This window comes from Nonomuraea sp. KM88 (assembly GCF_052245635.1).
Taxonomy (GTDB): Bacteria; Actinomycetota; Actinomycetes; order Streptosporangiales; family Streptosporangiaceae; genus Nonomuraea.
In genome coordinates this window covers 221973-279643 of record NZ_JBQQCC010000010.1, presented here as the reverse complement: position 1 = coordinate 279643, position 57671 = coordinate 221973, and the positions used below count along the sequence as shown (strand labels likewise).

The 57671-nt window shown below is 70.1% G+C and carries 52 protein-coding genes and 1 pseudogene (2 of these 53 cut by a window edge); 19 read left to right on the top strand and 34 right to left on the bottom strand.

Features of this window, described 5'->3' with window-relative positions; all coding sequences use genetic code 11:
- The 5 genes from alaS to ACTWPV_RS28570 all read right to left on the bottom strand — a co-directional run.
- On the bottom strand, positions 1-215 hold the beginning of the coding sequence (gene alaS, locus ACTWPV_RS28590; protein WP_347648906.1) for an alanine--tRNA ligase. 2461 nt of this gene lie to the left of the window's left edge; the window shows 215 of its 2676 coding nt (coding positions 1-215); it begins with the start codon at positions 213-215; the stop codon falls past the left edge of the window.
- Between the two features lie 30 nt (positions 216-245).
- Complete coding sequence (locus tag ACTWPV_RS28585) at positions 246-473, bottom strand: hypothetical protein (RefSeq protein ID WP_347648907.1); 228 nt, start codon at positions 471-473, stop codon at positions 246-248.
- A complete protein-coding gene (locus ACTWPV_RS28580; protein WP_443154157.1) occupies positions 470-883 on the bottom strand; it encodes a DUF948 domain-containing protein in 414 nt (137 codons plus the stop codon). Before ACTWPV_RS28580 ends, ACTWPV_RS28585 begins: the two co-directional genes overlap by 4 nt.
- Before the next feature lie 85 nt (positions 884-968).
- A complete protein-coding gene (locus tag ACTWPV_RS28575; RefSeq protein ID WP_443154156.1) occupies positions 969-1133 on the bottom strand; it encodes a hypothetical protein in 165 nt (54 codons plus the stop codon).
- A 22-nt stretch (positions 1134-1155) separates the two neighbouring features.
- Complete coding sequence (locus ACTWPV_RS28570) at positions 1156-2457, bottom strand: replication-associated recombination protein A (protein WP_347648909.1); 1302 nt, start codon at positions 2455-2457, stop codon at positions 1156-1158.
- 223 nt (positions 2458-2680) lie between these two features.
- Between ACTWPV_RS28570 and ACTWPV_RS28565 the strand changes: the two genes are divergently transcribed.
- Positions 2681-3574: a peptidylprolyl isomerase gene (locus tag ACTWPV_RS28565; protein ID WP_443154155.1), complete on the top strand. Its 894-nt coding sequence runs from the start codon at positions 2681-2683 to the stop codon at positions 3572-3574.
- Positions 3575-3637: 63 nt separating this feature from the next.
- On the opposite strand, the gene aspS is transcribed toward ACTWPV_RS28565, so the two are convergent.
- From aspS to ACTWPV_RS28550, 3 genes are all read right to left on the bottom strand, one after another.
- Complete coding sequence (gene aspS / locus ACTWPV_RS28560) at positions 3638-5383, bottom strand: aspartate--tRNA ligase (RefSeq protein ID WP_443154154.1); 1746 nt, start codon at positions 5381-5383, stop codon at positions 3638-3640.
- A gap of 207 nt (positions 5384-5590) precedes the next feature.
- On the bottom strand, positions 5591-6850 hold the full coding sequence (gene hisS, locus ACTWPV_RS28555) for a histidine--tRNA ligase (protein ID WP_443154153.1): 1260 nt from the start codon (positions 6848-6850) through the stop codon (positions 5591-5593).
- Entirely contained in the window at positions 6850-7530 is a 681-nt protein-coding gene (locus ACTWPV_RS28550; RefSeq protein ID WP_347621229.1) for an MBL fold metallo-hydrolase, read from the bottom strand. The genes hisS and ACTWPV_RS28550 overlap by 1 nt, the downstream gene beginning before the upstream one ends.
- A 138-nt stretch (positions 7531-7668) precedes the next feature.
- Here ACTWPV_RS28550 and ACTWPV_RS28545 point away from each other — a divergent pair, with 138 nt between their 5' ends.
- The 3 genes from ACTWPV_RS28545 (at position 7669) to ACTWPV_RS28535 (ending at position 10990) form a co-directional block, all read left to right on the top strand.
- Positions 7669-8538: a peptidylprolyl isomerase gene (locus ACTWPV_RS28545; RefSeq protein WP_347648914.1), complete on the top strand. Its 870-nt coding sequence runs from the start codon at positions 7669-7671 to the stop codon at positions 8536-8538.
- A gap of 62 nt (positions 8539-8600) precedes the next feature.
- On the top strand, positions 8601-9830 hold the full coding sequence (locus tag ACTWPV_RS28540) for a DUF349 domain-containing protein (protein ID WP_347648915.1): 1230 nt from the start codon (positions 8601-8603) through the stop codon (positions 9828-9830).
- 71 nt (positions 9831-9901) lie between these two features.
- The gene (locus ACTWPV_RS28535) at positions 9902-10990 is read left to right on the top strand and encodes a cupin domain-containing protein (protein WP_443154152.1); all 1089 of its coding nucleotides are present in this window, start codon (positions 9902-9904) and stop codon (positions 10988-10990) included.
- A 23-nt stretch (positions 10991-11013) separates the two neighbouring features.
- Here the strand turns inward: ACTWPV_RS28535 and ACTWPV_RS28530 are convergent, their stop codons facing one another.
- The 18 genes from ACTWPV_RS28530 to pgsA all read right to left on the bottom strand — a co-directional run bounded on the left by ACTWPV_RS28530 (position 11014) and on the right by pgsA (position 30417).
- Positions 11014-13206 carry a RelA/SpoT family protein gene (locus tag ACTWPV_RS28530; protein WP_347621225.1) on the bottom strand — a complete coding sequence of 731 codons (2193 nt, stop codon included), beginning with the start codon at positions 13204-13206 and terminating at the stop codon, positions 11014-11016.
- A 187-nt stretch (positions 13207-13393) separates the two neighbouring features.
- On the bottom strand, positions 13394-13912 hold the full coding sequence (locus ACTWPV_RS28525) for an adenine phosphoribosyltransferase (RefSeq protein WP_347648917.1): 519 nt from the start codon (positions 13910-13912) through the stop codon (positions 13394-13396).
- 282 nt (positions 13913-14194) lie between these two features.
- Positions 14195-15190, bottom strand: coding sequence for a protein translocase subunit SecF (secF, locus tag ACTWPV_RS28520; RefSeq protein ID WP_443154151.1), 996 nt, complete (start codon positions 15188-15190; stop codon positions 14195-14197).
- A 1-nt stretch (position 15191) separates the two neighbouring features.
- Complete coding sequence (secD, locus tag ACTWPV_RS28515) at positions 15192-17045, bottom strand: protein translocase subunit SecD (RefSeq protein WP_443154150.1); 1854 nt, start codon at positions 17043-17045, stop codon at positions 15192-15194.
- A gap of 43 nt (positions 17046-17088) precedes the next feature.
- Entirely contained in the window at positions 17089-17463 is a 375-nt protein-coding gene (yajC, locus tag ACTWPV_RS28510; protein ID WP_443154149.1) for a preprotein translocase subunit YajC, read from the bottom strand.
- A 211-nt stretch (positions 17464-17674) separates the two neighbouring features.
- A complete protein-coding gene (ruvB, locus tag ACTWPV_RS28505) occupies positions 17675-18748 on the bottom strand; it encodes a Holliday junction branch migration DNA helicase RuvB (protein WP_443154213.1) in 1074 nt (357 codons plus the stop codon).
- A gap of 114 nt (positions 18749-18862) precedes the next feature.
- Positions 18863-19483, bottom strand: coding sequence for a Holliday junction branch migration protein RuvA (ruvA, locus tag ACTWPV_RS28500; RefSeq protein WP_443154148.1), 621 nt, complete (start codon positions 19481-19483; stop codon positions 18863-18865).
- A gap of 306 nt (positions 19484-19789) precedes the next feature.
- Complete coding sequence (gene ruvC, locus ACTWPV_RS28495; protein WP_347648983.1) at positions 19790-20314, bottom strand: crossover junction endodeoxyribonuclease RuvC; 525 nt, start codon at positions 20312-20314, stop codon at positions 19790-19792.
- 85 nt (positions 20315-20399) lie between these two features.
- Positions 20400-21542, bottom strand: coding sequence for a GNAT family N-acetyltransferase (locus ACTWPV_RS28490; RefSeq protein ID WP_443154147.1), 1143 nt, complete (start codon positions 21540-21542; stop codon positions 20400-20402).
- Positions 21543-21843: 301 nt separating this feature from the next.
- On the bottom strand, positions 21844-22593 hold the full coding sequence (locus ACTWPV_RS28485; protein ID WP_132503667.1) for a YebC/PmpR family DNA-binding transcriptional regulator: 750 nt from the start codon (positions 22591-22593) through the stop codon (positions 21844-21846).
- A gap of 3 nt (positions 22594-22596) precedes the next feature.
- Positions 22597-23175 carry a pyridoxal 5'-phosphate synthase glutaminase subunit PdxT gene (gene pdxT / locus ACTWPV_RS28480; RefSeq protein WP_347648924.1) on the bottom strand — a complete coding sequence of 193 codons (579 nt, stop codon included), beginning with the start codon at positions 23173-23175 and terminating at the stop codon, positions 22597-22599.
- Between the two features lie 104 nt (positions 23176-23279).
- The gene (locus ACTWPV_RS28475) at positions 23280-24971 is read right to left on the bottom strand and encodes an alkaline phosphatase D family protein (RefSeq protein ID WP_443154146.1); all 1692 of its coding nucleotides are present in this window, start codon (positions 24969-24971) and stop codon (positions 23280-23282) included.
- Positions 24972-25113: 142 nt separating this feature from the next.
- Complete coding sequence (gene pdxS / locus ACTWPV_RS28470; protein ID WP_132336510.1) at positions 25114-26022, bottom strand: pyridoxal 5'-phosphate synthase lyase subunit PdxS; 909 nt, start codon at positions 26020-26022, stop codon at positions 25114-25116.
- Between the two features lie 121 nt (positions 26023-26143).
- Positions 26144-27160 (bottom strand): DUF3048 domain-containing protein, encoded by a 1017-nt coding sequence (locus ACTWPV_RS28465; protein ID WP_443154145.1) that lies wholly within the window; start codon positions 27158-27160, stop codon positions 26144-26146.
- 62 nt (positions 27161-27222) lie between these two features.
- Positions 27223-27765 carry a hypothetical protein gene (locus tag ACTWPV_RS28460; protein ID WP_347648927.1) on the bottom strand — a complete coding sequence of 181 codons (543 nt, stop codon included), beginning with the start codon at positions 27763-27765 and terminating at the stop codon, positions 27223-27225.
- Entirely contained in the window at positions 27762-28892 is a 1131-nt protein-coding gene (locus ACTWPV_RS28455) for a glycosyltransferase family 4 protein (protein ID WP_347648928.1), read from the bottom strand. Before ACTWPV_RS28455 ends, ACTWPV_RS28460 begins: the two co-directional genes overlap by 4 nt.
- On the bottom strand, positions 28889-29797 hold the full coding sequence (locus ACTWPV_RS28450) for a phosphatidylinositol mannoside acyltransferase (protein ID WP_443154144.1): 909 nt from the start codon (positions 29795-29797) through the stop codon (positions 28889-28891). Before ACTWPV_RS28450 ends, ACTWPV_RS28455 begins: the two co-directional genes overlap by 4 nt.
- Positions 29794-30417, bottom strand: a complete 624-nt coding sequence (pgsA, locus tag ACTWPV_RS28445) for a phosphatidylinositol phosphate synthase (protein ID WP_443154143.1) — start codon at positions 30415-30417, stop codon at positions 29794-29796. The genes ACTWPV_RS28450 and pgsA overlap by 4 nt, the downstream gene beginning before the upstream one ends.
- A gap of 144 nt (positions 30418-30561) precedes the next feature.
- Here pgsA and ACTWPV_RS28440 point away from each other — a divergent pair, with 144 nt between their 5' ends.
- The 3 genes from ACTWPV_RS28440 to ACTWPV_RS28430 all read left to right on the top strand — a co-directional run bounded on the left by ACTWPV_RS28440 (position 30562) and on the right by ACTWPV_RS28430 (position 36745).
- Positions 30562-32700, top strand: a complete 2139-nt coding sequence (locus ACTWPV_RS28440) for an elongation factor G-like protein EF-G2 (protein WP_443154142.1) — start codon at positions 30562-30564, stop codon at positions 32698-32700.
- A 133-nt stretch (positions 32701-32833) separates the two neighbouring features.
- Positions 32834-34384 (top strand): glycoside hydrolase family 10 protein, encoded by a 1551-nt coding sequence (locus tag ACTWPV_RS28435; protein ID WP_443154141.1) that lies wholly within the window; start codon positions 32834-32836, stop codon positions 34382-34384.
- A gap of 291 nt (positions 34385-34675) precedes the next feature.
- Positions 34676-36745 (top strand): hypothetical protein, encoded by a 2070-nt coding sequence (locus ACTWPV_RS28430; RefSeq protein ID WP_443154140.1) that lies wholly within the window; start codon positions 34676-34678, stop codon positions 36743-36745.
- A 19-nt stretch (positions 36746-36764) separates the two neighbouring features.
- Here the strand turns inward: ACTWPV_RS28430 and ACTWPV_RS28425 are convergent, their stop codons facing one another.
- Entirely contained in the window at positions 36765-37295 is a 531-nt protein-coding gene (locus ACTWPV_RS28425; protein WP_347648934.1) for an HIT family protein, read from the bottom strand.
- A 119-nt stretch (positions 37296-37414) separates the two neighbouring features.
- On the opposite strand from ACTWPV_RS28425, the gene ACTWPV_RS28420 reads away from it, so the two are divergent.
- A complete protein-coding gene (locus ACTWPV_RS28420) occupies positions 37415-38137 on the top strand; it encodes a PIG-L deacetylase family protein (RefSeq protein ID WP_347648935.1) in 723 nt (240 codons plus the stop codon).
- A gap of 288 nt (positions 38138-38425) precedes the next feature.
- Here ACTWPV_RS28420 and thrS read toward each other — a convergent pair whose 3' ends face one another.
- The 3 genes from thrS to ACTWPV_RS28405 all read right to left on the bottom strand — a co-directional run bounded on the left by thrS (position 38426) and on the right by ACTWPV_RS28405 (position 42074).
- Positions 38426-40390: a threonine--tRNA ligase gene (thrS, locus tag ACTWPV_RS28415; protein WP_443154139.1), complete on the bottom strand. Its 1965-nt coding sequence runs from the start codon at positions 40388-40390 to the stop codon at positions 38426-38428.
- Between the two features lie 139 nt (positions 40391-40529).
- Complete coding sequence (locus ACTWPV_RS28410) at positions 40530-41144, bottom strand: glycoside hydrolase family 25 protein (protein WP_347648937.1); 615 nt, start codon at positions 41142-41144, stop codon at positions 40530-40532.
- A 30-nt stretch (positions 41145-41174) separates the two neighbouring features.
- Positions 41175-42074 (bottom strand): TIGR03564 family F420-dependent LLM class oxidoreductase, encoded by a 900-nt coding sequence (locus ACTWPV_RS28405; protein ID WP_347648938.1) that lies wholly within the window; start codon positions 42072-42074, stop codon positions 41175-41177.
- A 97-nt stretch (positions 42075-42171) separates the two neighbouring features.
- On the opposite strand from ACTWPV_RS28405, the gene pgm reads away from it, so the two are divergent.
- The 9 genes and pseudogenes from pgm (at position 42172) to ACTWPV_RS28360 (ending at position 51341) form a co-directional block, all read left to right on the top strand.
- Entirely contained in the window at positions 42172-43800 is a 1629-nt protein-coding gene (pgm, locus tag ACTWPV_RS28400; RefSeq protein ID WP_443154138.1) for a phosphoglucomutase (alpha-D-glucose-1,6-bisphosphate-dependent), read from the top strand.
- Positions 43801-44352: 552 nt separating this feature from the next.
- Positions 44353-45471: a cytochrome P450 gene (locus ACTWPV_RS28395; protein WP_443154137.1), complete on the top strand. Its 1119-nt coding sequence runs from the start codon at positions 44353-44355 to the stop codon at positions 45469-45471.
- Between the two features lie 26 nt (positions 45472-45497).
- Positions 45498-45878, top strand: a complete 381-nt coding sequence (locus ACTWPV_RS28390) for a hypothetical protein (protein ID WP_347648941.1) — start codon at positions 45498-45500, stop codon at positions 45876-45878.
- Complete coding sequence (locus ACTWPV_RS28385; protein WP_443154136.1) at positions 45827-46870, top strand: MvdC/MvdD family ATP grasp protein; 1044 nt, start codon at positions 45827-45829, stop codon at positions 46868-46870. The genes ACTWPV_RS28390 and ACTWPV_RS28385 overlap by 52 nt, the downstream gene beginning before the upstream one ends.
- Positions 46871-46913: 43 nt before the next feature.
- Positions 46914-48209 carry a hypothetical protein gene (locus ACTWPV_RS28380; protein WP_443154135.1) on the top strand — a complete coding sequence of 432 codons (1296 nt, stop codon included), beginning with the start codon at positions 46914-46916 and terminating at the stop codon, positions 48207-48209.
- 12 nt (positions 48210-48221) lie between these two features.
- Positions 48222-48863: pseudogene (locus tag ACTWPV_RS28375) on the top strand (ATP-binding cassette domain-containing protein); the annotation flags it as partial.
- A gap of 51 nt (positions 48864-48914) precedes the next feature.
- Positions 48915-49313, top strand: coding sequence for a PPOX class F420-dependent oxidoreductase (locus tag ACTWPV_RS28370; RefSeq protein ID WP_443154134.1), 399 nt, complete (start codon positions 48915-48917; stop codon positions 49311-49313).
- A 195-nt stretch (positions 49314-49508) separates the two neighbouring features.
- A complete protein-coding gene (locus ACTWPV_RS28365; protein WP_443154133.1) occupies positions 49509-50687 on the top strand; it encodes a sensor histidine kinase in 1179 nt (392 codons plus the stop codon).
- A gap of 9 nt (positions 50688-50696) precedes the next feature.
- On the top strand, positions 50697-51341 hold the full coding sequence (locus ACTWPV_RS28360) for a response regulator transcription factor (protein ID WP_347648946.1): 645 nt from the start codon (positions 50697-50699) through the stop codon (positions 51339-51341).
- Positions 51342-51457: 116 nt separating this feature from the next.
- Here ACTWPV_RS28360 and ACTWPV_RS28355 read toward each other — a convergent pair whose 3' ends face one another.
- The 4 genes from ACTWPV_RS28355 to ACTWPV_RS28340 form a co-directional block, all read right to left on the bottom strand.
- A complete protein-coding gene (locus tag ACTWPV_RS28355; RefSeq protein ID WP_443154132.1) occupies positions 51458-52771 on the bottom strand; it encodes an MFS transporter in 1314 nt (437 codons plus the stop codon).
- 39 nt (positions 52772-52810) lie between these two features.
- On the bottom strand, positions 52811-53830 hold the full coding sequence (locus ACTWPV_RS28350; RefSeq protein ID WP_443154131.1) for an Ldh family oxidoreductase: 1020 nt from the start codon (positions 53828-53830) through the stop codon (positions 52811-52813).
- Positions 53831-53952: 122 nt separating this feature from the next.
- Positions 53953-54645, bottom strand: a complete 693-nt coding sequence (locus ACTWPV_RS28345; protein WP_443154130.1) for a DUF2786 domain-containing protein — start codon at positions 54643-54645, stop codon at positions 53953-53955.
- A 21-nt stretch (positions 54646-54666) separates the two neighbouring features.
- Positions 54667-55905, bottom strand: coding sequence for a hypothetical protein (locus ACTWPV_RS28340; protein WP_347648950.1), 1239 nt, complete (start codon positions 55903-55905; stop codon positions 54667-54669).
- Positions 55906-56327: 422 nt separating this feature from the next.
- On the opposite strand from ACTWPV_RS28340, the gene ACTWPV_RS28335 reads away from it, so the two are divergent.
- Entirely contained in the window at positions 56328-57506 is a 1179-nt protein-coding gene (locus ACTWPV_RS28335) for a cytochrome P450 (RefSeq protein WP_443154129.1), read from the top strand.
- Positions 57507-57524: 18 nt separating this feature from the next.
- Positions 57525-57671: the 5' portion of an HAD family hydrolase gene (locus ACTWPV_RS28330; RefSeq protein ID WP_443154128.1), read on the top strand. Its footprint extends 624 nt past the window's final position; the window shows 147 of its 771 coding nt (coding positions 1-147); it begins with the start codon at positions 57525-57527; the stop codon falls past the right edge of the window.

Genomic DNA, 57671 nt, shown 5'->3' with positions numbered 1-57671 from the left:
TCGATGTCGGGGGTGCGCACACACTTCTGCGCGGTGGCCAGCCGGGACGCCGGAGGCTTGCGCTGCCCCAGGAAGTACGGCTTGAACGGCACCATACCGGCAGGAACCAGGAGTAGCGTGGGGTCCTCAGCGATCAGGCTGGCCGAGGGCACTATCTTGTGCCCACGCTCCTCGAAGAAGCGCAGGAAGCGGCGGGCGATCTCTGCCGACTCCATGGTGGCCATCCTTTGCGTTGGTTGTGGAAATCACTTGTCTTCAGCGTCGTCGAGCCCGAAGCGCGCCCGCAACTCTGTTTCGCGGCCGGCCGCCTCGCCGAGCGCGTCGGAAGTAAAGTCTCTCACCTGCCGGAGCATGCCCGCCGCGCCGTCGGCGGTGCGGCGGGCGACGTGGTCGGGGTGGAGCGCCTGCAGCCTGCGCATCACCCAGAAGGCGAGGAACGCGCCGAGCGAGAGGTAGAACAGCCGCCTGATCATCTCGGCCGCCTCCGCACCGTATCCCGGACCGTCTCCCGCGACCCCTGCCTCGGCCTGGCCGGCGTGCGGGCCTCGATGGCGCGCCGCACGCCGTAGCCGAGCGACGAGACCTTGATCAGCGGCCCGGTGAAGATGGTCTGCGTCACCGCGCTGAGCTTGGCCGCGTGGCCGCTGACCTGCTTGACGTCTCTGGCGATGGCCTCGACGGCGACCAGCTGCCTGTTGGTCTCGTTGACCGTGACGCTCATGTCGTCGAGCAGCGGCGTCAGCCGGTTGTTGAGATCGGAGACCGCCTTGGTGGTCTCGGTGAGCAGCCTGGCGACCTTGACGAGCACCATGGCCAGCACGCAGACCAGGACTATCCAGCCCGTGGCCGCGATCAGCCCGGCGACCTCTCCAGCGGTAAGCATCCGCGCATCTCCCTCGTACGCTGGGCCGAAACGGCAAGACCCTATCGCGTTCGAGCGACCACATTAGTGGGGAAAGCGACCTTGATCAGGCCGCCACGTCGGCCCCCGGCACTTCCGTGACCGCCCGCGTGAGACCGCGTGCCCGCCACGATCCCGGCCCGATCCCGGGCAGGAGCCGCCGCTCCGGCGTCAGCGGGAACGCGCCGACGCGCTCGCGGCGTGTCCCGCCGTCACTGCTGTAACCGTACATCCGCCGGGCACGCTCGCGGACCTCAGGCGCCGCGCAGGAAGGCGCGGATCCTGGCCCAGCGCTCGGCCACGGGCCCCTCGGCGCCGTGCCTGGTCGGCTCGTAGTAGCGCTTGTCGCGCACCTGCTCGGGCGCGTAGTCCTGGCGCACCAGCCCGTGGTCGAAGTCGTGGGGGTATTTGTAGCCGTCGCCGTGGCCCAGCTTGGCGGCGCCGGCGTAGTGGGCGTCGCGCAGGTGGCCGGGCACCTGCCCGATCAGGCCCTTGCGCACGTCCCCGACGGCCGCCCCGATGGCCTTGACGACGGCGTTGGACTTGGGCGCCGTGGCGCAGTGGATGACGGCCTGGGCGAGGTTGATCTGCCCCTCGGGCAGCCCGATGAGCTGCACCGCCTGCGCGGCGGCCACGGCGGTCTGCAGGCAGGTGGGGTCTGCCATGCCGACGTCCTCGGAGGCGAAGATGACGATGCGCCGGGCGATGAACCGGGGGTCCTCGCCGGCCTCGATCATGCGGGCGAGGTAGTGGAGCGCCGCGTCGGCGTCGGAGCCGCGCATCGACTTGATGAAGGCGCTGATCACGTCGTAGTGCTGGTCGCCCTGCCGGTCGTAGCGCACGGCGGCCTTGTCGACGGCCTTCTCCACCACCTCGACGGTGATGTCGTCGCCCAGCAGCGCCGCCGCTTCCAGGTAGGTCAGCGACCGGCGCGCGTCGCCGCCCGCGAGGCGTACGAGATGCTCCAGGGCCTCCGGGGCCAGCGTCGCGCGCCCGCCCAGGCCGCGCGGGTCGGACACCGCCCGCTCCAGCACCACGCGGACGTCGTCGTCGGTCAGGGACTCCAGCGTGAGGAGCAGCGAGCGCGACAGCAGCGGCGAGATGACCGAGAAGAACGGGTTTTCCGTGGTTGCGCCGATGAACGTGACCCAGCGGTTCTCCACAGCGGGCAGAAGGGCATCCTGCTGGGCCTTGTTGAAGCGGTGCACCTCGTCGACGAACAGCACCGTCTGCCGGCCGGTCATGCCCAGCTCGCGCCGGGCGTTGTCGATGGCCGCCCGCACGTCCTTGACGCCCGCCGACACGGCGGAGATCTCGACGAAGCGGCGCTTGGTGACGTTGGAGACCACGTAGGCGAGGGTCGTCTTGCCGGTGCCCGGCGGCCCCCACAAGAACAGCGACATGGGCGCCTCGCTCTCGACCAGGCGCCGCAGGGGGGTGCCGGAGCCGAGCAGGTGCCGCTGGCCGATCACCTCGTCGAGGGTGCGCGGGCGCATGCGCACCGCGAGCGGCTGCGGCGTGGCCTCCTCGGCCGCCGAGTCGAACAGGCTGTCCACAACGCGAGGCTACAGGGTCCGCCGGGTCTCGAAGCCCGCGCGGCGACGGTCTGCGCCCTCTGCCGCGCGAGCCATGGGGAACGCGGGCGAGGCGGCGGCGGTGTGCAGCGATCACACCCGTAGCATCAGCGGCTTTCGCCACTTACGTCCGGCACATATCGGAGGCCGGTAGCATGCGCGGAGTTGTTTGGTCATGCGTGGGCAAAAGCGAGAGGACATAGCGGTGAGCGGCGACGACCGCCAGAACGAAGAAGACCGCCAGAGGAAGCTGGCGCGGGAGCACAAGGAACGGCAGGTCAAGCGCGCCGCCGACCAGACCTCCAAGGGGAGGCGGAACACCTTCCTCGGCGCCGGCGTGGCAGTGGTCGTGGTGGCGGGCGGGATCTTCGCCGCGACCACGATGGTCAACAAGGAGCCCGGCGAGGCCACGGCGCAGAGCACCCCCTCCGCCAGCGCGTCCATCACCCCGCCGGCGACGCCGAGCCCGACCAAGACAGGGCCGGTGACCTGCACGTACAAGCGGGACAAGTCGCTCCCGCACAAGTTCGTCGGGCTGCCGGGCAAGAAGCCCAACATGAAGCTGAAGAAGATGACGGTCGCCACCAACCGCGGCAGCTTCACCGTCGACCTCATGACCGACGCGGCGCCGTGCGCGGTCAACTCGATGCGCTTCCTCGCGAAGAAGAAGTTCTACGACGACATGAAGTGCCACCGGCTGGTCACACCCGACGTCGCCGGCGTGCACATGCTGCAGTGCGGCGACCCGCAGGCCAAGGCCGACGGCAAGAACCCGACCGACGGCCAGGGCACCGCGGGCTACGTCTACGGCGACGAGAACGCCGAGATCCCGCTGGGCAAGGGCGTGGTGTTCATGACCCAGCCCAGTGAGGCGGCCGGCCGCAACAACAGCCAGTTCGCCGTCTCGCTGTCGGACGAGAACCTTCAGGTCGGCGCGGGCTACTCGGTCATCGGCACGGTCGGCGAGGGCATGGACATGCTGCTCGGGCTGGCCACGAGCGGGCAGGACCTGCTCCTCAACAACGCCGACATCACCGGCGACGGCGGCACCACCGCACCCAAGAAGCCGGTGATCATCAAGGAGATCACCTTCTCCTGACCGCTCGTGAACGGGTGACGGCAGGCGCCGCACGGCGCCTGCCGTCACCCGTTCTCCGGCCTGTTACGGCTTGGGCGGCGCGTCGACGCCCGCCTCCTTGCGCTGGCCGGCCGTGATCGGCGTGGGCGCGCCCGTGAGCGGGTCGAAGCCGGAGGCCGTCTTCGGGAACGCGATCACGTCACGGATCGACTCGCCGCCGGACAGCAGCATGCAGATGCGGTCCCAGCCGTAGGCGATGCCGCCGTGCGGCGGCGGGCCGTACTTGAACGCCTCCAGCAGGAAGCCGAACTTGCTCTCCGCCTCCTCCTTGGAGATGCCGAGCACGTCGAACACGCGCTGCTGCATCTCGGCCCGGTGGATACGGATCGAGCCGCCGCCGATCTCCATGCCGTTGCAGACCATGTCGTACGCGTAGGCCAGTGCCTCACCCGGGTGGTCCTGGAAGTTGTCGGCCCACTCCGGCTTCGGCCCGGTGAACGGGTGGTGCACGGCCGTCCAGCCGCCCTCGCCGCCGGACTCATCGGACACAGGCTCGAACATGGGCGCGTCGACGACCCACAGGAAGGACCACTGCGACTCGTCGATGAGGTCGCAGCGGCGCCCGATCTCCAGCCGGGCCGCGCCCAGCAGGTCGCGCGCGGCGTTCCTGGCGCCCGCCGCGAAGAACACCGCATCGCCGGGCTTGGCCCCGACCTTGCCGGCCAGCCCGGAGATCTCCGCCTCCGACAGGTTCTTCGCGACGGGGCCGCCGAGCGTGCCGTCCTCCTGGACGAGCACGTAGGCCAGGCCCTTGGCGCCACGCGAGCGGGCCCACTCCTGCCAGCCGTCGAGCTCCTTACGGGTCTGCGAGGCGCCGCCGGGCATGACGACCGCGCCGACGTAGTCGGCCTGGAAGACGCGGAAGGAGGTGCCGGAGAAGTAGGCGGTCATCTCGACGAGTTCCTGGCCGAAGCGCAGGTCCGGCTTGTCGGAGCCGTAGCGGTCCATCGCCTCCGCGTACGTCATGCGCGGCAGCGGTGTCGGCAGTTCGTAGCCGGCGATCTCCTTCCAGAGCCGGCCGATCAGCGTCTCGCCGACCTGGATCACGTCCTCCTGGTCGACGAAGGACATCTCGACGTCGATCTGGGTGAACTCCGGCTGCCGGTCGGCCCGCAGGTCCTCGTCGCGGTAGCACTTCGCCAGCTGGTAGTAGCGCTCCAGCCCGGCCACCTGCAGCAGCTGCTTGAACAGCTGGGGCGACTGCGGCAGCGCGTACCAGTTGCCGGGCTGCAGGCGCACCGGGACCAGGAAGTCACGCGCGCCCTCAGGCGTGGAACGGGTCAGCGTCGGCGTCTCGACGTAGACGAATCCGAGCTCGTGCATCACCTCGTTGGCGAGGTAGGTGGCCTTGGACCGGGTGCGCATCGCCGTGGCGACCTGCTGGCGGCGGATGTCGAGATAGCGGTATTTGAGCCGCGCCTCCTCCGACACCCCCACGCTGCCCTCGATGGGGAACGGCAGCGGCGCCGAGTCGCTGAGCACCTCGACCCGGTCGGCCACCACCTCGATCGCGCCGGTCGGCAGGTCGGGGTTCTCGTTGCCTTCCGGGCGCACCCTGACCTGGCCGACGACCTGCACGCAGTATTCGGCGCGCAGGTCGTGGGCGTGGTCTTCCTCGCGGAAGACCACCTGCGCCGAGCCGGAGGCGTCACGCAGGTCGATGAAGACGACGCCGCCGTGGTCACGGCGGCGGGCCACCCATCCTGCGAGCGTCACCTGCTGCCCGGCGTGCTCCTCACGGAGCGACCCGGCGGTATGCGTGCGGATCACTGCACTTTCCCTTCGTACGGATAGGAGGGGTGAAGGGACGGCGGCGACCCGGCATGAACCGGCCGGAGGATCACCGCGCCTTCCCTTCACACGGATGGAAGAGGCGAACGGACGGAGGCGACCCGGCACGTGCCGGCCGGAGGATCACCGCGCCTTCCCTTCGCACGGGCAGGAGAGACGACGATGCGACGGCGACGACCCGGCCGGTCACTGCACCTTCCCCTTCAGAACGTCGACGACCTGGGCCAGCGGCACCTCGGTCTGCTCGGCGTCGGTCAGGTTCTTCACCTGCACGACCTCGGCCGCGAGGTCACGCTCGCCCAGGATCAGCGCGAACCCGGCACCCGAGCGGTCGGCACCCTTCATCGCGCCCTTGAGCCCCTTGCCGCCGAAGGCCATGTCGGCGCTGACGCCCGCCGCGCGCAGCTCGCTGACGATCAGGAACATCCGGCGGCGGGCCTCTTCGCCCAGCGGGACACCGTACACCTGGACGCGCGACTGCGCGTGGTCGTCCAGCAGCCCTTCGGCCTCCATGGCCAGGAAGGTGCGGTCGACCCCGAGCGCCCACCCGACGCCGGGCAGTGGCGGGCCGTCGAGCATCTCGCTCAGCCCGTCGTAACGCCCGCCGCCCCCGACGGCCGACTGGGAGCCGAGCCCGCCGTGGACGAACTCGAACGTGGTGCGCGTGTAGTAGTCGAGCCCCCGCACCAGCCGCGGGTCGTCGTCGAACGCGACCCCGGACGCGGCCAGCAGGGAACGGACCTCCTCGTGGTAGGCCTTGCAGGCCGCGCACAGGTGGTCGACCACCAGGGGCGCGCCGGTGAGCTGGGCCTGGACCTCGGGGCGCTTGTCGTCGAGCACCCGCAGCGGGTTGATCTCGATGCGGGCCCTGGTGTCGGCGTCGAGGTCGAGGCCGCGCAGGAACTCCTGCAGCGCCGCCCGGTAGGCGGGCCTGCAGGCCTTGTCGCCGAGCGAATTGAGCAGCAGCGTGACGTTCTTGAGGCCGAGCGAGGCGAACCCGCGGGCGCCGAGCAGGATGAGCTCGGCGTCGAGCGCCGGGTCCTCCGACCCGAGGGCCTCGGCGCCCACCTGCCAGAAGTGGCGGTAGCGGCCCTTCTGGGCGCGCTCGTAGCGGAACTGGCTGCCGGAATACCACACCTTCACGGGGAGCTGGCCGGTGTGCAGGTTGTGCTGCAGCACCGCGCGCACGACGGAGGCCGTGCCCTCGGGGCGCAGCGTCAGGGAACGGCCCGCCTTGTCGGGGAAGGTGTACATCTCCTTGGAGACGATGTCGGTCGACTCGCCTACGCCCCTGGCGAACAGCTGGGTGTCCTCGAAGACAGGCGTCTCGATGTAGCCGTAGCCCGCTCCGCGCAGCGGCGCGGCGAGGGCCTCGCGCACGGCGAGAACCCGCTCGGAGCGGGGAGGCAGCCAGTCGAAGGTGCCTTTCGGTGCTTGGAAGCTCATTAGATCCCTCGTGTGGGACCGGCGTGCGGCGCCGCCTCTTTCAGGTACGGATTGACAGCGCGCTCGCGGCCCATCGTTGTCTGTGGTCCGTGGCCCGGCAGGACGACCGTATCGTCCGGCAGCGGCAGACACTTGGTAGCCAGGCTGCGCAGAATCGTGGCGTAGTCGCCGCCGGGAAGGTCAGAGCGGCCGATGGAGCCGGCGAACAGCAGGTCGCCCGAGAACATGACCTCGTCGCCGGGCGACCGGAAGCTCACCGACCCCCTGGTATGGCCCGGGGTGTGGTCGACCACGAGCTCGAGGCCGGCGAGCCGGAGCACGGCGCCGTCGGACAGCTCGCGCACGTCGTCGGGCTCGCTCAGCGTCAGGCCCCCGAACAGCTGGGCGCTCGTGTCGGACCAGCCGGCGGCGGGGTCGCTGAGCAGGTGGCGGTCGTCGGGGTGGATCCACGCGGGGACGTCACGCGCGCCGCAGACCGGGGCCACCGACCACACGTGGTCGAGGTGGCCGTGGGTGAGCAGGACCGCGACCGGCTTGAGCCGGTGCTCGCGCAGCAGCTCGTCGACGCCCTCGGTCGCGTCCTGGCCTGGATCGACGATCACGCACTCCTCGCCGGCGGCAGGCGCGACGACGTAACAATTGGTCTGGAAGGCCCCTGCGGGGAAGCCGGCGATGAGCATCTGCCTCAGGTGATCTCGTCGAAAAGCCAATGGGAATGTAACCGAAGGGTACCGGTGCGGGTCGCCGGGCTGCGAATCATTACCCGTTGGCCGATACGATTCGCCCACCTCAGTTGATTCACTATGGGAGGCAAAGCGGTGGCCACGGGGAAGGACCGGCAGAAGCAGCTGGCGCGTGAGCACTACGAGCGGCAGATGCAGCGCCGTCTCGAGCGCGAGCAGAAGGCCAGGCGCACGGCGATCATCGGCTCCACCGTGGGCGTGGTGGTCGTGGTCGGCGGCATCGTGGCCGCGATCGCGTTCATGGGCGGCGGTGACACGCCGACGGACGCGGCCGCGTCCCCCACGGCGGCGCCCCAGGACACCGCCTCGGCGGCGGAGTCCACGGGGCCCAAGCCCTACGACGCGGCGGCGGGCACGTGCGACTACGCCGCCGACAAGACCGGCGGTCAGGTCAAGGACGTCGGCATGCCGCCGAAGAAGGTGAAGACCAAACCGGCGACGAAGACGATGACGTTCGAGACCAACCGCGGCGACATCGTGATCGAACTCGACAACGCCAAGGCGCCGTGCACGACCAACTCGCTCGAGCACCTGGCCAAGAAGAACTACTACGACGGCAGCAAGTGCCACCGGCTGGGCAGCGACCAGTTCCCGATGCTGCAGTGCGGCGACCCGTTCGCCAAGGCCGACGGCAAGAGCCAGGACGGCTCGGGCGGCCCCGGCTACGTCATGGCCGAGGAGAACCTCGAGGGTGCCGCGTACAAGCGGGGTGTGATGGCGATGGCCAAGACCCAGGCGCCCGGCACCACGGGCAGCCAGTTCTTCCTGGTTTTCGGAGACATCAACCTCCCCCCGCAATACACGCCGGTGGGTACGATCACCAAGGGGCTGGACATCCTGGACAAGGTGAACAAAGCAGGCGTCGTCGCAGACGCGGGAGACGGGACCGGAGCGCCGAAGCAAAGCGTCGAAATCAAAGACGTGACATTCGCCGGCAAGAGCTGACGTAATACAAACTAGGGACGAAGTAGTCCCGAAGGGTCTGATGGATAGTGCGGGAGGACACGGTGAGCACCGACCCGTGGGGCCGGGTAGACGACGACGGCACCGTCTACGTGCGTACGGCTGAGGGAGAGCGAGCCGTCGGGTCCTGGCAGGCCGGTGAACCCGAAGAGGCACTGGCCTACTTCCATCGCAAGTACGACGAGCTGGCCGGCCAGGTCCAGCTGCTCGAACAGCGCGTCAGGAGCACCGACCTGGCTCCGGCACAGGCCGAGGCGAGCATCGTCAAGCTGCGCGAGGCCGTCGCCGACGCCCACGCGATCGGCGACCTCGCCGCGCTGACGGCCAGGCTCGACGGCCTGACGGAGCTGGTCGCCCAGCGCCGCGAGGAGGTCAAGGCCGCTCGCGAGCAGGCGCGGGCCGAGGCCAGGGCGGTCAAGGAACGCATCGTCGCGGAGGCCGAGCGCATCGCCGACGAGACCACCCACTGGAAGTCCGGCGGTGAGCGGCTGCGCCAGCTCATCGAGGAGTGGAAGGCCGCCGACCGCATCGACCGGGTCACGGAGGCCGCGCTGTGGAAGCGGCTGTCGGCCGCGCGCACGGCGTTCGCCAAGCGCCGCAAGCAGTACTTCGCAGGGCTCGACGAGCAGCGCGAGGAGGTGCGCGCGGCCAAGGAGCGCATCGTCGCCGAGGCCGAGGCGCTGTCCGACTCGACCGACTGGGGCGGCACCGCGGCGATCTACCGCGACCTGATGCAACAGTGGAAGAGCGCCGGCCGGGCCTCGCGCGAAGCGGAGGACGAGCTCTGGGCCCGCTTCAAGGGCGCCCAGGACCAGTTCTTCCAGGCCCGTTCCGCCGTGTTCGCCGAGCGTGACGCCTCGCTCGCGGCCAACGCCACGGTCAAGGAGCAGCTGCTCACCGAGGCGGAGAAGATCCTCCCCGTCACCGACGCACGCACGGCCAGGGCGGCGCTGCGGCACATCCTGGAGCGCTGGGAGGCCGCCGGCCCCGTACCGCGCGACCAGCGCGACCGGCTCGAAGGCGGGCTGCGCAAGGTCGACGACGCGGTGCGCAAGGCCGAGGACGCCGAGTGGAAGCGCTCCAACCCCGAGGCGAGGGCCCGCGCCCAGAGCACGGTCGACCAGTTGCGCACCTCCATCGACCAGCTGGAGAAGCGGCTGTCCAAGGCGCAGGCCGCCGGTCGCGCCAAGGACGTCAAGGAGGCCGAGGAGGCGCTGACCGCCCGCCGGTCGTGGCTGGAGGAGGCCGAACGCACGCTGGCCGAGTTCAGCTGAGCCGCGTCCCCTGCGGAGCAGGAGTCCGAATCGGGCGGCGCGTGCCGGCACCTGGGATCTAGGCTGACGCCATGGATCCCGTCACCGACGCGCGCGCCCTGGTCGAGGAGATGTTCCCGGGGGCGCTGTACGCCTTCGTCGGCGGCAGCGTGCTCACCGAGCGCCGCACCAGCACCTCCGATCTCGACGTCGTGGTGGTGCTCGACGGCCTGGCCGCCCCCTACCGCGAGTCGCTGCGCTGGCGCGGGTGGCCGGTGGAGATGTTCGTGCACAGCGAGACCAGCCTGCACGCCTACTTCGACAAGGACTTCGGCAGGCGCAGGCCGAGTCTGGCGCGCATGTGCGCGGAGGGCGCGGTGCTGGCCGACAGGACGGGCGGGCGGGCCAGCGACCTGCAGAGCGCGCTCGGCGAGCGCCTGGCCGCGGGCCCCGGCGGGCTGACGCCCGACCAGGCCGAGCGGGCCCGCTACGTGCTGTCCGACCTGCTCGACGACCTGGCGGGCGTCACCGACGCCGGCGAGCAGGCGTTCATCCGCTGGGAGGTGGTCCAGGAGGCCGCCAGGACCGCGCTGGGCGTGGGGCGCAGGTGGCAGGGAAGCGGCAAGTGGCTGCTGCGCGAGCTGCGCGCGCACGACCCCGAGCTGGCCCGCGAGCTGCTCGCCGCGCACGACGACCCCGTACGCCTGGCCGCCGTCGCCTCAGGCGTGCTGGAACGGGCCGGAGGGCGGCTCTGGGAGGGCTACCGGGCCGAGGGCGACCCGTTCCACCAGCCGCTGCGTCACGTGCCCGCCGGGGGGCTCTCGGGCGACACGGCGCAGAGCTCCGGCATGCGACGGCTGGCCGCCATCAGCGGCGCCACGGCCGGCTCCACGCGGTTGTGGATGGGCCAGACGCACGTCGCGCCCGCCACCCGCTCGTCCGACCACCACCACGGGGCGTCCGAGACGGCCATCTACGTGGTCAGCGGCACGCCGGCGTTCGTCTTCCTGGAGGACGCCGAGGAGGTGCGCATCGAGGCGGGGCCCGGCGACTACATCTACGTTCCGCCGTACGTGCCCCACCGGGAGGAGAATCCGGACCCGTCGCAGGAGGCGGTGGTGGTGATCGCCCGCAGCACCCAGGAGGCGATCGTGGTCAACCTGCCCGGCCTGGCGGGCTGACCGCCCCATCCGACGGTGCCGGCTCAGCCGCCCGCGCCGCTCACCCGGTAGACGTCGAAGACGCCCTGGATGCCGCGTACGGCCTTCAGCACGTGCCCCAGGTGCTTGGGGTCGCCCATCTCGAACGTGAACTTGCTGACCGCCACCCGGTCGCGCGAGGTCGTCACCGAGGCGCTGAGGATGTTGACGTGCTGGTCGGAGAGCGTCCGCGTGACGTCGGACAGCAGGCGCGGCCGGTCGAGCGCCTCGACCTGGATGGCCACCAGGAAGACGCTGTCGTCGCTCGGCGACCAGCTGACCTCCACCAGCCGGTCGGGCTGCGCCTTGAGCTGCTGCACGTTGGTGCAGTCGCCGCGGTGCACCGACACGCCGTGGCCGCGGGTGACGAAGCCGACGATCTCGTCGCCGGGCACGGGGGTGCAGCACTTCGACAGGCGTACCCACACGTCGGCGTCGCCCGCGACGACCACGCCCGCGCCGCCACCGCCCCGGGGACGGCCGCGCAGTCGGGTCGGCAGCGAGGTCTCGGCGATGTCCTCCTCCGCGCTGTCGACGCCGCCGATCGAGGCCACGAGCTTCTGCACGACGTTCTGGGCCGCGACGTGGCCCTCGCCCACGGCCGCGTAGAGGGCGGACACGTCGGGATAGCGCAGGTCGCGGGCCAGGGCCAGCAGCGCCTCACCCGACATCAGCCGCTGCAGCGGCAGGCCCTGCTTGCGCATGGCCCGCCCGATGGCCTCCTTGCCGGCCTCGATCGCGGTCTCGCGGCGCTCCTTGGAGAACCACTGCCTGATCTTGTTGCGGGCCCGGCCGGACTTGACGAACTTCAGCCAGTCACGCGAGGGGCCGGCGTCGGGCGACTTCGAGGTGAAGATCTCCACCGTGTCGCCGTTGCCGAGCCGCGACTCCAGCGGCACCAGGCGCCCGTTGACCCGCGCGCCGATGCAGCGATGACCCACCTCGGTGTGCACGGCGTAGGCGAAGTCGACCGGCGTCGCCCCCTCCGGCAGCGCGATGACCTGCCCCTTCGGGGTGAAGACGTAGACCTCCGACACCGACAGGTCGAACCGCAGCGACTCGAGGAACTCGCCCGGGTCGGAGGTCTCCTTCTGCCAGTCGAGAAGCTGGCGCAACCAGGCCATGTCGCTGCCCGGCTTGACCTTGCCGGGAGGGCCGGGGCTGCCGACCTCCTCCTTGTACTTCCAGTGGGCGGCCACGCCGTATTCGGCCCTGTGGTGCATCGCGTGGGTGCGGATCTGCAGCTCCACCGGCTTGCCCTCGGGACCGATCACCGTCGTGTGCAGCGATTGGTACATGTTGAACTTGGGCATCGCGATGTAGTCCTTGAACCGCCCCGGCACCGGGTTCCACCGGGCGTGGATCGTGCCGAGGGCGGCATAGCAGTCGCGCACGCTGTCGACCAGCACGCGGATGCCCACCAGGTCATAGATATCGTCGAACGCCACGTCCCGGGCGATCATCTTCTGGTAGACCGAGTAATAGTGCTTCGGCCGGCCCTTGACCACGGCGCGGATCTTCGCCTCGCGCAGGTCACCGGAGACCTTCTCGATGACCTCCTGCAGAAAGAGGTCTCTGCGCGGCGCCCGCTCCGACACCATGCGCGCGATCTCGTCGTAGCGCTTGGGATAGAGCATGGCGAAGGCCAGGTCTTCGAGCTCCCACTTGATGGTGTTCATGCCCAGGCGGTGGGCCAGCGGGGCGAAGATCTCCAGCGTCTCGCGCGACTTCTGGTGGCGCTTGTGCTCGGGCAGGTAGCGCATGGTGCGCATGTTGTGCAGCCGGTCGGCCAGCTTGATGATCAGCACGCGGATGTCGCGCGACATGGCGACGACCATCTTGCGCACCGTCTCGGCCTGCGCCGCGTCGCCGAACTTGACCTTGTCGAGCTTGGTGACGCCGTCGACCAGGGAGGCGATCGTCTCGCCGAAGTCGCCGCGGAGCTCGTCGAGGCTGTAGGCGGTGTCCTCCACCGTGTCGTGCAGCAGCGCCGCGCACAGGGTCTCGTCGTCGGTGCCGAGCTCGGCCAGGATCGTCGCCACCGCCAGCGGGTGGGTGATGTAGGGGTCGCCCGACTTCCGCTTCTGGTCACGGTGGTGGTAGGCCGCGACGTCGTAGGCACGCTCGATCAGACGCAGGTCGGCCTTGGGGTGGGTGGCGCGGACCGTACGGAACAACGGCTCCAGCACCGGGTTCATGGCCCCACCCCCAAACCGCCTTCGGCGCACCGCCGGAACGCCGGGCGCTTCGGCGTTGCCGGATTCGGTTACGTCAGGCGCGACCACATCACGGGGCACACAGACTCCTCACGCAATGACTCCTCACGTTCGAGTCCAGATCCCCCAAGTGTATCCAGGCAGCCAACTTGAGCAGTCGCGGGGCGGTTCACACGATCACGAGCGAATGCAACGGCACTCCCGTCAGCCGCTCACGTCCGTGCAGGAACGCCAGCTCCATCAGCACCGCCACACCGGCCACCTCGGCTCCCGTCCGCCTGACCAGCTCCACGGCCGCCGCGGCGGTGCCGCCCGTGGCCAGCACGTCGTCGACGATGAGAACCCGCTCGCCGGACGCGAGGGCGTCACGGTGGACCTCGATGCTCGCGGAGCCGTACTCCAGATCGTAGGACTCCTCGAGGGTTTCGGCGGGCAGTTTCCCCTTCTTGCGCACCGGCACGAACCCGGCGCCCGCGCGGTACGCCACCGGAGCGGCGAGGATGAACCCGCGTGCCTCGATCCCCACGATCTTGTCGACCTGGTGCAACCCGGCCAGCTCGTCCACCACGGCGGCCATCGCCACGGGATCGGCCAGGAGCGGGGTGATGTCCTTGAACAGGACACCCTGCTTCGGGTAGTCGGGAACGTCCCTGATCCGCTCCAGGATCAACGTGTCCAGCTCGCTCATGGTGTTTCCTCGCATTCCTCACCGGCCGTCTGCCGCGCTCCATGATGGTGCATAGCGGGCCCTGGCCGGACCTCCTCCTCACACCGGCCCTCCGTACGCACCCCTGCGCGCCTCAGAGCGTTCCTGGCGGCATGACGACGGCCGTGGTGCCTTTCCGTGCCACGGCCGTACGCCCTCGCCAGGAGCGCTCTCAAGGCCGCGCGGGGTCGCTCACGAGGCCCGGGGACACGACCGCGCCCTCGCCCGATGCCGGGCGAGGGCGTCACGAAAGGCGGTGGGCAGCTATCCCTTCGCCGCCGCGGCCTTCTTGGAGTTCTTCGTTCCCCTGGCGCCGCCCGTGGAGGCCAGCCGCTTGGCGATGGCCTGGTATTTCGGCTCGCGTTCCTTCAGCGTCACCAGCAGCGGCGTGGCCACGCACAACGAGGAGTAGGTGCCGACGACCATGCCGACGAACAGCGACAGCGACAGGTCCTTCAGCGTGCCTGCGCCGAGCACCGTGGTGCCGATGAACAGGATCGCCGCCACCGGCAGGATCGCGACCAGCGAGGTGTTCAGCGATCGGATCAGCGTGTGGTTGAGCGCGTCGTTGGCGGCCATCGAGTAGGTCTGCTTGGACGTGTGCCCCAGCTTGGCCGTGACCTCCTTGATCATGTCGAACACCACGACGGCGTCGTAGAGCGAGTAACCGAGGATGGTCAGGAAGCCCAGCAGCGTCGCCGGCGTGACCTCGAAGCCCGACCAGGCGTAGATGCCGGCCGTGATGACGAGGTCGTGGACGAGCGCGACGATCGCGGCCAGCGCCATCTTCGGCTCGAACGCCATCGACAGGTAGAGGATGATCGCCAGCATGAACACGCCCAGGCCGATCCAGGCCTTCTGGGAGACCTCACCGCCCCAGGACGGGCCGATGGCCTGGATGCTCACCTGGTCGAGCGGGACCCCGAAGTCCTTGGCGATCTCGCTCTGCACCTGGACCCGGGTGTCCTCCGGCAGGCTCTCGGTGGTGGCCCGCCAGCCGTCCGTGCCCGCCTGCTGGACGATCACCTGGTGCACGCCCTGGTCGAGCACGGACTCACGCACCTGCTCGACCGTGGCCTGCGAGGACTTGAACGCGAAGATCGTGCCGCCCTTGAACTCCACGCCCAGGTTGAGCCCGTTGATCAGCAGCCCGGACAGCGAGACGGCGAGCAGCAGGCCGGACAGGCTGTACCACAGCCGCCATTTGCCGACGAAGTCAACGTCGATCTCGCCGCGGTAGAGGCGACGCCCCAGTCCCATCTCAGGCCTCCTGCGGAGTGGTCGTGCGGCCGGTCGAGCCGACCTCGCTCATACGCTCGGCGTCGAGGCCGGACAGCGGGTGCCCCTTGGCGAAGAACTTCACCCTCGCCAGCGAAGCGATGAACGGCTTGGTGAACAGGAACACCACCACGACGTCGATCAGCGTGGTCAGGCCCATCGCGAACGCGAATCCGGCGACACCGCCAACCGCGAGGAAATACAGCACGATGGCGGCGATGAACATGACGGCGTCGGCGATCAGGATCGTCCGCCTGGCACGGACCCAGGCCACCTCGACGGCCGAGCGGAGCGTGCGCCGTCCTTCCTTCATCTCGTCACGGATGCGTTCGAAGTAGACGATGAAGGAGTCGGCGGTGATGCCGATGGAGACCACCAGGCCGATGATGTGCGGCAGAGAGAGGCGGAAGCCGGCGTTGTGCCCGAGCACCACCACGGACGTGTACGTGATGACCGTGGCCACCACGAGGCTCAGCACCGCCACGATGCCGAGGCCGCGGTAGTAAAGCAGGCAGTAGACGACGACGAGGGCCAGGCCGATCAGGCCGGCGATCAGGCCGCCCTCGAGCTGGTCCTGGCCCAGGGTCGAGGAGACGGTGTCGACGGAGCTGCGGTTGAACTTCAGCGGCAGCGCGCCGTATTTGAGCTGGTCGGCCAGCGTGGTGGCGCTGGCCTGGTCGAAGCCGCCGGTGATCTCCGCCCGGCCGCCCGGGATCGGGCTGATGATGTTGGGGGCGGTGATGACGACGCCGTCGAGCACGACGGCGACCTTGTTGCGCGGTTCCTGGGAGTTGTAGGCGGCGGTGGTGAGCTTGCTCCACTCACCGGCGCCCTTGCTCTTGAAGTCGAGTTGGACGACCCACTCGGTGGTGCCCTGGCGGACGCCCGCGGAGGCGGTGTCGATGTCGGTGCCGACGACCTTGGCGACGTCGAGGACGTACTTGAAGCTGCCGTCGCTCTCGCAGCCGGCGTACTGCTTGTTGGGGTCGTCCTGGACGCCCTGCCCGCGGTTGGCGGGGTCGGCGCAGTTGAGCTTCTTGAACTGGGCCAGCACCGCGGGGTCGATGCCCTCGGTGTTGATGCCCGTGGCGTTGGGGTCCGCCGCCGGGGGTTGGCTGGGGTCGTCGCTCGGCGCGGGCGTGGATTTCCCGTCCTTGGTGCCCCGCTTGTCCTGGCCCTTGGGGCTCTGCGTGGCAGTGGGCTCGGCCGAGGTGCCGGGCGTCGGCGCGGTCAGCGCCGACGACAGCGCCTTGCCCGTGGGCGACGTGCTCGGCTGCGGCGCTCCGGCCGACTGAGACGCCGGCGGCCTGACCGGCTCTGAGGCCTTCGGCTTGGCCGGGTCGGAGGCCGCGGGCTCGCCCGACTTGTTCGCGGGGTCCGAGGGCTCGGCGGACTTGCCGCCCGAGGGCGAGGCGCTCGGCGTCGGCGCGTTGGTCGCCAGGTCTGCCGGGGCCTGCGTGGCCTCCATGGCGAGCACCTGGCGGAAGCGCAGCTCCGCGGTGGTCGCGACCAGCTTGATGGCCTCGTTCTGCCCGACACCCGGAATGGAGATGATGATGTTGTCGCCGGACTTGGCGACCTCCGCGTCCGAGATGCCGGTGCCGTTGACCCGGTCGCGGATGATGTTGACCGCCCGGTCAAGGATCTCCTCTGGAGGAGCCGCGTTGTTCTGGGTCACGGGCGACAGAGTCACCGTCGTGCCGCCGGCGAGGTCGAGCCCCAGCTTGGGCGTATACGCCTGCTGCAGGAACATCGTCCCGCCCAGGGCGAGGAAGAGCGCCAGGAGCACCAGGAGCGTACGCCCCGGTCGGCTGTGGCGGCTGGTCGGTCGGGCCACTGGTCGTCAGTTCTTTCAGATAGAGGTTTGTCGCAGAGCTTAGTCAGGACTGCTTGGTGCTGGAGTCCTGGTCTCCGTTGCGATCCACGGCGGCCTCGGACTCGTTCTTGCCCTCCTCGTCGGACGCGGCCTCGTCACCTGCGGGAGCGTCTCCGGGCGTGACGACGCGGCCGATGGCGGCCTTCACCCAGCGGGTCTCGACACCGGGGGCGACCTCGAGGACGACGTCCTCATTGTCCACCGCGACGACGGTGCCGAACAGGCCCGTCGTGGTCATGACGCGCGCACCCGGGGTCAGAGAGTTCTGCATCCGGATCGCCTCTTGCTGGCGCTTGCGCTGAGGGCGGATCAGCAGGAAGTAAAACACCACCACCAAGAGAATGAGCGGCAGGATGCTTCCGAGTTGTCCCATGTCCATAAGGGGCGACCTTCCATTGTCGTACAAGGAGTTGACACCGGCCTCGCGCCGGAAATTCCGTGCGTCGCGTCGGACCGCGCCACTCGGGCCGTCAGCCTACACAGCCAGCCAAGCCACGGAGTGTAGGCGCTTGTCGCGAAACGCGGCAACGAAGCAGCGTTTCGGCGCGCGGGGAAGTTCCCATATTGAAACGGTTGCAACCGTTCTGTGATCAGTCGAAAAGCGGGGCTCCGAATGCGTCCGGTGGTGGAGTCATGCCGAGATGGGTCCACGCGGCCGCGGTCGCCACCCGGCCGCGCGGCGTCCTGGCCAGCAGACCTTGGCGTACGAGGAACGGCTCGGCCACCACTTCGACCGTCTCCGGCTCCTCGCCCACGGCGACCGCGAGGGTCGACAACCCCACGGGACCGCCGCCGAACTTCTTCAGCAGCGCGCCCAGCACCGCTCTGTCGAGCCGGTCGAGCCCTTCTGCGTCAACTTCATAAAGGTTGAGCGCCGCCGCCGCGACGGAGCGGTCGATCACCCCGTCGGCGCGCACGTCGGCGAAGTCGCGCACCCGCCGCAGCAGCCGGTTGGCGATGCGGGGCGTGCCCCTCGACCGCCTGGCGATCTCGTGGGCGCCGTCGTCGGGCAGGCCGACGCCGAGCAGCCTCGCCGACCGGTAGAGCACCTGCTCCAGCTCGCCGACCTCGTAGAAGTCCATGTGGGCGGTGAACCCGAACCTGTCGCGCAGCGGCGCGGGCAGCAGCCCGGCCCTGGTCGTGGCGCCGACCAGGGTGAACGGCGCGATGTCGAGCGGGATGGCGGTGGCCCCCGGGCCCTTGCCGACGACGATGTCGACCCGGAAGTCCTCCATCGCGAGGTAGAGCATCTCCTCGGCGGGCCTGGCCATCCGGTGGATCTCGTCGATGAACAGCACCTCGCCCTCGGCCAGCGTCGACAGGATCGCCGCGAGGTCGCCCGCGCGTTCGAGAGCCGGACCCGAGGTGATCCGGAGCGGCGCGTTCAGCTCGGCCGCGATGATCATCGCCAGGGTCGTCTTGCCGAGCCCAGGAGACCCGCTCATCAGCACGTGGTCGGGTGGCCGCTGCCGGCGCAGAGCACTTTCGAGCACGAGGGAGAGCTGCTCGCGCACCCGGCCCTGGCCGATGAACTCGCCGAGCCGCTTGGGCCTGAGCGCCGCCTCGATCTGCAGCTCCTCGCCCTCGGCGTCGGGTGAGACGAGCTCCCGATCAGAGCTCACCGTGGCACCTCCTCCCGCCGTCGACGACCCTGCGCACCGCATCCAGCCCGCGGGACCCGGCATGGCACCGCCCGTCGCGACCCGGAGGGGCCAACCTATCGAAAGTGCGGCAGGCCACGTCGGCGCGTGCGGTGACGCCGGCTCCGCCGTCATGACTCATCGCACGCTCAGCGATCGCAGCGCGGCCTTCAGCAGCGTGGCCACCCGCGGCTGGCGCCCGGCGGCGAGGTCGGCGTCGGCCTCGGGCTCCACGGCGGCGATCGCCTCGTCGGCGTCCTTGCTGGAGTAGCCGAGCCCCACCAGCCCCGAGTGCACCTGCTCGCGCCAGGCCGCGGCCTTCCGCTCGCCGTTGAGCGCGGCGTCGACCGCCGTCTCCGGCGAGCCGAGCCGGTCCTTCAGCTCCAGCACGATGCGCTGGGCCCCCTTCTGCCCGATGCCCGGCACCTGGGTGAGCGCCTTCAGATCGGCGCCGGCCACGGCCACCCGCAGCGCGTTGGGCGTGTGCACGGCCAGCATCGCCAGCGCCAGCTTCGGCCCGACGCCGCTGGCCGTCTGCAGCAACTCGAACACCGCCCGCTCGTCGTCGGTGGCGAAGCCGAAGAGGGTGAGGGACTCCTCGCGCACGACGAGCGACGTGGCCAGGCGCGCCTCCTCGCCGAGGCGCAGCGTGGCGAGCGTGCCGGGGGTGCAGTGGGTGAGAACCCCGACGCCGCCGACCTCGATCACGGCTCCGTCGGGCGCGATCGCCGTCACCTTCCCCGCCACCGACGCGATCACAACCCGCCTCCTGTCTTGGACCCGATCACAACCCTGCCCTCCGCCTCGGGACCCAGCCGGCCGGAGGCCGGCCCCGCACGTGGCGCGAACGCCCCCAGGAACCGCCCAGGAAGCGGCCGGAGCCGCCGCGCCAGGACCACCTGGCCCTCCGGGTGGAAACGGCCGCCCCGGCGCCCTCACGAGGCGGCGGGAGACGGCCCGGCGCCCGAGAAGCCCGCTCCCCCGCCGGACCGTCCGGCCCGGGGGCGACGCGTGGACGAGGCGCACGGCGCTCCGGGGCGCCGTGGGCCGTGCTCCACTGCGCCGTCACGGCCCGGCCTTCCTGGCCTTGGCGAGGGCCGCGGCGAGGCGGTGCTGGGCGCCGCCGCGCCAGACGTGGCAGATGGCCAGGGCGAGCGCGTCGGCGGCGTCGGCGGGCCTGGGCATCTCGGCGAGCCGCAGCAGCCGCGTGACCATGGCGCCGATCTGCTTCTTGTCGGCCGTGCCGCTGCCGGTGATGGCGGCCTTCACCTCGGACGGCGTGTGCAGCGCCACGGGCAGCCCGCGCCGGGCCGCGCACAGCACCGCGATCCCGGCGGCCTGCGCCGTGCCCATGACGGTGCGTACGTTGTGCTGGCTGAAGACCCGCTCGACCGCGACCGCGTCGGGACGCACGTCGTCGAGCCACTTCTCGATGCCGGCCTCGATGCCCACGAGCCGGGCCCCGAGCTCCTCGTCGGCGCCGGTGCGCACGACTCCGACGGCCACGAGCGTCAGCGGCGCGCCCGGACGCCCTTCGACGGCGCCCAGACCGCACCGGGTCAGCCCCGGATCGACGCCCATCACCCGCACCGGCATGCCCTCCCGCGTACGCCGAACATCTGTTCGGCACGAGACTCTACTCCGCCCGCGGTGGCCGCGCACCGGGAAACGCCCGTCAGAAGTCCTCGAGCATGTACGGCCTGGCGGCGAAGGCGGCATCGAGTGTCTCGTCGTATCGGTCATCTCCGGACATGAGCCCGCTGAGGCGGAGGGTGGCCGCCGGGATCCCGGCGTACAGGGCGGAGAGGCCGTTCACGCTCAGCCTCACCCCGGGCTGCTCGGCCGGGATGACCGCGGCGGAGCCGCCGGCGAACTCCAGCCGCCACGTGCCGCCCCCTCCGAGAGGGTCGTCCACGGTGACGACGGCGTCGCCGGCAAGGCGGACCGGGTAGCCCCTGCGCTCGGCCGCCGCGGCGACGTCGAGCACCCTGAACATCCACCGCCGCTGCGTGACCTGCTCGATCGTCCGCTCGCGCAGCAGCCACAACACCGGGTCGTCGGGAGTCACGTGTGCGACGACCTCGTGCGCGATCGAGGACGCGCTGCCCACCAGGGACCACAGTGCCCTGAGCGTCTCCCCCGATCCGGCGACGAGGCTGTCGACCAGCATGTCCTCGCCGTGCCACCGGTAGACCACGAAACCGTCGTCGGTGACGTAGAGGAAGTCGTCCTCACTCTCGAGCCACAGGCTCCAGGTCTGCTCGTCCCAGGAGACGGGCCCGCTGGCGCGGGCGGCGCCGTGGACGCGGTGCAGGATGGAGACGACCTCTCCGGCGTCGCCAGGGCCCATCCTGCGCAGCTTGACCTGGCCGGACGGCCGGATCTGGCGCAGCAGCTCGGCGGGGAGCCTGACGCTGTGCTGGGCTCCTGCGTGCTCATAGCCGAGCGAGCGGTAGATGCCGGTGGTGGCCGGATAGAGCACGGAGACCGCGTCGCCGAGCGCCCTGCCGCGTTCGACGACGGCCCGCATGATCGTGCTGCCGCAGCCGCGGCCGCGGTCCTCCGGCGCCACGGTGACCCCGGCGATCCCGGCCATCGGCTGCGGCCTGCCGTGCCACCACTGCGTGAACTGACGCAGCCGCGCCGCGGCGGCCAGCCTGGTGCCGTCGAAGGCACCCAGATAGCGGCCCTCACCGAGGGACGGGAGCACCGCCCTGCGCCACCTGTCCCGGTCGGAGGCGGACAGCGGGCCGAAGGCGCGTCTGCGAAGGTCAAGGACGTCGTCGAGGTCTTCAGGGGTGAGGTCGCGTATTTCCACAGTCAGCCAACTTATGCGGCGGGAGTACGCGCTCGCGAACCGGTTACCGTGAGATCGAGCCCGCCGGGACAGGGCAGCTGCGCGGCCACCGTGGCCACGGCCGGCCGCCGGCGTCACGGCGACGACGGTCGCGGCATCCGATCGCGCCCGGGATCGCCCCTGTGACGGTCGCGACGGCCGCTCCGGCGCCTGCTCGGCATTCCCCCTGAAGGCATAGGCTCGCGAGCGTCTCTGTGGAGCGCTCAGGGCCCGCCGCACCCGAGGTGTCCGGACGCACCCCGGCCTTCGCCGGGCAGGAACGCTAGTCCAGCGCCGCCAGCACGTCGTCGGAGACGTCGAAGTTGGCGTAGACGTTCTGGACGTCGTCGCTGTCCTCCAGCGCGTCGATGAGGCGGAAGACCTTCTTGGCCCCCTCCTCGTCGAGCGGCACGCTCATCGTCGGCAGGAAGCTCGACTCCGCCGAGTCGTAGTCGATGCCGGCGTCCTGGAGGGCCTTGCGCACCGGCACCAGGTCACCGGCCTCGGACACGACCTCGAACGAGTCACCCAGGTCGTTGACCTCCTCGGCGCCCGCGTCGAGCACGGCCATCAGCACGGTGTCCTCGTCGAGGCCGTTCTTCGGCACGATGACGACGCCTTTGCGGTTGAACATGTAGGAGACGGACCCGGGGTCGGCCAGCGAGCCGCCGTTGCGGGTCAGCGCCACGCGCACCTCGGAGGCGGCGCGGTTGCGGTTGTCGGTGAGGCACTCGATGAGCACCGCGACGCCGCCGGGCGCGTAGCCTTCGTAGGTGATGGTCTGCCAGTCGGCGCCACCGGCCTCGAGGCCGCCGCCGCGCTTGCGGGCCCGCTCGATGTTGTCGTTGGGCACGGAGTTCTTCTTCGCCTTGAAGATGGCGTCGAAGAGGGTGGGGTTGGCATCCGGGTCAGGGCCACCTGTCCGGGCCGCCACCTCGATGTTCTTGATGAGCTTCGCGAACAGCTTGCCGCGTTTGGCGTCGAGCGCGGCCTTCTTGTGCTTCGTCGTCGCCCATTTGGAGTGGCCGGACATTGGCTAGAGCTCCCTCAGCATGTCTACGAAGTAACGGTGCACGCGAGCGTCTCCGGTCAGCTCGGGATGGAACGACGTCGCGAGCAGCGGCCCTTGTCGGACCGCGACGATCCTATCCCCAGGCTCGCACTTGCCCAGCACGTCGACGCCCGCGCCGACGGATTCGACCCACGGCGCGCGGATGAAGACCGCGTGCACCCGCTGCCCGGCGAAGTCGATGTCCTCCTCGAACGAGTCGACCTGGCGGCCGAACGCGTTGCGCCTGACGACCATGTCGATGCCGCCGACGGTCTGCTGGCCGGAAACGCCGTCCTCGATCCGATCGGCCAGCATGATCATGCCGGCGCAGGAACCGTAGGCGGGCATGCCCTCCTTGATCCGCATGCGCAGGGGCTCGAACATGTCGAAGGCCTCGGCCAGCTTCCACATCGTCGTCGACTCGCCGCCGGGAATGACCAGGCCGTCGACCGCCTCCAGCTCGGCGGGCCTGCGCACGGCCGTGGCCCGCGCCCCCGCCTCCTGGAGCATGCGCACATGCTCGCGCACGTCGCCCTGCAGGGCGAGTACACCGATCGTGGGCACGGCAGATCCTTCCGTCCGGGTGCGGGTTCAGACAATTCAACACCACGACCGGCCGGGATCTTCCTGGCAGGGTCCGCGCCTCGGGGCCGGGGTGCCGCGGCAGTTCACGGACGCTCGGTCTCCAGGCGGACCGTCTCCTCCACGGTCATGGGCTGGCTGCGCAGGGCCGGGTCGACCGGGCGCAGGTACGTCTGCTGCACCCCGGGCACCCGGTCCTCGATCACGAACGTGGCCCGCGTGTACACCTCGCCTCCGGGTGTCTGCACCTGCGGCACCACCTTGAAGTCGGCCGTCATCTGATCGCGCTCGACCTTCGTCAGCACGTAGCCGCGCTGGTTGTTGTAGAACTTCAGATGCGGGTTGATCTTGAGGAACGGGTGCGTCGCCGGGTCGGAGTCGGCCCCGTTCCCGCCGGTCGAGATCGAGGTGGCCACCAGTTCCGACCCGACGGACGGGCCCGTCGGGTCGTCGTAGTCGAGCTTGAGGTCGCTGGCCCAGTGGGCGTGCACGTCGCCGGTCAGCACGACCGGGTTGCGCACCTTCGCGTCGAGCCAGCCCTGCGTGATGCGCTTGCGGGAGGCGACGTAGCCGTCCCACGCGTCCTGGCTGGTGATCTTGGCCGGGCCGTCGTTGTTGTCGCGCTGGGCGAAGAACACCTGCTGGCCGAGGATGTCCCATTGCGCCCGCGAGTGCCGGAAGCCGTCCAGCAGCCACGCCTCCTGCTCGGCGCCCGTGATGGAGCGGGCCGGGTCGATCGAGGCGGGGCAGTCGCGGTAGCCGTCGCCGCAGCCCTGGTCGTCGCGGTACTGGCGGGTGTCGAGCATGTGGAAGGTGGCCATCCTGCCCCACCGGACGCGGCGGTAGAGCTGCATGTCGATGCCGCGCGGGATGGAGGTGCGGCGCAACGGCATGTTCTCGTAGTAGGCGCGGAAGGCGGCCTCGCGCCTGCTCAGGAAGTTCGGCTGGGGGTTCTCGGGCTTCTCGGGCACCTCGTCGGCCCAGTTGTTGTCCACCTCGTGGTCGTCCCACACCACCAGCCACGGCGCGGCGGCGTGCGCGGCCTGCAGGTCGGGGTCGGTCTTGTACTGGGCGTGGCGCTGGCGGTAGTTGGCGAGGGTCTCGGTCTCGGGGCCCTCGTGGTCGCGGACGTTGCCGCCGGGGATGGTGTAGGTGTCCTTGGTGTACTCGTACTGGTAGTCGCCCAGGTGCAGGATCACGTCGGGGCGCTCCTCGGCCAGCCGGCGGTACGCCGTGAAGAAGCCGTGCTCGTACTGTGAGCAGGAGACGAACGCCATGGCCAGGGCGCCGCCGTACGACAGGGGGTGCGGGGCGGTGCGGGCGCGGCCGAGCGGCGAGACGTACGGGCCGACGCGGAAGCGGTACCAGTAGTCGCGGTCGGAGCCCAGGTTGGCAAGCTCCACGTGGACGCTGTGCCCCCATTCCGGCGCGGCCACGGTCACGCCGCTGCGCACGACGCGGCGTGCGCGCTCGTCGGAGTACACCTGCCACAGCACGGGGAACGGCCGCTGCGGCATGCCTGCGAGCCCGTCCTCGGCCATCGGCTGCTGGGCGAGCCTGGTCCAGATGACGAAGCCCTCGTGGTCGGGGTCGCCCGACGCGACGCCGAGGGTGAAGGGGTCGGTGCGCAGCCCGCGCGAGGCGAGGCTCCGGGCGGTTTCCTTACTGGGGTCCGCGGCGGGGTCTGGGGCGGCGTGCGCGCCGGTCGCGGGGATCGCGGCGGCGGCGCCCGCCGCTAAACCGGTGACGAGGAAGTGCCGGCGGTTCAGCTTGGACACGTGAGGCTCCCGGACGATCAAGGGTGAGGGACGTCCGTAGCTTGACTCAGGATCATGACCAGAGGGTGAACAGCAGGACAGAAAAAGGCGACATCCTTCACGGATGCCGCCTTTCTGACGATTTTCGTCGTACGGAGTGTGACTACCAGCCGCGCTCGGCCAGCCGGTGCGGCTGCGGGATGTCGTCGACGTTGATGCCGACCATGGCCTCCCCCAGGCCGCGCGAGACCTTGGCGATGACGTCGGGGTCGTCGTAGAAGGTGGTGGCCTTGACGATGGCCGCCGCGCGCTTGGCCGGATCGCCCGACTTGAAGATGCCGGAGCCCACGAAGACGCCCTCGGCGCCCAGCTGCATCATCATGGCGGCGTCGGCCGGGGTGGCGATGCCGCCCGCGGTGAACAGCACGACCGGCAGCTTGCCGAGCTTCGCGACCTCCGCGACCAGCTCGTACGGCGCCTGCAGCTCCTTGGCGGCGACGTACAGCTCGTCCTCGGGCAGCGACGTGAGCCGCTTGATCTCGGCGCGGATCGTCCGCATGTGGGTGACGGCGTTGGAGACGTCACCGGTGCCCGCCTCGCCCTTGGAGCGGATCATCGCCGCGCCCTCGGTGATGCGGCGCAGGGCCTCTCCCAGGTTGGTCGCCCCGCACACGAACGGCACGGTGAACTGCCACTTGTCGATGTGGTTGGCGTAGTCGGCCGGGGTGAGCACCTCCGACTCGTCGACGTAGTCGACGCCGAGCGCCTGCAGCACCTTCGCCTCGACGAAGTGGCCGATGCGGGCCTTGGCCATGACGGGGATCGACACGGCCTCGATGATGCCGTCGATCATGTCGGGGTCGCTCATCCTCGACACGCCGCCCTGGGCGCGGATGTCGGCGGGGACGCGCTCGAGGGCCATGACGGCGACCGCCCCGGCGTCCTCAGCGATCTTGGCCTGCTCGGGCGTGACGACGTCCATGATGACACCGCCCTTGAGCATCTCGGCCATGCCGCGCTTGACGCGGGCCGTTCCGGTGACGGGGCTGCTTTCTGGCGTGCTGCTGGACACGGTCTTCCTCACGGGCTCTCACGACGAATCGGTATGTTCTCAAGCCCATCGTAGGTCCTGACGGACCCCTCCCCCGACATGCCAATATGTCAGGGTTTATCGCCTTACTTATACAGAAGGACTAGGGGATGACGGGCTTGCGGCTGGCGAGGGCGACCCAGACCTGGCCGGGTGCGAAGTTCATCGGCTCGCCGCTCTCCGTGGTGAACGTCGTGCCGTCCTTCTCCGATTCCCGCTCCCAGTTCGCCTTGTACGCCTTGCCGTCACGCAGCACGATCGCCTTGCCCTTGCCCGTGGTGTGCACGAGCGGCGTGTAGCTGTCGTTCTTGTCGTGGAACTGCGAGCGCTCGGTCTTGGTGTACTGGATGACGACCGTCGGCGCGCCGAGCTGCCCGCCCTCCGCGGCCACGTCCTTCTTGCCGTCCTGCCAGATCATCCACTTCTTCCTCGCCTCGGACCAGGCGAAGGTGAAGCGGGCCGCGGGCCACTTGACCGTGTACGACTTGCGCTCCACGCCGCCCTCGGCCGGAGCGTCGCCGAAGGTGAAGCCGATGTCCTTGGCCTTGCTCGCCTTCGGCGCCGCGGCCAGCAGCCGCTTGGTGTTGGCGAACAGGTTGTAGGGGGCGAAGCGGCCCGGCTGGCGGAAGTAGGCGTTGGGGTTGCGCGTGTCGCCGACGTCGAACAGGGACGCCTCGGCGATGAACGGCAACATCTTGCTCTGCGCCCCCGAGTAGGAGAAGGCGGGCTTGCCGAACTGCGGCGCGATGTGCAGGTCGGAGATGCGGGCGCTGCGCACCGGCCCCACCTTGGACGGCAGCTTGGACGAGAAGATCGCCATGAGCCGGGTCAGACCGGCCTCGACCTGCTCGACGTAGACGATGTCGGCGCTCTTCAGGCCCTGCTGCGGCTTGCCCGCCGCGGTGTTCTCGATCTTCACGGCGAGCACGGGCTTGAGGCTGTCGTACGGCCTGCCGGTGAAGGGGTGGGTCTTGACCTCGACGGGCTCCTCGCTCGGCGCGACGGAGGCGGCCGCCTGCGGCACCTTGCCCGGCGCCGGCTCCTCGGAGGAACAGGCCGAGACGGGCAGGAGCACGGCCGCTCCGGCCAGCCAGATCGTGATCGTCCGGGATAGCCGCACCAGTAACACTCCTCGCTTCAGCCGTGAAACGGGATGAAGCTTACTGGCTTCACCAAATTAGGTCATTCAGTTGCCATAGCCGCTGGTGGATTGTCATCGATCTCGAAGAATCGGGGGTACTCGGTGTGGCCGGCCAGGCGGAGGGTCCTGGCGAGCCAGCGGCGCTGCGCCGTACGCGTGACCGCGACCGCGTTGTTGTAGAAGCGGCGGGAGTAGACCACCTTGGCCACGGCGGCGTCGAGCTCTTCGAGCAGGTCACGCCCGCCGGGCGCCTCCGACAGCTTCTCCCTGAACCGCTCCTGGTCCACGACCGCCCGCAGCGCCCGCGACAGGTCGCTCTCGGCGTGCTCGCGCTCGTCGGGGCCCGCCGTCCTCGCCTCGTGGGCGGCGGCGGCCAGCACCAGGGACGTGGCGGGATCGAGCAGGCGTGACCCGGCCAGCTCCAGCACCACGGCCCTGCGCCGCATCAGCGCGGCGTCCAGCGACTCCTGAGCCAGCTCCAGCCGGATGTGCAGGCGGTCGAGCCGGCCCGCGCGCCAGGAGATGTAGACGGCCACCAGCACCACGACGATGCCCACGATCAACACGATCATGGTGGATGTCACAGGTCTTCCTCCACACGCCCCGCGCCGCTCGTGGTGACCGTCTCGTAGACGCGCACGACGTCGCGCGCGACCGTGGACCAGTCGTATTTCCTGACCGCGACCAGCGCCTCGGCGGCCAGCTTGGCCCGGCGTTCCGGAGCGTCGAGCAGCGCGCCCGCCTCGCGTGCCAGCGCGCCTGGGTCGCCATTGGAGAACAGCGCGCCCGCCTGCCCGTCGCCGAGCACCCTGCGGAAGGCGGGGATGTCGCTGGCCAGCACCGTGGCCCCGGACGCCATGGCCTCGGCCAGCACGATGCCGAAGCTCTCGCCGCGCGTGTTGGGCGCGCAGAACACGTCGACCGAGTGGTAGGCGCGGATCTTGTCGGCCTCGCTCACCATGCCGAGCACGGTCACCCGGTCGTGGAAGCGTTTGGGCACCCGCTCGTAGACGTCCTTCTCGTCGCCTGGGCCGGCGATGAGCAGCTTCACCTCCGCCCGCTCGGCCGCGAGCTTCGAGAACGCGTCGAGCAGGATGGGCAGCCCCTTGCGCTCTTCGTCCATCCGGCCGAGGAAGCCGAGCGTGGCGCCGTCGGGCCCCCAGCCGTCGAGCGGCTCGGCCTCGGTGTAGCGGGAGACGGTCACGCCGTTGGGGATCAGCACGGTGTCGCCGCCGAACTGCTCCACCAGGCTCTTACGGGCCGCGTCGGAGACCGCGATGCGCCCGCTGAGCTTCTCCAGCGCGCTCTGCAGCACCGGCTCGGCCACCGCGATCGCCCGCGAGCGCACCCACGAGGCGTGGAACGTCGCCACGATCGGGCCCTTGGCGGCCCAGCAGGCCAGGATGCCCAGGCTCGGGATCAGCGGCTCGTGGATGTGCAGCACGTCGAACTCGCCCGTGCGCACCCATCGCCGCACCCGCGCGGCCGACAGGAAACCGAACGACATCCTCGCCACCGACCCGTTGTACGGCACGGGGACGGCCCGGCCCGCGCCCGTCACGTAGGGGGGCAGCTCGTCGTCGTCGGCCGCCGGCGCGATCACCGACACCTCGTGGTCCTGCGCCATGAGCGCCTGGGCCAGGTCGTCGATGTGCTGCTTGACCCCGCCCGGCATGTCCCACGAGTAGGGGCAGACGATGCCGACCTTCATGACCGCAGGTCCTCCAGCCAGAGCCGCTGCAGCATGTGCCAGTCCTCCGGGTGCTCGGTGATCCCTTTCTCGAACACCTCGGCCATGCGCTGCGCCACCGCGGCGACCTTCTCCTGCCGGGTGCCCTCCTCAGGGACCGGGACCTCCTCGTGGATGTGGATGCCCCAGTCGTCGCCCACGAAGTAGACGGTCGCGGGCAGCAGCGCGGCCCCGGTCTGCACGGCCAGCAGCGGCGGCCCCGCGGGCACCTTGGTGGTCGCGCCGAAGAAGCGCACCTCGACGCCGCTCCTGGTCAGGTCGCGCTCGGCGGGCAGGCACACGACCCCGCCCCTGCGCACCCGCGTGGCCAGGGTGCCGAAGTTGTGCCCGTCGCCTCCGGTGAGCGGCAGCACCTCCATGCCGAGCCCTTCGCGGAAGGCGACGTAGCGGCGGAACAGCGACTCCGGCCTCAGCCGCTCGGCCACGGTGGTGAACGGATGCCCCACGCCCACCAGCCACGCGCCCGCCTGGTCCCAGTTGCCCATGTGGGGCAGGGCCAGCACCACGCCCCGCCCGGCCGCCACGGTGTCGTGCACGTGCTCGGCGCCGATGACGTGGGTGCGGCGCACGATCTCCTCGGTGCGCATCGACGGCAGCCGGAAGATCTCGTGGAAGTAGCGGAAGTAGGAGCGCATGCCGGCCCTCGTGAGCTCGCTCAGCTCGCGGCTGCCCGCCTCGAGGCCGGTCACCCTGGCCAGGTTGGACTCCAGCCGGCGGACGGACCTGCCTCTCCTGCGCCAGACGCGGTCGGCCATGAAGCGGAAGACCGCCGCCGTCGGGCCCTGGGGCAACAGTGGGACGAGCTTCCAGCCGGCCGCGAAGCCCGCGGCCACGATGCGATCGCTGACGGACGCCTTCTCGCTCATGTCTCCCTCGTCTGATGGTAGACCGCCACCACACGCTGCCCCACGGTGATCAGGCTGGCCACCGCGAGCAGCCACATGCCCGCCGGCAGGACGTACGGTACGCCGAGGCCCGAGAAGAAGGCCGCGACCAGCGCCACGACCAGCCGCTCAGGACGCTCGGCCAGCCCCACGTCGGCCGTGAGCCCGAGCCCCTCCGCCCTCGCCTTGGCGTAGGAGACCACGGCGCCCGCGACCAGGCACACCAACGTCACCGCGGCCATCAGCGTGTCGCCTCCGGCGACGAAATACAAGATCAGGCCGGCGAAGATGGCGGCGTCGGCGACCCGGTCGAGCGTCGAGTCGAGGAACGCCCCCCAGGCGCTGCCGCCCTTGCCGCCGAGCCTGGCCACCACGCCGTCGAGGAGGTCGAACAGCACGAAGACGGTGATGACGAGGGCGCCCACGGTCAGCAGCCCCAGCGGGAAGAAGAGCAGGGCGGACACGACGGTGCCGAGGGTGCCGATCGCCGTGACGGCGTCGGGGCCGATCCCGCGGCCGGCGAGAGCCCTGCCCAGCGGGGTGAGTATCCGGGTCATGGCCGGGCGCAGGAGTTTGAGCATCGCCGTCCGATCGTAGGCCATCACGGACCTGACAACTTTCTTTGCCCTGCCCCTCTTGTGATATCCGCCACAGGGGTATTTGGTGAACACACCGCGTCCATGCGGTTTCTGTCACCTTCCGCGCGGGCGCGGCGTTGGGAAACATCCGACGACGCGGGAGGCGATGTGGCGGAAAGACACTCAGGCGGCGCCGTGGGAGCCGCGGGCAGGGCACCCGCGGCCGACCGGGCGGACGCGATACGTAATGTCGTGCTGGTCGGCCACTCGGGAGCGGGCAAGACGACCCTCGTCGAGCAGCTGCTGGCCGCCACGGGCACCATCCAGCGCCCGGGCCGCGTGGAGGACGGCAACACGGTCAGCGACTTCGACGAGGTCGAGGTCCGGCAGCAGCGCTCCGTCAACCTCGCGTCGGCACCACTCATGTTCAACGGAATCAAGATCAACCTTCTCGACACGCCCGGTTACGCCGATTTCGTGGGGGATCTGCGCGCGGGGCTGCGCGCGGCCGACGCCGCGCTCTTCGTGGTGTCGGCCTCCGAGGGGATCGACGGCCTCACCCGCATCCTCTGGGAGGAGTGCTCCCAGGTCGGCATGCCGCGCGCGGTCGTGATCACGAAGATCGACCACCAGCGGGCCGATTTCGACGAGGTGCTCACCACCTGCCAGGACGTGTTCGGCGACGGCGTCGCGCCTCTCTATCTCCCGGTGATCACCAACGGCCACGTCAACGGCCTCATCGGGCTCCTGTCGCAGACGTTCTTCAACTACGCCACCGGCACGCGCACGGAGAAGGACCCTGGAGCCGAGTACGCGTCCCAGATCGAGGACCACCGCGGCGTCCTGATCGAGGGGATCATCCAGGAGAGCGAGGACGAGTCGCTCATGGAGCGCTACCTCGAGGGTGAGCCCATCGAGACCAAGGTCCTCATCGACGACCTGGAGAAGGCGGTCGCGCGCGGCAGTTTCTACCCGGTGCTCTGCAGCGGGCTCGGCGTCGGTGCGACGGAGGTGCTCGAGCTCATCACGCAGGGCTTCCCGTCCCCCCTCGAACATCCCATGCCGGAGATCACCGATCTGTCCGGCAAACTGGTCAAGGACATCACCTGCGACCCGGACGGCCCGCTCGTGGCCGAGGTCGTCAAGACCACCAGCGACCCGTACGTGGGCCGCATCAGCCTCGTACGCGTCTTCTCCGGCACGCTGCGCCCCGACATGACCGTGCACGTGTCCGGCCACGGCCTGGCCGAGCGCGGCCACGAGGACCACGACGTCGACGAGCGCATCGGCACCCTGACCTGCCCGCTGGGCAAGCAGCAGCGCGGCGCGGCCAAGGGCCTCGCCGGCGACATCGTGGCCGTGGCCAAGCTGTCGCGCGCCGAGACCGGCGACACGCTCTCGGACGTCGAGCGGCCGCTGCTGATGACGGCCTGGCAGATGCCCGACCCGCTGCTCCCCGTGGCCATCAGGGCCAAGTCGAAGGCCGACGAGGACAAACTGTCACAGGCCCTCGGCAGGCTGGTGGCCGAGGACCCGACGCTGCGCCTGGAGAACAACGCCGAGACCAGGCAGCTCGTCCTGTGGTGCATGGGCGAGGCGCACACCGACGTGCTGCTCGACCGCCTGTCCAAACGGCACGGCGTCGAGGTCGAGCGGGTGGACCTGCGGGTGCCGCTGCGCGAGACGTTCGGCGGCAGGTGCCAGGCGATGGGCCGCAACGTCAAGCAGACCGGCGGCCACGGCCAGTACGCCATCTGCCACCTGGAGGTCGAGCCGCTGCCGTCGGGAGGCGGCTTCGAGTTCGTCGACAAGATCGTGGGCGGCGTGGTGCCGCGCCAGTTCATCCCGTCGGTCGAGAAGGGCGTGCGGGCCCAGATGGAGCGGGGCGTCGTCGCCGGCTACCCGATGGTGGACGTCCGTGTCACCCTGTACGACGGCAAGGCCCACTCCGTCGACTCCTCCGACATGGCCTTCCAGATCGCGGGCCAGCTCGCGCTGAAGGAGGCCGCGTCCAAGGTGCCGACCCTGCTGCTGGAGCCGGTGGACGAGGTCTCCGTGCTGGTGGCCGACGACTATGTGGGCTCGGTGATGTCCGACCTGTCGTCGCGGCGCGGGCGGGTGCTCGGCACCGAGCCCGTGGGCACGGGCCGCACTCTGGTGAAGGCGGAGGTGCCGGAGCTGGAGATAACGCGGTACGCCATCGACCTGAGATCCATGTCACACGGCACCGGCAGCTTCCAGCGCACGTTCCTGCGCTACGAGCCGCTGCCGTCCAACCTCGCGAGCAAGGTGGCGGCAACCGGCTGAGGAACAGGCGGGCCGGCCGGAAGGCCTCTGTCCCTTCCGGACCGGCCCTACCCTTTAATCACAGAAGCATCACGAGTACATTTCTTTTTTTGGTCCCGAGCATGTCAGGGCAACTGCCACACTGGGTGGCACTATGCGAACTGGACGCCCACTCCTAGCCGCTGCCACGCTCGCCGTCGCCACCACGGCCGCCGCCTACGTGTTCGGCCCCGGAGCCGGAGAGAGCCCCGCAGCGAGCCAGAAGAAGACGGCCATGGCCGCCCCCGCCGCGGCATGCAAGGCCGACGCCCGCTTTCCCAAGCGCGAGCTGCGCGGGGTGTGGATCGCCACGACCCAGAACATCGACTGGCCGTCCAAGGCCGGGCTGAGCCCCGCCAAACAGCGGGCCGAATACGTGAAGATTCTGGACAGCGCCGCCCAGCGCCACCTCAACGCCGTCTTCGTCCAGGTCAGGCCCGCCTCCGACGCGCTCTACAAGTCGTCGCTCGAGCCGTGGTCGCAATATCTCACGGGCACGGCGGGCAAGGACCCCGGCTGGGACCCGCTGCCGTTCCTCATCGACGAGGCGCACAAACGCGGCATGGAGTTCCACGCCTGGTTCAACCCCTACCGCGCCTCCTACGGCGACAGCACCGCCAAGCTGCCCGCCGGCCACCCCGCGCGCAAGCACCCGGGCTGGACCGTGAAATACGGCGGTCGCCTCTACTACAACCCCGGCCTGCCCGCCGTGCGCCACCACGTGACCAAGGTCATCACCGACGTGGTCAGCCGCTACGACCTGGACGGCGTGCACTTCGACGACTACTTCTACCCCTATCCCGTGGCGGGCGCGACGTTCGACGACAGCGCGGCCTTCAAGAAGCACGGCAAGGGCAAGAAGCTCGCCGACTGGCGGCGCGACAACGTCAACACCCTGGTCGCCGAGGTCGACAAGGCCGTCCACGACGCGAAGAACCACGTGAAGTTCGGCATCAGCCCGTTCGGCATCTGGCGCAACACCTCCAACGACCCGAGCGGCTCCAAGACGTCGGGCATGTCGGCGTACGACTCGATCTACGCCGACGCGCGCGCCTGGATCAAGTCCGGCACGGTCGACTACGTGCTTCCGCAGCTCTACTGGCCCCGCGGGCACCGGCTGGCCGACTACAACACGCTCGCGCGCTGGTGGGCCCGCGAGGTCAAGGGCACCGACGTGCAGCTCTACATCGGTCACGGCCTCTACCGCGTCGGCGCCAACGACGACAAGGCCTGGAGGAAGCCGGGCGAGCTGGCCGCGCAGGTCGGGGTCAACCGCAAGCTCAAGCAGGTCGACGGCTCGGTCTACTTCAGCGCCAAGCAGGTGCTGAGCGACCCGCTGGGCTCGGTCGACCGCCTGGCCAGGTCCCGCTACGCCCGCCCGGCGCTGCCGCCCCTGATGAAGGAGCGCGGCGGCGAGGCTCCCGCGCCGCCCGCCGGCGCCCAGTCCTCCGACGGCACGCTGACGTGGACTCCTTCCGAGGGCGCCCGCGCGTACGCCGTCTACCGGGTGCCGAAGTCGGGCAAGGACTGCCGCACCACCGACGCCCGCGACCTCGTCGCCGTCGTCTCGCAACCGTCGTACGCGGCGAAGGAGGGCACCTACCTGGTCACCTCGCTCGACCGGCTCTACCACGAGAGCGAGGCCGTCAAGGTGAAGGCCGGCTGACGCCCGCTCCCGTACGCGTCGCAGGAGGACCTGCCGCACGGCATCGCGGCGGGTCCTCCCGCATGACGTGGGAGCACGCGCCCGAACGGAGAAAAGGTGCATCACACCCGGTGGAGGGAAGGCCGGGCGCGGGATGAGACAGCGGCACGAGACAGGGGCGCGACGCCCGCGCCGGGCGGGCCGGAATCGCACCGAGCACATCCGCCGCGTGAGAGGGTAGTCGGGTCCGGTGGCGCCGGGACGTGAGCTGATGCGTCGTGCCACGGAACATCGACCGCGGGAGGTTCTCGGGTGAGGCGCGCGCTAGTGGTGCTGGCCGTGCTGGCCGTTCAGATGCTGGCGGGGCCGGGGTTGTTCACCGGGGCGGCGCGGGCCGACGACAGCGCAGGCCGGGTGGCCCTCATCGGCGTGTCGGGCCTGCACTGGAACGACCTCACCCAGGCCGACACCCCCAACCTGTGGGAGCTGGCCAGGGCGAGCGCGATCGGCTCCATGTCGATCCGCACGGTCGGCACCGTGACCTGCCCCTACGACGCGTGGCTGACCGTGTCGGCGGGCACCAGATCGGCCGTCGGCTACCGCTGCGGCGCGCCTCCCACGCCCGAGCCGCAGGGCGCGGGCGCCGTCATCCCCCACTACCGCTACCTCATCGACGTGGCCGGCCAGCGCAACGCGGGCGTCCTGGGCGAGTCGCTGAAGGCCGCAGGCCAGTGCTCGATCGCCATCGGCCCGGGCGCCGCCCTGGGGCTGGCCGACCGGCAGGGCGCGGTGCGCCACTACCACTCCTCCCCGCTCCAGGTGAAGACCGCCGACCTGGAGAAGTGCCGGGTGATCGCCATGGACGTGGACGACCTCGTTCTCCCCTACCTCACGAGCGGCCAGCTGCCCAGGGTGCCCGACCAGCTCAGCGCCACCGAGCGCCGCGACGCGCTGCGCCTGGCCGACGCCAAGGCGGGCGCGCTGCTGTCGGTCCTGCCCGTGGACACCACGGTGGTGCTCGCGGGCCTGTCCGACCACGGCTCCGTGCCGCACCTGCGGGTGACCGCGCTGCGCGAGCCCGGCGCGGCGGGCCACCTGCTCGGCGCGACCTCCACGCGCCGCGAAGACCTCTCGATCACGCCCGACCTGACCGCCACCGTGCTGACCAAGCTGGGCGTGCCGGTGCCCGCCACGGTCGTGGGCGGTCCGCTGCAGGTCGGCGGCCAGGGTGCGACGGTCGACAGGCTGCGTGACGCCGACGCCGACGCGCAGGCCGTGCGCTCGGTGAAGGGCGTCTACTTCACGGTCATGGCGGTGCTGCAGGTGCTGTTCTACCTGATCGCGTTCCTGCTGCTGCGCCGCCGCAAGGGCCTCGTGCCCGTACGCGTCGCGGGCGCCGCCCTGGCCGCCGTGCCCGCCGCCAGCTTCCTGGTCAACCTGCTGCCGTGGTCGAGTGTGCCGCAGATGGTCGCCGGGGTGCTCGCATGGACGGCGGCCATCACCGCTCTGGCGTTCGTGGGGCCGTGGCGGCGCGCGCCGCTCGGCCCGCTCGCCGTCGTGGCCGGCGCCACGGCCCTGACGCTCGTCGGCGACCTGCTGACCGGCACGACCCTGCAGGTCAACAGCGTCATGGGCTACAGCGCCGACGTCGGCGCCCGCTACTACGGGCTCGGCAACATCCCGTTCGCGCTGCTGGCGACCGGCACGCTGCTGACCGCCACGGTCATCGCGCACCGCTGGCCCGGCAGGGCGGGCGTGGCCGCGATCGTGCTGCTCGGCACGTTCGCGATGGTGCTCGGCGGGTCGGGCATGGGCAGCGACTTCGGCGGCGTGATCGCGTTCGTGCCCGGCATCGCGGTGACCACCCTCGTCCTGGCGGGCAAGCGCGTCTCGCTGGTGAAGCTGGGCGTGTTCTGCGTGGCGGGCGGGGTGATCGTGATGACGTTCGCCTGGCTCAACTACCTGCGGCCGCCGGATCAGCAGACGCATCTGGGCAGGTTCGTGGGCCAGGTGCTGACCGGAGAGGCGTTCGACGTCATCTTCCGCAAGCTGCAGGCCATGCTGGGCACCCTGCTCAGCCCCAACCTCATGCCGATCGTGCTCGCGGCCGTCGCCTTCCTCGTCTACGCGATCCTGCGGCCCGAGCAGGCCTCGGCCGGCGTGGTGCCGGCCGCGTTCGAGCACTCCCCCGCCCTGCGCGCGGGGCTGATCGGCACGCTCGTCAGCGGCGTGCTCGGCATGCTCGTCAACGACTCCGGCGCGGCCGTGTTGTCCATGGCGCTGGCGCTGGCCGTGCCGCTGCTGCTGGCCACCGGCATCGGCGTGCTACGCGCGTCCGCGTCCGCCGGCGCTCTGGGAGACCTGGCGAGCGCGCGAAGGTGAGCCGTGGGCAGCGACCGGGTCAGTCCCAGGCGTCGGCGAGCAACCGCCGCGTGTCGCGCAACAACTGCGGCAGGACCTTGGTCCGGCCGACGACCGGCATGAAGTTCGTGTCGCCGCCCCACCGGGGCACCACGTGCTGGTGCAGGTGCGCGGCGATGCCCGCGCCGGCGACCTGGCCGAGGTTCATGCCGACGTTGAAGCCCTGAGCGCCGCTGGCCTTGCGCAGCGCCCCCAGCGACTTCTGGGTGAACTGCCCCAGCTCCACCAGCTCGGCGGGCCGCAGCTCCGCGTAGTCGGCCACGTGGCGGTAGGGCACCACCATCAGGTGCCCCGAGTTGTACGGATAGAGGTTGAGCACCGCGTAGACGGTGTCGCCCCTGGCGACGATCAGGCCTTCCTCGTCGCTCATCTTGGGGATCGCGTCGAACGGGCACCCGTCGCCGGGGCCGGTGCCCGTGGGTTTGTTCTCGCCCTTGATGTAGGCCATGCGATGCGGGGTCCACAGACGTTCGAAATTGTCCGGATCCCCTGCCCCTGCCTGATCGTGCATACCTAGCAGCATAGGACCAGGAACAATCGGGGTGCTCCCCCGGTACGAACCCCGAGCGCCGCCCGGCGGCGGGCCTGGAGCCCGCGCGGCCCGCCGTCTGGTTTGCCAGGATGTCACCCATGACCTCTCAGCTCGAACCCATGCCCGAAGACTGGCAGCGGGCCCTGGCGATCGTGGCCCATCCCGACGATTTGGAGTACGGCTGCGCGTCGGCCGTGGCGACCTGGACCGACGCCGGCCGCGAAGTCTCCTACGTGCTCGCCACGAAGGGAGAGGCGGGCATCGACACGCTCGAACCCGTCAAGTCCGCCGCCGTGCGCGAGCGCGAGCAGCGGGCCAGCGCGGCCGTCGTCGGCGTGACGAACGTGGAGTTCCTCGGCCACGCCGACGGGGTGATCGAGTACGGCACCGCGCTCAGGAAGGATCTGGCCGCCGCCATCCGCAGGCACCGTCCGGAGCTCGTGATCACGCTGAATCCGGACGACACCTGGAGCGGCACGTACTGGAACACGCCCGATCATCGTGCGGTGGGCCGGGCCGTGCTCGACGCGGCCGGTGACGCCGGAAATCGGTGGATTTTTCCTGACACGGAGGCGGAGCCGTGGGACGGCGTCCGCTGGGTCGCCGTGGCCGGATCCGACTCCCCCACCCACGCCGTGGACGTCACCTCCGGCCTGGAACGCGGCGTGCGCTCGCTCGTCGAGCACCGCGCCTACATCGAGGCCCTCACCACCGAAGACCCGCAAACCTACGCCCGCAACCTCATCGAGGGCTTCGCCACGGAGACGGCCGAACGCTTCGGCGGCCGCCCCGCCGTCTCCTTCCGCCTCTTCCCCCGCTGACCCCGCTGGCCCTCGCCGTCTCCGTGCCCCCGTCACCGCGGTGGCCCCGCCGGCTCCGTACGCCTGGCCCCTGCCGACTCGGTGACCGCGCCGGTCACTGACCTGGCCGGCAGGGCCCGTCCGGCAGGGCCCGTCCGGCAGGGCCCGTCCGGCAGGGCCGGTCCGGCAGCGTCCGTCCGGCAGGGCGCGGTCAGTACGGGCTGGCCACGGCGCGGCAGCGAGCCGGTGCGGGGAAGAGCGGTGAGGCGGCGGCCCGGTGCGGGGGTCGCCTCACCGCGGCGTACGGGGTCAGACCTGGACCCGGCGCTCCACGGCGTTGACGATCTCGGCGATCGCCTCGTCGATGGGGACGCCGTTCTTCTGCTCGCCGCTGCGGTAGCGGAACGACACCGCGCCGCCCGAGATGTCGTCGTCGCCGGCCAGCAGCATGAAGGGCACCTTGGCCTTCTGCGCGTTGCGGATCTTCTTCTGCATGCGGTCGTCGGACGCGTCGACCTCGACCCTGATGCCGCGCTCCTTCAGCCGCTTGGCGACGTCCTGGAGGTAGGGCACGTGGGCGTCGGCGATGGGGATGCCGGCCACCTGCACCGGGGCCAGCCAGGGCGGGAACGCGCCGGCGTAGTGCTCGGTGAGGACGCCGAGGAACCGTTCGATCGAGCCGAACAGCGCCCGGTGGATCATGACGGGCGTCTGGCGGCTGCCGTCGGCGGCCTGGTATTCGAGCTCGAAGCGCTTGGGCTGGTTGAGGTCGAGCTGGATGGTGGACAGCTGCCAGGTGCGGCCGATCGCGTCCTTGGCCTGCACCGAGATCTTCGGGCCGTAGAAGGCCGCGCCGCCCGGGTCGTCGACCAGCTCGAGGCCCGACTCCTCGGCCGTCTGGCGCAGCGCCTCGGTCGCTTCGTCCCAGTCGGCGGGGTCGCCGATGAACTTGTCGGAGTCGTCGCGGGTGGACAGCTCCAGGTAGAACTCCGACAGGCCGAAGTCGCGCAGCACGCTGAGCACGAAGGTGAGTAGGCTCTTGATCTCGCCGGCCATCTGCTCGCGGGTGCAGTAGATGTGGGAGTCGTCCTGCGTCATGCCGCGCACCCGGGTCAGGCCGTGGACCACGCCCGACTTCTCGTAGCGGTAGACCGAGCCGAACTCGCACAGCCGCAGCGGCAGCTCGCGGTAGGAGCGCCCGCGCGCCCGGAAGATCAGGTTGTGCATCGGGCAGTTCATCGGCTTGACGCGGTATTCGATGCCCTCCAGCTCGAAGGGCGGGAACATGTCCTCGGCATACCACGGCAGGTGGCCGGAGATCTCGAACAGCGTCGACTTGGTGATGTGCGGGGTGTTGACGAACTCGTAGCCCGCCTCGCCCTGCCGCCGGCGCATGTAGTCTTCCATCTCCTTGCGGATGATCCCGCCCTTGGGATGGAAGACCGGCAGGCCGCTGCCCAGCTCGGGCGGGAAGCTGAACAGGTCGAGCTCGGCGCCGAGCTTGCGGTGGTCGCGCTTCTCGGCCTCCTCCAGCAGCTTGAGGTAGTCGTCCTGCTTGTCGCGCGACTCCCACGCGGTGCCGTAGATGCGCTGGAGCTGCGGGTTCTTCTCGCTGCCCCGCCAGTAGGCGCCGCCGGAGCGCATGAGCTTGAACGCGGGGATCGACCGGGTGGACGGCACGTGGGGGCCGCGGCACAGGTCTTTCCACGCCCGCTCGCCGGTCTTGGGGTCGAGGTTGTCGTAGATGGTGAGCTGACCCGCTCCCACCTCGACCGACTCTTCGTCCCCGGCCCCGCCTTTGAGCCCGATAAGCTCCAGTTTGTACGGCTCGCCCGCGAGCTCTTCGCGTGCCTCGTCGTCGGAGACGGCCCGGCGGGAGAACAGCTGCCCCTGCTTGACGATCTCGCGCATGCGCTTCTCGATGCGCTTGAGGTCGTCGGGGTGGAACGCCTGCTCGACGTCGAAGTCGTAGTAGAAGCCGTTGTCGACGGGCGGGCCGATGCCCAGCTTGGCCTCGGGGAAGAGCTCCTGCACGGCCTGGGCCATGACGTGGGCGGTGGAGTGGCGGACGATCGCCCGGCCCTCCTCGCTGGAGATCTCGATCGGCTCGACCGCGTCGCCCTGCTCCAGGGGGTGGGCCAGGTCGCGCGCCTCCCCGTTGACCCTGGCCGCGACGACCGTGCGGCCGTCGGCCTCGAGGGCTTGCCCCGCCGTCGTGCCGGCCGCGACCACACGCTCGGCTCCGGCGAGGGTGATGCGTAGCTCGGCTGACACGGTGACTCCTCAGGGATCGCGCTCGATGCCCGGCACCGAGGCTGCTTCGATGGTGTTCACCGATGCTATCGCGGGCGATGGGCGTCCCCGGCCACCGTGCCCGCGCCCCGCGCGGTCCTCGGGGCGGAGCGGCTGCGGGTCAGCGCCGCCGGCGCGGACGATACCCCAGCTTCGTCAGCTCCTTGCGGGTGCCGTGGAAGATGTTGCGGTCGATCGGGCTGTTGGAGTACTGGTGGATGGTCCAGTCGGCCCAGGGACGCGGCACGTCGGGCCGGCCGCGCGGCTTCGCCGGGCTCGCGATCCACAGCGGATATTCGGCCAGGCCCGCGCAGTGTCCTCCGTTGGCGAAGGCGTGGAAGGTGTAGATGAACGGCCGCACGCCGCCGTGCCGCTCGACGTGGTGGCACCAGCGGCGCGCGAAGCGGGCGACCCGCTCGGGGCGCGCGCCGTCGTTGGTCTCCAGGTCGAGCGCGACCAGGTCGCCGCGGCGCAGCCCGCCCGCCTGACCGATGGTGCGCAGGAAGTGCCGCGCCTGCTCGATGGGGTCGCCCTTGGGCCGGGCGAAGTGGTACGCGCCGCAGACGATCCAGCTCTCCCGCATGCCGTTCCAGTTGCGCGCGAACCACTTGTCGACGTAGTCACCACCCTCGGTGGCCTTGGCGAAGGCGAAGGACACGCCGGTTTCCGCGTGGTCGGCCCAGTCGACGGTGCCCTGCCAGTTCGACACATCTATGCCCAGGAGCAAGCGCTTCACCTTGTCGGAGTTTATTGAGATGTCTCCTGATCAGCCCTTCGCCGCGCCGATCAGCAGGTTCAGGGTACGTTCCCTGCCGGAGTACGCGGAGCCCACGAAATCGGTCACTCCGGCCTGCCTGAGCTCGTCGAGCTTGGCCAGCACCGTGTCCTCGTCGCCGACGACCGCCACCTCGCCAGGGGTGGCCGCGCCCTCCCTGTCGAGCATCGCACGGTAGGACGGGAGCCGCCCGTACGTCTCGAAGATCTCGTTGGCGCGCGCGACCGCGGCCGCGGGGTCGTCGGTCACGCAGACGGGCAGCGCGCACACGATCCTGGGCGGCTCGCGGCCGGCCTCGGCGGCGGCAGCCTTGATGGTGGGCGCGATGTGCTCGGCGATCGTCCTGGGGCCGGTCATCCAGAGCACGGTGCCGTCGGCCACGGTGCCGGCTAGCCTGAGCATCCGGGGGCCGAGCGCGGCGACCAGCACGGGGAATCCGGCGCCGGGGGTGCTGAGCCGGATGTCGGCCTTGAGCGTCTCGCCCTCGTACCTGACCTGCTCTCCCCTGCTCGCCGGGATGAGGATGTCGAGGTATTCCTTCATGTGGCGGCCTGGCCGGTCGAAGCTGTAGCCGTACATGTCCTCGATGACGACCTTGTGTGACAGGCCGATGCCGAGGGCGAGGCGCCCGCCGAGCGCGGCGTTGACGGTCATGGCCTGCTGGGCGAGCGCGGCCGGGTGGCGCGGGTAGGTCGGCACGACGGCGGTGCCGAGCTCGATGCCGGGCACCTGGCCGCCGGCCGCCGCCAGGGCGGTGAGGGCGTCGAGGCCGAAGATGTTGGACAACCAGGCCGAGGTGAAGCCGTCCCGGGCCGCCCCGGCGATCTGGTCGCGCAGGTCGCCGATGGGGTCGTCCGCGTTCCGCTCGGACAGGAAGAAGCCGTATCGCATAAGAACAGAACTCCGTTCTGGTGACTGACGCGAATCTATCTCCCGACCCCGGCGGGGGGCATCAGCCGTGCCGGACAAGATTTGTAAAGTGGCGAACATGACGCACGAACGCGCGGGAAAGCCCGCCCGACCAGCCGACCTCGTCGACGTCGCCCGGCTGGTGACGTCCTACTACGCGCTCCGCCCCGACCCTGACGAGGTGGAGCAGCGGGTGGCGTTCGGCACCTCGGGGCACCGGGGGTCGGCGTTCGACGCTGCGTTCAACGAGGGCCACATCCTCGCCACGAGCCAGGCCATCTGCGAATATCGGCGCGCGCAGGGCACGGACGGGCCGTTGTTCCTCGGCATCGACACGCACGCGCTGTCGGAGCCCGCGCGGGTGTCGGCGCTGGAGGTGCTGGCGGCCAACGACGTCACGGTCATGATCGACACGCGCGACGGCTACACGCCGACCCCCGCCGTGTCGCACGCCGTCCTGCGGCACAACCGGGGGCGCACGTCGGGGCTCGCCGACGGCGTGGTGGTCACGCCGTCGCACAACCCGCCCGGCGACGGCGGCCTCAAGTACAACCCGCCGCACGGCGGCCCCGCCGGCACCGACGCCACCAAGTGGATCCAGGACCGCGCCAACCGGCTGCTGGCCTCGGGGATGGAGGGCGTGGCGCGGATCCCCTACTCCAGGGCGCTGGACATGGCGGAGCGTTACGACTTCCTCGGGACGTACGTCGATGACCTGCCGTCCGTGCTCGACCTCGACGCGATCAGGGCGGCCGGGGTGCGGGTCGGGGCCGACCCGCTGGGCGGGGCGAGCGTGGCCTACTGGGGGGAGATCGCCGAGCGGCACCGCCTCGACCTGACGGTGGTCAACCCGGTGGTCGATCCGACGTGGCGGTTCATGACGCTCGACTGGGACGGCAGGATCCGGATGGACTGCTCGTCGCCGTACGCGATGGCGTCGCTGATCGCCAATCGCGAGAAGTACGACATCTCCACCGGCAACGACGCCGACGCGGACCGCCACGGCATCGTCACCTCCGACGGCCTCATGAACCCCAACCACTACCTCGCCGTCGCCATCTCCTACCTCTACACGCACCGCGACGGCTGGCCGGCCGACGCCGGGGTCGGCAAGACCATGGTCAGCAGCGGCGTCATCGACCGCGTCGCGCAGTCGCTGGGCCGGCGGCTCTACGAGGTCCCGGTGGGTTTCAAGTGGTTCGTGCCCGGGCTGCTCGACGGGTCGCTGGGGTTCGGCGGCGAGGAGAGCGCGGGGGCGTCCTTCCTGCGGCGCGACGGATCCGTCTGGTCCACCGACAAGGACGGCCTCATCCTGGCGCTGCTGGCCTCCGAGATCCTCGCCGTCACCGGCCGGTCGCCGAGCGACCACTACAGGGAGCTGGTGGAGCGGTTCGGCGAGCCCGCGTACGCCCGCGTGGACGCTCCCGCGACGCGCGAGGAGAAGGCCGTGCTCGGAAGGCTCTCCGCCGAGCAGGTGACGGCCTCGTCGCTGGCGGGCGAGCCGATCACGGCGGTGCAGACGTCGGCGCCCGGCAACGGCGCGGCGCTCGGCGGGGTGAAGGTGGCGACCGAGAGCGCCTGGTTCGCGGCCCGCCCTTCCGGGACCGAGGACGTCTACAAGATCTATGCCGAGTCCTTCCGCGGGGCCGACCATCTGGCCAAGGTCCAGGAGGAGGCCCGCTCCCTGGTCTCGTCGGCCCTCGCCTGAACAGCGGAGCGTGGTGCCCCAGGCGCCGTGACTTCCGGGGCAGGAGCTCCCGGCCCGGCCCACGAGCGGCGGCTGGCGCGTCACGAATTCATCGGCGCACCGGAACTGCTGCCGTCAGCGAACGCATCACAGTCGCCCGGAGACTGACACCGTCTATACCGCCGGTCGGAGACGGCTCAGTGACTGCTGCAAAAGTTTACCGCCGAATTCAGCCCTCCGATTGACTACGGCATCAGGCCACCGTGGTTTCATCGTCACGAACGTAGCAGTTCGCAAGCAAGCCAACGTGAATGAGCTGGGCCGGTCCGATCCGACGGCCAATGGCGACGAACCCGTTCGGTGCCGGCGACCGCGAGGAGCCGGATTCGCGTCGAGGCTTGCCGGCACCATGCCTGGTCGCGCTTGCCTGCCGTATCGCCCGCAGAGCCGTCCAGCCGAGCGAGGAGACGAGCTCACATGAGTCGAACCAGGAATTTTCCCTTCGAACCTGGCCCTTTCGGCGCTCCTCCGCCAGAGCACAGGAGACGTCAGGCGGACGACCCCCTGGGCCGCGTGATCTTTCCCACGACGGACGAGGTGGTCCTGGCCGTCCGCTATGACGATGTCCGCGCCATGCTGGGCAGTGCCTCCTTCAGCGTCGAGGCGTTGCAACTCGGGCATGCGGACGCGCCATTGGCGCTCGCCCGCAGCGCACCCCTGCGCATGGTGGGTTCCTTGATGAATACGGATCCTCCGGACCATACGCGCTTGCGGCGCATCGTCATCGGATTGTTCACGCCCGCCCGAATAGAAGAGCTTCGTCCTCGCGCCCTCCGGCTCGCGAACGACCTCATCGACGATATGGCAGCGCCTCCGGCCGACTTCATCGAGGAATTCGCGGCACCGTTCTCCGCCCACCTTCTTCTGGACATCCTCGGTACGCCCGACCACAGCCGCGAAGATGTCATCAGGCACTTCGGCAGCTTCATGTTCACCAGTTCACTCACTCTGGCCGAACGCATGAAACAGGCCGGCGAGTTCAACAAACATGTGATCGCGTTGCTCATGAAGGCACGGTCGGCCAGATCCGGGCGAGGCCTTGTCGGCGTTCTGGCGAACGCGCGCGAGGAGGAAGGCAGGCTCACCGAAGAGGAACTGCACGGCCTGATCTACGCGATCGTCACAGTGGGGCACGGGACCGCGGTCGCCATGATGGCCAGAGCGGCATGCACGCTCCTGCGCCACCCGGACCAGTTCCGCCTGCTCAGCGACCCCTCCCGGGTGCCGTCCGCCGTGGAAGAACTACTCCGGCTGGATATTCCAGGTGAGGGCGGACAGCCTCGTGTCGCCACCGAGGACGTCGCGCTGCCTTCGGGCACCATCCCCAAGGGGGCGACGGTCGTCCCGTCCATCGCCTCCGCCAATCGCGACGAGAGCCGCTTTCTCGATCCTGACGCATTTGACATTCACCGCTCACCCAACCCACACATGGCCTTCGGCTACGGCCATCACCATTGCCTGGGCGCGAGTCTGGCAAGAATGCAACTGCAGGTCATGGTCCAGCAGTTCGCCGGGCGCGTACCGACATTGCGCCTGGCCGTTCCCGCCGAGGAACTCGTCTACGCGAACAACGGCGCCACCAGAGGGCTGACCTCGCTCCCTGTCACCTTCGACGCTCCCCGCCCACAGTGAGCGGGGCAACAGAGAGGAAATACACCATGTCAGCGACCACGACCATCGGCGACTTCTTCGACCGCGAGCTGATCAAGGAGAATTTCGGGGCGTCCCGCTCATTCCTCGATCTGGAGGAGGAGCTCAAGGACACCCGAGAGGCCGACGAGCTGAAAGCCGGAGTGTCCGACGACTCGAAGCCCTTCGGCTACGCCTTCGAACTCGACGGAACCCTCGACGTGAACATGATCACGCAGTTCCACTCGATGGAGGACGAGATCGCGGGGCACAGCTACGACCCCGAGGCCCAGATCTGGACGAGCTCGCACGACTCCACGCAGATCCGTTCCGCCTTGACGTTCTGCTTCAGGGGAACGTGTGGCTACTTCTGGGGATTCGACAACAACGTCGACGATGGGTGGCAATAGTAATGCCCGACCCGATCGTGCTTGTGCTGACCCAAGAATTCGATGTCACCGCCGACAGTGTGGTCAAAATTCTCAGCGAGCGCGACGTGGCGGTCTTCCGCTACGACACCAGCTACTTCCCGCAGAATTCGACGCTGACCTACCAGTCCACCGACGCCGGCTGGCACTCGACGCTTGTGGACACGACGCATGGTCATCGATCGCTCCGCCTCGAAGAGGTCACCTCTGTCTGGTATCGCCGTCCGACGCCCTTCACCGCCGACCCTTCCTTGGGGAAGGCGCACCAGGAATTCGCGGTAAAAGAAAGCGCCCATGCCATGGGCGGGGTGTTCACCGCGCTTCCCGCACGATGGATGAATCTTCCGGCCTTCGAGCTGCGGGCGCACTACAAGCCGCTGCAGCTGAAGGTCGCGCGCGAGGCAGGGCTGCGAATCCCGAGGACACTCATCACCAACGACCCGGAAGAGGTCCCTCCATTTCACCGCGAATGTGGCGGGGCCATCGTCTACAAGGCGCTCAACAGCGGTCTTCTCCATCAGCCCGGCGGCTGGCCACGAGGGCTGCTCACCACTGCCCTGCCCGACATCCCGCCGGACATCCTGCCACGGGTGCGCTATTCTCCGTGCATTTTCCAGGAGCTGATCGACAAGGCGTACGAACTGCGGATCACCGTCATAGGCAAGAAGATCTTCGCCGTCCGCGTCGACAACAGGAACGACGACGGCGAGCCGCACGTCGACTCCCGGAACTTCCGAGGCACCAGCCGATACACGCAGGTCACGCTCCCCGACGAGATCGAGGAGCGGATCAGACGGCTGATGGACACCTTCGAGCTCGTCTACGGTGCGATCGACGTCGCGGTCGACCGCGCCGGCGAGCACTACTTCCTGGAGGTGAACCCCGCCGGCCAGTTCGCCTGGCTCGACGACGAGACACCCGGCCTGAACCTGGCCTCGGCCATGGCCGACTACCTGTCCGGCGTGTCGGACTAGCACTGCGGGCGGCTTGTGCGGAGGAGAGAGGAAGGCAGCGAACGTGCCACATGAACCCTCGCAGGCTGCGACCACGCCACAGGAAGAAGACGTCGACGGCGCGCCGGGTCAGGAAGCACCGAAGGACGTCGGCGCCGTCGAACTCGCACCCCACTCTCTCTGGTACCACGAGGAAGCCCTGCCCCAGACAAGGCTCAGCACGATCGTCAGGCGACTGCCCGCCCTCGTGGGGACGGCCCTCAAGCTGGCGTGGAAGGCCTCCCCCGCCGACACCGCCGCGACCATCGGGCTCAATGTGATCGTGGGCCTACTCGGCGCGGTTGGGCTGCTCGCCACCACAGGTGCCCTTGACGCCCTTCTCACCGGCGGCCCCGCACCGGACAGGCTCCGCGCGGCCATGCCCGCATTGATCGGAGTGGCCGCGGCCCTGACCGCGCGTTCGCTCCTGCAATCGGCTGCCGCGTGGACGCAGTCCAGGCTCAAGCCGAGAGTGGACCGGCTGGCCGAGCGCCGCCTGTTCGAACTCACCACGGCCGTCGCCCTCCGCGCGATGGACGACGCCGACTTCTACGACGCCATGCAACGAGCCCGCAGCCGCGGCGCACGGGGAGCTGCGTTGGTGGTGGACGCAGGCGTCGGGCTGATCACGTCAGCCGCAGGCATCGCCGCGGCAGCGGGCACGCTGGCCGTCCTTCACCCGGTTCTCCTCCCTCTGCTCCTGGTCAGCGTGCTGCCGGCCGGCTGGGCGACAGCCCACTCAGCTCGCATGCAGTACCAGGTCATCTACAAGCTGTCGACCAGCATGCGACGGCAATGGATCCTCTCGGATCTCATGGCCGACCGCCGTCCGGCTCCGGAGATCCGCGCTTTCGGCATGCGGGACTTCCTGCTCAAGCAGTACGACGACGTCGCCCGTCTGTCCGAGAACGCGCATGTCGATCTGGCCCGTCGCCAGGCACTCGCCCGGTTCGCTGGAGAGGTGGCGAACGGCGTCGTGGCCGTGCTCGTCTATGCCGCCCTGGGTGTGCTGCTCATGGCAGGAGCCGTTCCACTGGCGATCGCAGGGGGGACGATCCTGGCCATCCGCATGGGCAGGTCGTCGTTGTCCGCGCTGGTCGGCGCGGCGAACGACGTCTACGACGAGGGCCTCTACTTCTCCGACTACCTGGATTTCTGCAAGGAAGCCGAACACCGTACGTCGCAACACCGCCTCGACCTGCCGGCACCGGAATTCGCCGGTGTCGAACTGCACGAGGTCTCCTTCACCTACCCCGGTGCGGAGAGGGCCGCGCTGAGGGACATCTCGCTCAAGATCGGAAAGGGCGAGGTCATAGCCTAGGTCGGCGAGAACGGCTCGGGCAAGACCACGCTGGCGAAGATCATCGCTGGTCTGTACGAACCCGGCTCCGGCACCGTCCTATGGGATGGGGCCCCGATGGCCCTGCTCGACCGCGATGCCGTACGAAAGAAGATCGCGATGATCCCTCAAGATCACACCCCATGGCCGCTCACCGCCCGGCAGAACATCACCGCCGGGGTGGACATTGACGACGACGCAGTCATCGGCGCAGCCGAACTCGCCGGGATCCACCGCACCATCGAGGAACTGCCTGAAGGGTACGACACCCTGCTCGATCCACGATTCAAGACGGGCCACGAGCTCAGCGGGGGGCAGTGGCAACGAGTGGCCGCAGCCCGCGGGTTCTGTCGCCGCGCTCCCCTCCTCCTCTGCGACGAGCCCACCGCCGCCCTCGACCCGCGAGCCGAGCACGCGTTCTTCGAGTCCATCCGCCACTTCGCCGAGACGGATCCCGCCGCCCCACAGACCACCGTCCTGATCACTCACCGGCTCACCAGCGTCCTCATGGCGGACAGGATCTACGTCTTGGCCGGCGGACGCCTCGCCGAGAGCGGGACGCACCCGGAGCTCATGGATCTCGGCGGCCTCTACGCGTCGCTGTTCAAGCTCCAGGCCGAGGCGTACACACCGTGACGTGGACCGCCCTTCGCCCGCGCCGACACCAGTGAAAGGTCTTCCTCGCTCATGCCTCGCACGGATCTGCCCGAGCACCTCGTCTCAGCCCTGACACGGCCGAACCCCTGCGTGATCAGCACGATCCGCCCGGACGGCGCGCCCGTCTCCGTGGCCACCTGGTACCTGTGGGAGAGCGGTAACCTCCTGGTCAGTATGGATGCCCAGCGCAAGCGGCTGGACTATCTGCGTGCCGACCCCCGGGTCTCACTGACCGTCCTGGACGCCGACAGCTGGTACCGGCACATCAGTCTTCGAGGGCGCATGGTGTCCCTGACGGATGATCAAGGGCTGGAGGACATCGACCGTATCTCACGTCATTACATGGGCGTGCCGTACGGCGACCGCGAGCGACCGCGGGTGAGCGCCCGGGTCGAGATCGACGCCTGGCACGTGTGGAACCTGTCCTGACCCCCCGTGGCGCGGCGAACGACCAGGCCGATCTCCCGTCGGCCACGCCCCTGCGCGCCCCGGGCCACGAGCTGAACCCCCTGTGAACGCGACTGTTGCAACGGTTGCCCCAACAGTGCATCGTGGCGTCACGAGGATCTCTTCGCCGGAGACCAGACCCATGACCCTTGCTCGATCGCGGCACCGGTGTGAGCCTTGCGCATAAGCCTCGTGCTCCTCGCCCGGCAGTTGTCCGCGCTGGACTCCCGGCTGCTCGACGGCACGCTCGCGACCGCGCTCGTCGTCGGCAGCTGGGCATGGGAAACCCTCGAGCAGGGCAAGGGACACCCGCCCACGCCCCTGTCCATGACACTGACCGTGCTGGTGAACGCACCGCTGACATGGCGCAGGCGAGCCCCGTTCACGGTCCTGATCGTCTCGGTGGGAGCGTCGCTGACGTATCACTTCCTGGGCTACCACCTGGGGCTCAACAGCATCGGCCCGCTGGTGGCGCTTTACTCCGTGGCCGCGCATGCCTCCCGGAAGGCCACCGGGGTGGGGGCGGTGCTGGTGATCGCCGAGTGGACGCACAGCTCGGCCAGCCAGCCCGGTGTGGCGCTGTGGTCGGCGTTGGGCCAGTCGATCATCGTGGCAGTCTGGGCGGTCAGCACAGGAATCGTCGTGCACCTGCTGGTCGAGCGCGGCAGGCAACTTGCCGAGGAACGCGACGCCGCCGCTCGACGAGCAGTCGTCTACGAGCGCGTACGCATAGCCCGCGAGTTACACGACGTCGTCGCCCACCACATGTCAGTCATCTCCGTGCAGGCCGGGCTCGGCCGTTACGTCGCCCTGTCGGACCCGGCCACCGCGCACACCACGCTGGGCGTCATCGCCGACGCCAGCCACGAAGCGCTGGCCGAAGTGCGGCGTCTGCTCTCGATCCTGCGCCCGGAGGCCCCCGACCATGATGACGAAACGCCGTACACGACGATGCCCGGGCTGCGCAGCCTGGACGCTCTGGTCGAGCGTATGCGCGCAGCCGGGCTCACCATACGCTTGACCGTCGACGGGGAGCCGAGGGCGCTCCCTCCTGGACTCGACCTGTGCGCCTACCGCATCGTCCAGGAGTCACTGACCAATGTCCTCAAACACGCCGGGCCCGCGCACGTGGACATCCGCCTGACGTACGAGACCGACGCGCTGAACCTGCGTGTCACCGACGACGGCCCGGGGGCGATGCCCGGCGCTCGACCTGATGGACATGGGTTGATCGGTATGACGGAACGTGTCACCCTCTACGGGGGAGTGATCCACGCGGGATCGCCTCCGGGGGGAGGGTTCGATGTGCTTGCGACTTTCCCGCTCTTCCCTTCTGAGGAGGGCCCACTGACCTGAGGCGGGGCGATGGTCGACGTCATGGTGGTGGACGATCAGGTGCTGATCCGAGCCGGCCTCGCCTCACTGCTGCGGGCCGCAGGGCTGAACGTGGTGGGCGAGGCAGCCGACGGTGAACAAGCCGTACGCATGGCCGCCGAGCTCAGGCCCGAGGTGATCCTCATGGACATCCGTATGCCCGGCATGGACGGCATCACCGCCCTGGAACACATCCTGGCGGGTGAAGGACCGCCGCCCAAGGTACTCATCCTGACCACGTTCAACCTGGACGAGTACATCTACAACGCGTTGCGCCTGGGCGCCAGCGGCTTCCTCCTGAAGGACACCGCTCCAGAGCGGATCATCTCCGCCATCCACGTCGTCGCCGCGGGCGACGTGCTCCTGGCTCCCAACGTCACCAGACGTCTGATCGAGGCGTTCATCGTCCCGTCCGCACCCGCCGCGCCGCTCCACGCCCTGACCGCCCGCGAGACAGAGGTGCTGCGCCTGGTGGGGCACGCCCTGTCCAACAAGGAGATCGCCGAACGGCTGTCGGTGAGCGAGGGCACGATCAAGACCCATCTCAACCGCGTGATGGCCAAACTGGGCCTGACCAGCCGGGCCCAGGCGGTCGTGCTGACCTACGACAGCGGCCTGGTCAGACCCACCCGCTGAAGCGGCCGAGGGCAGGTCACCTCTTACGCCATACGCTCGGCGAGCATGCCATGAACCACCGCCGTCGGCAGGCCCGCACGGCCGGCGACGCCTCCGTCGGTGTCCGTGCCGGTCCCTCACTCCCCGACCGGTCGCCGGCGCAGCGGGTCGAAGGCGGTGATGTCCATGTCCTTGCTCTCGGCCGAGGCGTGGAAGGCCGCGAACGAGATCGCCGCGGTTCCGACGAGAAACGCCGCGACCAGCCACGGCGCCCCGCCCAGCTGAGCCGCGAGCGCCGCGCCGATCAGCGGCGAGAACCCGGCCACCGCCGCGCCCAGCTCGCGCGAGGCCGCGAACCCGGTGTAGCGCACCCGCGCCCCGAACAGCTCGGCGTAGAACACCGGCTGCACCGCGACCTGCGGGGCGAACCCGAACGCCCCCATGATCATCATCGCCAGCCACACGAGCCAGGGCACGCCGGTGTCGACCATGAGGAAGTACGGGAAGGCGAACGCCGCGACGAACACCACGCTGAACAGGTTGAGCGGGCGCCGCCCCACCCGGTCCGACAGATGGCCGTAGATCGGCTGCAGCACGATGACGGTCAGCCCGAAGAAGATCACCCCCAGCAGCGCCGTGTGGCTGTCCAGGCCGAGCCGGCCGGTGGCGTACGCGACGCTGAACGTGGCCAGCGTGTAGACCACGGCCGTGTCGCAGATGTGCGCCCCGACGCCGACGAGGAAGTTGCGCGGGTAGCGGGCCACGGCGTCCTTGATCGGCAGCCTGACGATCTCGCGGTTCCGTTCCATCTCGCGGAACACCGGCGACTCGGCCACCCGCAGCCGCACGTACAGCGCCACCCCGATCAGCGCGAAGCTCACGAGGAACGGCACCCGCCAGCCCCACGAGAGGATGTCCTGCTGCGGCAGGAGCTGCACGAGCAGGAACGCCGAGGTGCCGAGCACCAGCCCGATCTGCACGCCGGTCTGCGCGTAGGAGGCGTAGTAGCCGCGCCTGCCCTGCGGGGCGTGCTCGGCGAGCAGCGTCGCCGCGCCGCCGAACTCGGCGCCCGCGCCCAGCCCTTGGCAGACCCGCAGCAGGGTGAGCAGGATGGGCGCCCACACGCCGATCGACGGGTAGGTGGGCAGCAGGCCGATGAGCCCGGTCGACACGCCCATGATCAGGGTGGTGATGATCAGGGTCGAGCGGCGGCCGATCTTGTCGCCGAGGTGGCCGAACAGGATGCCGCCGAAGGGCCTGACCACGAATCCCACGCCGAACGTGGCGAACGCGGCGATCGTGCCCGCCGCCGGATCGGCCTCGGTGAAGAACAGCTGGTTGAAGACGAGCGCGGCGGCGGTGCCGTAGATGAAGAAGTCGTACCACTCCAGTGCGGTGCCCACGAGGGCGCCCGCGACGACGCGCTTCAGTTCGGGTGTGGGGGCGGACATCTGACCTCCAGGGGCTCAGGGTGTGGCGGGCCGCGGAGCTCACGGCTGCGGAACGCCGAGCCGTGCGGCGAGGACGCCCAGCTCGGCCCAGACGGGCGCGGGCACGGGGATCCCCTCCTTCAGCCGCGTCGCGCGCGCCTCGGCCTCCGGCTCCCCCGGAACGACCACGCCGGGACCCGATGCGCGCAGGGCTTCGCAGAAGGATTCGACCTGGGCGACGTAGTCGTCCAGGGGGACGAACGCGGACAGGTCCACCGCGGTGATCACCGTGCCGAACGTGCCGTCGTACCCGGGTGAGCAGGCGGTGCCGGTGCCGGTGAGCAGGCCGCCGACCAGCTCGATGAGAACGCTCAGGCCATACCCCTTGTGGCCGCCGAACGGCAGCAGCGCCCCGCCCCGGTAGAAGTCGGCCGGGTCGGTGGAAGGGCGGCCCTCGGGATCGACGACCACCCCCTCGGGTGCCTTCGAGCCGCCGGCGAGCAGCAGGCCCAGCTTCCCTTCGGCCATGGCGGCCGTCGCCCAGTCCATGACCACGGCCGCGCCCCCTGCCCGGGGCACGGCCCAGGCCATGGGGTTGGTGCCGAGCATCCTGCGGCGCCCGCCGTACGGGGCGACGGTCGGGTCGGCGTTGCCGACCACCTGGGCGACGAGTCCCCGGGCGGCCAGCGTCCCGGCGTACTCGCCGAGCCTGCCGACGTGGTTGCACTCCCTGATGGCGACCACGCCGGCGCCGTGCCCGGCGGCGAGCCGCGCGGCCTCGGCGGTGGCCAGCCGGGCGGCGGCCTGCCCGAAGCCGCGCCGCCCCGACACGACGGCGGTCGCGCCACGGCGCGAGACGACGCCGGGGCGGGCGTCCGGCACGATCACACCGGCCTCGATGCTGTCGACGTACGGCACGAGCCGGCGCACGCCGTGCGAGCCGTGCCCGGCGAGGTCGGCCTCGACCAGGGAGGCGGAGACCGTCGCCGCCGTGTCGGCGGGGACCCGTGCGGCGGTCAGGAGGTCGCGGGCGAGATCGCGTAGCTGGTCGGCGGTGATGAGACGGGAGGATGCGTTCACGGTGACCTGTCTCGCTTCCGCGGATCCTGCGTTCCGTGCGCGCTTATGCCCGCGGTGAGCCCGCCCAAACGGATCTGCGGAAAGGGCTTACCCCAAGCGCTTGCTCCGAGTGGTGGGTGGGGTCAGCGGGCGAGCTCGGGGGCGGTGGCGGTGCTCATGCCGGTGCGGCCGATGTCCGCGTGGCGGCCCGCGGCGACCCCGTCGCGGTAGCCGGTGCCGCTCGTCCTGGGCACGCTCATCCGGATGTCCGGGTAGCGGGCCGCCACCACCCGCTCCACCTCGGCCCTCCGGTCGGCCAGCACCACCGCCGTCCCGGTGCCGGCGGACTCGGCCTCGGCGCGGGACTCGGCCTCGCACAGCAGCCGGTACACCTCGTCGGTGAACCCGAGCAACCACGACCGCCGGTAGGCCCGCACGGCCGTGACCCCCTCGGGAAGCCGTACGCGTGCGAGCCCCGAGGCCATCTGCAGCAGCAGCGAGGTGGCCAGCAGGTCGGCGCGTTCGAGGTCGGCGGCGAACCCGAACACGTGCACCCGCTGCCCGCCCTCACCCCGCCCGATGAGCAGGGGCCGGCACCGCACCGCCTGGGCGACCAGGCTCACGAGGCGGGCCTTCTCCCTGGCCCACGGGTGGGGCAGGGAGACGATGCGGTCGCCGGGCGTCTGGCGGGTGCCCGCGGGAGGAAGCGCGTCGATGCCGTGCCTGGCCATGAGCGCCGACGCGGCCGCCATGAACGTCGCCCGCTCGTGCTCGTTGTCGGTGCGTTCGGCCTTGGCCAGGAGTTTCCTGACGCGCTCCAGCGTGCGCTCCCGCAACGGTGCTCCTCCAACGACGCCTCAGGACTTCGTCAGCACCCTCCCGTCGGCCCCCAGCGCGGGGAAGGCGCCTGTGTCGACGATGCCGTGCTGGTGGTAGAGAGCCTCGATGAGGGCGTGCGCCTGCGGCTCCAGCTTCCAGAGAGCACGATACTCGCGCGCCGTGGCCAGCGAGATGCCGATCTCCTGGGCGATGTCGACGGTGCGCGGCACGATGCCCTTGGCGATCTGCCGGTCCCAGTAGTCGCGCGCGGCCCGCATCAGGGCGGCCCGCTCGGCCGTGCTGACCACCTGCGGGGTGGCGTCGAGCACCTCGACGTCCTCGTCCTCGTCCTCGACGAGCTCGGCCAGCGCGGGCGGCAGGGCGGGGCGGGCGGGCACCGGCCGGTGGTCGGCCTCCGGCTCCCAGGGGACGCGGGGGTCGGCGTCGATGAGGGCGGAGGTGTTGTACAGGGCGGCGATCTGCGCCAGCAGGGCCTCCTGGCGGCCCTGGTCCACGGCCAGCCCGGTGTGCTCGACGGCCTGGTCCATGGCCTTGTCGAGCTTGCTCAGCGCGCCGCGCATCTTCCGCTCGGACGCCCCTCCCTCGCGCAGCGCCTTGGCCCGCTTGGCTGCCAGCGCGACGCGGGTCAGCCTGCGGTGGGCGTCGACCTCGCTGGCCGTACGGTCGCTGACCTCGGCCAGGCCCATCCTGACCATCAGCCGCTCGGGCGTCAGCCGCCAGTTGATGCGGCCGGTGCCGCGGATGCGGTGGCGTTCGATCGCCATGCCGCGCTCCCACAGCCAGGCGGCCACCAGCGGGGCGGCCAGCCTGAACAGCGCCTCGGGCACGCTGCGCGCGTCCATGCTGGACAGGACGGCGGTGAGGCAGGTCAGCGCCCACACGGCGATGCCGTCGATCCCGGCGGAGAAGTTCTCGCGCATGTTGCGGCGGGCGCGCACGGCGGAGGTGATGATCGCGACCTCGATGAACGCGAACAGCAGCAGCCGCAGCGGCCCGTCGAGCCCCAGCACGTCGCCGGAGAAGCGCCACATGCCCTGCGCCGACACGCCTGTGGCGATGGACGCGGCCACGATGGTCAGCACGTCCTCGACGGGACGCTGGGCCACGTATCGGGCGAACAACCAGGCGGCCGCGCGCCAGACGACCCTGATGACCAGGAACGCCAGCGCGAGCCCGGCAAGGCTGAGCAGCGCGATGACAGCGGTGGCGAGCGGCTTCTCTGTGACGAAGGCTGCTATTTCCTCGAATGTCGGCATCAGTCACTATCCGTGGGGGCTCTGGCTCCGGCTCTATGCGACGAGATCATCGCAGAATGTCGCCATCTTGTACGCCAAACGGCATCTGCGGCCCCATTTTGCCCAGCTTTCCCCCCAGTTCCAACGCTTGATCGACTCCGGAAAACCGGTTCGAGGCGATCGGTGACACTCCCGGCAGCCCTCTCCCCGCCACCGTCCGTACGGTCCGTCCAGCCCGCGATCGGGTGACCCGGCGGTCACAAAAGGTGAGCGCCGGGAGCAGCGGTTCCGCCCGCGAGCGGGACCGTAGGGTGAGGACGACCTCCACCGGGTCGAGGACAAATTCCTCCTTTGGGAGGGCAACAGTCCCCTTTGCGGGTGAGACCATCTATGGAGGGGTTTATCCCGACATGGTGTGATGCATCCCAGCAGGACGGATATCGATGGCAGACAACGAGTTCCCTCTCGTCCAGTTCATGCGTGACGGGTTCGATCCCGTGGGTGAGCTCGGCCGCATCCGGGCCGAGCACCCCGTCTTCCCGATGGAGATCCCCGGCGGTCAGACCGTTTACCTGGTCACCCGCTGGGAGGACGTGCGCGGCGTCCTCGGCGACCACGAACGCTTCAGCAACGACTTCGCCGGAGTCGTCGGGCTCGGGTCCAACCAGGAGGACCCGGGCGGCCTCGGCTTCCGTGACCCGCCCGAGCACACCCGGCTGCGCAAGTTCCTGACGCCCGAGTTCACCATGCGGCGGCTGCGCAGGCTGGAGCCGCGGATCGAGGCCATGGTCGAAGAGGCCCTCGACCGCATCGAGGCCAAGGGCGCCGAGAGCATGCCGGTCGACCTGGTCGAGGAGTTCGCGCTGCCGATCCCGTCCCTCGTCGTGTGCGAGCTGCTCGGCGTCCCGTACGACGAGCGCGCCGACTTCGTGAAGCTCAGCAAGGACCGCTTCGACTTCACCGCCGGTCCCGAGGCGTCCCTGCAGGCGATCAACGACGCGATGGCGTACCTCACCGACCTCGTGGCCAAGGAGCGCCGGCAGCCGGGCGAAGGGCTGCTCGGGCAGTTGCTGCGCGACCACGGAGACGAGCTCGACGACCGCACTCTGGCCAGCATGGCCGACGGCCTGTTGACCGGCGGCCACGACACCAGTACGAGCATGCTCGCGCTCGGCACCCTCTGGCTGCTGCGCAACCCCGAGCAGGCCGCCAAGGTGCGCGAGGTCGACGGCTACGTCAACGACGTCGTCGAGGAACTGCTGCGCTACATGACGGTCGTGCAGGTCGCCTTCCCGCGGTTCGCCCGCGACGACATGGAGCTGCACGGCGTGCCGATCAAGAAGGGCGAGATGGTGCTCTGCTCGCTGACCGGCGCCAACCGCGACCCCAGCCTGGGCGACGACATCGACGTCGTCCGGCCCGGCCGCGACGTCGCGGGCTCGCACATGGCGTTCGGCCACGGCATCCACCGCTGCATCGGCGCGCCGCTGGCGCAGATGGAGATGCGCATCGCCTTCCCCGCGCTGCTGCGCCGCTTCCCCGGCCTGCGCGTGGCGGGCGAGGTGCCGTTCAGGGAACTCGCCATCGTCTACGGCGTGAAGGAGCTACCCGTCGCCTGGTAGAGCGGTTACGTTCGCACTGTGAACGAACGCAGCGCGAACGAGCCCGTCATCGACCTGGGCGTGATCAGCGCCGTCGTGTTCGACACCGACGGCGTGGTGACCGACACCGCCCGGGGGCACGCGGCCGCCTGGAAGCACGTCTTCGACGCCTTCCTGCGCGGCCGC

Coding starts and splice junctions, on each gene's coding strand:
- ACTWPV_RS28585 (WP_347648907.1), bottom strand. CDS start 473: ATGATCAGGCGGCTGTTCTACCTCTCGCTCGGCGCGTTCCTCGCCTTC.
- ACTWPV_RS28580 (WP_443154157.1), bottom strand. CDS start 883: ATGCTTACCGCTGGAGAGGTCGCCGGGCTGATCGCGGCCACGGGCTGG.
- ACTWPV_RS28575 (WP_443154156.1), bottom strand. CDS start 1,133: ATGTACGGTTACAGCAGTGACGGCGGGACACGCCGCGAGCGCGTCGGC.
- hisS (WP_443154153.1), bottom strand. CDS start 6,850: ATGAGCTTCCAAGCACCGAAAGGCACCTTCGACTGGCTGCCTCCCCGC.
- ACTWPV_RS28550 (WP_347621229.1), bottom strand. CDS start 7,530: ATGCTCATCGCCGGCTTCCCCGCAGGGGCCTTCCAGACCAATTGTTAC.
- ACTWPV_RS28535 (WP_443154152.1), top strand. CDS start 9,902: ATGGATCCCGTCACCGACGCGCGCGCCCTGGTCGAGGAGATGTTCCCG.
- ACTWPV_RS28530 (WP_347621225.1), bottom strand. CDS start 13,206: ATGAACCCGGTGCTGGAGCCGTTGTTCCGTACGGTCCGCGCCACCCAC.
- ACTWPV_RS28525 (WP_347648917.1), bottom strand. CDS start 13,912: ATGAGCGAGCTGGACACGTTGATCCTGGAGCGGATCAGGGACGTTCCC.
- secF (WP_443154151.1), bottom strand. CDS start 15,190: ATGGGACTGGGGCGTCGCCTCTACCGCGGCGAGATCGACGTTGACTTC.
- yajC (WP_443154149.1), bottom strand. CDS start 17,463: ATGGACATGGGACAACTCGGAAGCATCCTGCCGCTCATTCTCTTGGTG.
- ruvB (WP_443154213.1), bottom strand. CDS start 18,748: ATGCGGTGCGCAGGGTCGTCGACGGCGGGAGGAGGTGCCACGGTGAGC.
- ACTWPV_RS28485 (WP_132503667.1), bottom strand. CDS start 22,593: ATGTCCGGCCACTCCAAATGGGCGACGACGAAGCACAAGAAGGCCGCG.
- ACTWPV_RS28455 (WP_347648928.1), bottom strand. CDS start 28,892: ATGAAGGTCGGCATCGTCTGCCCCTACTCGTGGGACATGCCGGGCGGG.
- ACTWPV_RS28450 (WP_443154144.1), bottom strand. CDS start 29,797: ATGAGCGAGAAGGCGTCCGTCAGCGATCGCATCGTGGCCGCGGGCTTC.
- pgsA (WP_443154143.1), bottom strand. CDS start 30,417: ATGGCCTACGATCGGACGGCGATGCTCAAACTCCTGCGCCCGGCCATG.
- ACTWPV_RS28435 (WP_443154141.1), top strand. CDS start 32,834: ATGCGAACTGGACGCCCACTCCTAGCCGCTGCCACGCTCGCCGTCGCC.
- ACTWPV_RS28425 (WP_347648934.1), bottom strand. CDS start 37,295: ATGCACGATCAGGCAGGGGCAGGGGATCCGGACAATTTCGAACGTCTG.
- ACTWPV_RS28420 (WP_347648935.1), top strand. CDS start 37,415: ATGACCTCTCAGCTCGAACCCATGCCCGAAGACTGGCAGCGGGCCCTG.
- ACTWPV_RS28405 (WP_347648938.1), bottom strand. CDS start 42,074: ATGCGATACGGCTTCTTCCTGTCCGAGCGGAACGCGGACGACCCCATC.
- pgm (WP_443154138.1), top strand. CDS start 42,172: ATGACGCACGAACGCGCGGGAAAGCCCGCCCGACCAGCCGACCTCGTC.
- ACTWPV_RS28390 (WP_347648941.1), top strand. CDS start 45,498: ATGTCAGCGACCACGACCATCGGCGACTTCTTCGACCGCGAGCTGATC.
- ACTWPV_RS28370 (WP_443154134.1), top strand. CDS start 48,915: ATGCCTCGCACGGATCTGCCCGAGCACCTCGTCTCAGCCCTGACACGG.
- ACTWPV_RS28360 (WP_347648946.1), top strand. CDS start 50,697: ATGGTCGACGTCATGGTGGTGGACGATCAGGTGCTGATCCGAGCCGGC.
- ACTWPV_RS28355 (WP_443154132.1), bottom strand. CDS start 52,771: ATGTCCGCCCCCACACCCGAACTGAAGCGCGTCGTCGCGGGCGCCCTC.
- ACTWPV_RS28340 (WP_347648950.1), bottom strand. CDS start 55,905: ATGCCGACATTCGAGGAAATAGCAGCCTTCGTCACAGAGAAGCCGCTC.
- ACTWPV_RS28335 (WP_443154129.1), top strand. CDS start 56,328: ATGGCAGACAACGAGTTCCCTCTCGTCCAGTTCATGCGTGACGGGTTC.